General features: G+C 64.7%; 52 protein-coding genes and 1 pseudogene (1 of these 53 running past the window's edge). 30 read left to right on the top strand and 23 right to left on the bottom strand.

The window, feature by feature from the left end:
- The 3 genes from ACFO3A_RS06795 to proC form a co-directional block, all read right to left on the bottom strand.
- Positions 1–351, bottom strand: the 5' portion of a protein-coding gene (locus ACFO3A_RS06795) for a helix-turn-helix transcriptional regulator (RefSeq protein WP_377725099.1). Its footprint begins 441 nt before the window's first position; the window shows 351 of its 792 coding nt (coding positions 1–351); the start codon lies at positions 349–351; its stop codon lies off the left edge, out of view.
- Positions 352–370: 19 nt separating this feature from the next.
- The gene (locus ACFO3A_RS06790) at positions 371–919 is read right to left on the bottom strand and encodes a YbhB/YbcL family Raf kinase inhibitor-like protein (RefSeq protein ID WP_377725097.1); all 549 of its coding nucleotides are present in this window, start codon (positions 917–919) and stop codon (positions 371–373) included.
- Between the two features lie 542 nt (positions 920–1461).
- Positions 1462–2286, bottom strand: coding sequence for a pyrroline-5-carboxylate reductase (proC, locus tag ACFO3A_RS06785; RefSeq protein WP_377725096.1), 825 nt, complete (start codon positions 2284–2286; stop codon positions 1462–1464).
- A gap of 217 nt (positions 2287–2503) precedes the next feature.
- Here proC and ACFO3A_RS06780 point away from each other — a divergent pair, with 217 nt between their 5' ends.
- Complete coding sequence (locus ACFO3A_RS06780; RefSeq protein ID WP_377725094.1) at positions 2504–3865, top strand: hypothetical protein; 1362 nt, start codon at positions 2504–2506, stop codon at positions 3863–3865.
- A 79-nt stretch (positions 3866–3944) separates the two neighbouring features.
- Here the strand turns inward: ACFO3A_RS06780 and ACFO3A_RS06775 are convergent, their stop codons facing one another.
- Complete coding sequence (locus ACFO3A_RS06775; RefSeq protein WP_377725092.1) at positions 3945–4268, bottom strand: hypothetical protein; 324 nt, start codon at positions 4266–4268, stop codon at positions 3945–3947.
- Between the two features lie 28 nt (positions 4269–4296).
- Between ACFO3A_RS06775 and ACFO3A_RS06770 the strand changes: the two genes are divergently transcribed.
- From ACFO3A_RS06770 to ACFO3A_RS06760, 3 genes are all read left to right on the top strand, one after another.
- The gene (locus tag ACFO3A_RS06770) at positions 4297–4689 is read left to right on the top strand and encodes a type II toxin-antitoxin system HicB family antitoxin (RefSeq protein ID WP_377725091.1); all 393 of its coding nucleotides are present in this window, start codon (positions 4297–4299) and stop codon (positions 4687–4689) included.
- A 294-nt stretch (positions 4690–4983) separates the two neighbouring features.
- Positions 4984–5685: a hypothetical protein gene (locus ACFO3A_RS06765; protein WP_377725089.1), complete on the top strand. Its 702-nt coding sequence runs from the start codon at positions 4984–4986 to the stop codon at positions 5683–5685.
- Between the two features lie 36 nt (positions 5686–5721).
- Complete coding sequence (locus ACFO3A_RS06760) at positions 5722–6036, top strand: hypothetical protein (protein WP_377725087.1); 315 nt, start codon at positions 5722–5724, stop codon at positions 6034–6036.
- 327 nt (positions 6037–6363) lie between these two features.
- Here ACFO3A_RS06760 and uvrA read toward each other — a convergent pair whose 3' ends face one another.
- The 5 genes from uvrA to ACFO3A_RS06735 all read right to left on the bottom strand — a co-directional run bounded on the left by uvrA (position 6364) and on the right by ACFO3A_RS06735 (position 14144).
- A complete protein-coding gene (gene uvrA / locus ACFO3A_RS06755) occupies positions 6364–12279 on the bottom strand; it encodes an excinuclease ABC subunit UvrA (protein ID WP_377725085.1) in 5916 nt (1971 codons plus the stop codon).
- A 58-nt stretch (positions 12280–12337) separates the two neighbouring features.
- The gene (locus ACFO3A_RS06750; RefSeq protein ID WP_377725084.1) at positions 12338–13009 is read right to left on the bottom strand and encodes an HAD family hydrolase; all 672 of its coding nucleotides are present in this window, start codon (positions 13007–13009) and stop codon (positions 12338–12340) included.
- Positions 13010–13044: 35 nt separating this feature from the next.
- Positions 13045–13422 carry a type II toxin-antitoxin system VapC family toxin gene (locus ACFO3A_RS06745; protein WP_377725082.1) on the bottom strand — a complete coding sequence of 126 codons (378 nt, stop codon included), beginning with the start codon at positions 13420–13422 and terminating at the stop codon, positions 13045–13047.
- A complete protein-coding gene (locus tag ACFO3A_RS06740) occupies positions 13422–13640 on the bottom strand; it encodes a type II toxin-antitoxin system VapB family antitoxin (protein WP_377725081.1) in 219 nt (72 codons plus the stop codon). The genes ACFO3A_RS06745 and ACFO3A_RS06740 overlap by 1 nt, the downstream gene beginning before the upstream one ends.
- Before the next feature lie 75 nt (positions 13641–13715).
- Positions 13716–14144, bottom strand: coding sequence for a YchJ family protein (locus tag ACFO3A_RS06735; protein ID WP_377725079.1), 429 nt, complete (start codon positions 14142–14144; stop codon positions 13716–13718).
- Between the two features lie 92 nt (positions 14145–14236).
- On the opposite strand from ACFO3A_RS06735, the gene ACFO3A_RS06730 reads away from it, so the two are divergent.
- From ACFO3A_RS06730 to ACFO3A_RS06700, 7 genes are all read left to right on the top strand, one after another.
- Positions 14237–14665, top strand: coding sequence for a MerR family transcriptional regulator (locus ACFO3A_RS06730; protein ID WP_377725077.1), 429 nt, complete (start codon positions 14237–14239; stop codon positions 14663–14665).
- Positions 14666–14715: 50 nt separating this feature from the next.
- On the top strand, positions 14716–15165 hold the full coding sequence (locus ACFO3A_RS06725) for a PaaI family thioesterase (protein ID WP_377725075.1): 450 nt from the start codon (positions 14716–14718) through the stop codon (positions 15163–15165).
- A 30-nt stretch (positions 15166–15195) separates the two neighbouring features.
- Positions 15196–16377, top strand: a complete 1182-nt coding sequence (locus tag ACFO3A_RS06720) for an isovaleryl-CoA dehydrogenase (protein WP_377725074.1) — start codon at positions 15196–15198, stop codon at positions 16375–16377.
- Positions 16378–16459: 82 nt separating this feature from the next.
- Positions 16460–17122 (top strand): carbonate dehydratase, encoded by a 663-nt coding sequence (can, locus tag ACFO3A_RS06715; protein ID WP_377725072.1) that lies wholly within the window; start codon positions 16460–16462, stop codon positions 17120–17122.
- A gap of 67 nt (positions 17123–17189) precedes the next feature.
- On the top strand, positions 17190–18380 hold the full coding sequence (locus ACFO3A_RS06710; protein WP_377725070.1) for an acetyl-CoA C-acyltransferase: 1191 nt from the start codon (positions 17190–17192) through the stop codon (positions 18378–18380).
- A gap of 109 nt (positions 18381–18489) precedes the next feature.
- The gene (locus ACFO3A_RS06705; protein WP_377725068.1) at positions 18490–19620 is read left to right on the top strand and encodes an acyl-CoA dehydrogenase family protein; all 1131 of its coding nucleotides are present in this window, start codon (positions 18490–18492) and stop codon (positions 19618–19620) included.
- 86 nt (positions 19621–19706) lie between these two features.
- The gene (locus ACFO3A_RS06700; RefSeq protein ID WP_377725066.1) at positions 19707–21035 is read left to right on the top strand and encodes a GGDEF domain-containing protein; all 1329 of its coding nucleotides are present in this window, start codon (positions 19707–19709) and stop codon (positions 21033–21035) included.
- A gap of 110 nt (positions 21036–21145) precedes the next feature.
- Here the strand turns inward: ACFO3A_RS06700 and ACFO3A_RS06695 are convergent, their stop codons facing one another.
- The 3 genes from ACFO3A_RS06695 to ACFO3A_RS06685 are packed head-to-tail and all read right to left on the bottom strand — an operon-like array spanning position 21146 to position 24227.
- Positions 21146–21667: an ImmA/IrrE family metallo-endopeptidase gene (locus tag ACFO3A_RS06695; RefSeq protein WP_377725065.1), complete on the bottom strand. Its 522-nt coding sequence runs from the start codon at positions 21665–21667 to the stop codon at positions 21146–21148.
- Positions 21664–21816, bottom strand: a complete 153-nt coding sequence (gene lptM, locus ACFO3A_RS06690) for an LPS translocon maturation chaperone LptM (protein ID WP_377725063.1) — start codon at positions 21814–21816, stop codon at positions 21664–21666. The genes ACFO3A_RS06695 and lptM overlap by 4 nt, the downstream gene beginning before the upstream one ends.
- Before the next feature lie 5 nt (positions 21817–21821).
- A complete protein-coding gene (locus tag ACFO3A_RS06685; protein ID WP_377725060.1) occupies positions 21822–24227 on the bottom strand; it encodes a penicillin-binding protein 1A in 2406 nt (801 codons plus the stop codon).
- A 226-nt stretch (positions 24228–24453) separates the two neighbouring features.
- Here ACFO3A_RS06685 and ACFO3A_RS06680 point away from each other — a divergent pair, with 226 nt between their 5' ends.
- From ACFO3A_RS06680 to aroB, 7 genes are all read left to right on the top strand, one after another.
- On the top strand, positions 24454–25542 hold the full coding sequence (locus ACFO3A_RS06680) for a pilus assembly protein PilM (RefSeq protein ID WP_377725057.1): 1089 nt from the start codon (positions 24454–24456) through the stop codon (positions 25540–25542).
- Positions 25539–26135, top strand: coding sequence for a PilN domain-containing protein (locus ACFO3A_RS06675; RefSeq protein WP_377725055.1), 597 nt, complete (start codon positions 25539–25541; stop codon positions 26133–26135). Before ACFO3A_RS06680 ends, ACFO3A_RS06675 begins: the two co-directional genes overlap by 4 nt.
- A 3-nt stretch (positions 26136–26138) precedes the next feature.
- Positions 26139–26822: a type IV pilus inner membrane component PilO gene (locus ACFO3A_RS06670; RefSeq protein WP_377725054.1), complete on the top strand. Its 684-nt coding sequence runs from the start codon at positions 26139–26141 to the stop codon at positions 26820–26822.
- Between the two features lie 44 nt (positions 26823–26866).
- A complete protein-coding gene (locus ACFO3A_RS06665) occupies positions 26867–27373 on the top strand; it encodes a pilus assembly protein PilP (RefSeq protein WP_377725052.1) in 507 nt (168 codons plus the stop codon).
- A 32-nt stretch (positions 27374–27405) separates the two neighbouring features.
- Complete coding sequence (gene pilQ / locus ACFO3A_RS06660) at positions 27406–29634, top strand: type IV pilus secretin PilQ (protein ID WP_377725050.1); 2229 nt, start codon at positions 27406–27408, stop codon at positions 29632–29634.
- Positions 29635–29702: 68 nt separating this feature from the next.
- Positions 29703–30242: a shikimate kinase gene (locus ACFO3A_RS06655; protein ID WP_377725048.1), complete on the top strand. Its 540-nt coding sequence runs from the start codon at positions 29703–29705 to the stop codon at positions 30240–30242.
- Positions 30243–30357: 115 nt separating this feature from the next.
- Positions 30358–31467 (top strand): 3-dehydroquinate synthase, encoded by a 1110-nt coding sequence (gene aroB, locus ACFO3A_RS06650; RefSeq protein ID WP_377725046.1) that lies wholly within the window; start codon positions 30358–30360, stop codon positions 31465–31467.
- On the opposite strand, the gene ACFO3A_RS06645 is transcribed toward aroB, so the two are convergent.
- Positions 31464–32594 (bottom strand): bacteriohemerythrin, encoded by a 1131-nt coding sequence (locus ACFO3A_RS06645; RefSeq protein WP_377725044.1) that lies wholly within the window; start codon positions 32592–32594, stop codon positions 31464–31466. The two genes, aroB and ACFO3A_RS06645, sit on opposite strands and share 4 nt — an antisense overlap.
- A gap of 226 nt (positions 32595–32820) precedes the next feature.
- Between ACFO3A_RS06645 and queA the strand changes: the two genes are divergently transcribed.
- Entirely contained in the window at positions 32821–33903 is a 1083-nt protein-coding gene (gene queA, locus ACFO3A_RS06640) for a tRNA preQ1(34) S-adenosylmethionine ribosyltransferase-isomerase QueA (RefSeq protein ID WP_377725043.1), read from the top strand.
- Here the strand turns inward: queA and ACFO3A_RS06635 are convergent, their stop codons facing one another.
- From ACFO3A_RS06635 to trpE, 7 genes are all read right to left on the bottom strand, one after another.
- Positions 33904–34629 carry a uracil-DNA glycosylase gene (locus tag ACFO3A_RS06635; protein WP_377725042.1) on the bottom strand — a complete coding sequence of 242 codons (726 nt, stop codon included), beginning with the start codon at positions 34627–34629 and terminating at the stop codon, positions 33904–33906.
- 84 nt (positions 34630–34713) lie between these two features.
- Positions 34714–37380, bottom strand: a complete 2667-nt coding sequence (locus ACFO3A_RS06630) for a diguanylate cyclase domain-containing protein (RefSeq protein ID WP_377725040.1) — start codon at positions 37378–37380, stop codon at positions 34714–34716.
- A 142-nt stretch (positions 37381–37522) separates the two neighbouring features.
- A complete protein-coding gene (gene trpC, locus ACFO3A_RS06625) occupies positions 37523–38326 on the bottom strand; it encodes an indole-3-glycerol phosphate synthase TrpC (protein ID WP_377725038.1) in 804 nt (267 codons plus the stop codon).
- Positions 38327–38335: 9 nt separating this feature from the next.
- Complete coding sequence (gene trpD / locus ACFO3A_RS06620; protein WP_377725037.1) at positions 38336–39391, bottom strand: anthranilate phosphoribosyltransferase; 1056 nt, start codon at positions 39389–39391, stop codon at positions 38336–38338.
- 142 nt (positions 39392–39533) lie between these two features.
- Positions 39534–40115, bottom strand: a complete 582-nt coding sequence (locus tag ACFO3A_RS06615) for an anthranilate synthase component II (protein WP_377725035.1) — start codon at positions 40113–40115, stop codon at positions 39534–39536.
- A complete protein-coding gene (locus ACFO3A_RS06610; protein WP_377725034.1) occupies positions 40112–40456 on the bottom strand; it encodes a chorismate mutase in 345 nt (114 codons plus the stop codon). Before ACFO3A_RS06610 ends, ACFO3A_RS06615 begins: the two co-directional genes overlap by 4 nt.
- Positions 40453–41952 carry an anthranilate synthase component I gene (gene trpE, locus ACFO3A_RS06605; RefSeq protein WP_377725032.1) on the bottom strand — a complete coding sequence of 500 codons (1500 nt, stop codon included), beginning with the start codon at positions 41950–41952 and terminating at the stop codon, positions 40453–40455. Before trpE ends, ACFO3A_RS06610 begins: the two co-directional genes overlap by 4 nt.
- 372 nt (positions 41953–42324) lie before the next feature.
- Here trpE and ACFO3A_RS06600 point away from each other — a divergent pair, with 372 nt between their 5' ends.
- Positions 42325–42945 carry a chalcone isomerase family protein gene (locus ACFO3A_RS06600; RefSeq protein ID WP_377725030.1) on the top strand — a complete coding sequence of 207 codons (621 nt, stop codon included), beginning with the start codon at positions 42325–42327 and terminating at the stop codon, positions 42943–42945.
- 83 nt (positions 42946–43028) lie between these two features.
- On the opposite strand, the gene speE is transcribed toward ACFO3A_RS06600, so the two are convergent.
- The gene (gene speE / locus ACFO3A_RS06595; RefSeq protein WP_377725028.1) at positions 43029–44273 is read right to left on the bottom strand and encodes a polyamine aminopropyltransferase; all 1245 of its coding nucleotides are present in this window, start codon (positions 44271–44273) and stop codon (positions 43029–43031) included.
- Positions 44274–44516: 243 nt separating this feature from the next.
- Between speE and ACFO3A_RS06590 the strand changes: the two genes are divergently transcribed.
- Both ACFO3A_RS06590 and ACFO3A_RS06585 read left to right on the top strand, forming a co-directional pair.
- Positions 44517–45143, top strand: a complete 627-nt coding sequence (locus ACFO3A_RS06590) for a chalcone isomerase family protein (protein WP_377725027.1) — start codon at positions 44517–44519, stop codon at positions 45141–45143.
- 80 nt (positions 45144–45223) lie between these two features.
- Positions 45224–47023 (top strand): methyl-accepting chemotaxis protein, encoded by a 1800-nt coding sequence (locus ACFO3A_RS06585; protein ID WP_377725026.1) that lies wholly within the window; start codon positions 45224–45226, stop codon positions 47021–47023.
- A 598-nt stretch (positions 47024–47621) separates the two neighbouring features.
- Here ACFO3A_RS06585 and gph read toward each other — a convergent pair.
- Complete coding sequence (gene gph, locus ACFO3A_RS06580; RefSeq protein ID WP_377725024.1) at positions 47622–48311, bottom strand: phosphoglycolate phosphatase; 690 nt, start codon at positions 48309–48311, stop codon at positions 47622–47624.
- 92 nt (positions 48312–48403) lie between these two features.
- Entirely contained in the window at positions 48404–49099 is a 696-nt protein-coding gene (gene rpe, locus ACFO3A_RS06575; RefSeq protein ID WP_377725022.1) for a ribulose-phosphate 3-epimerase, read from the bottom strand.
- A gap of 67 nt (positions 49100–49166) precedes the next feature.
- Here rpe and ACFO3A_RS06570 point away from each other — a divergent pair, with 67 nt between their 5' ends.
- The 8 genes and pseudogenes from ACFO3A_RS06570 to ACFO3A_RS06535 form a co-directional block, all read left to right on the top strand.
- Positions 49167–51146: a site-specific recombinase gene (locus ACFO3A_RS06570; protein ID WP_377725021.1), complete on the top strand. Its 1980-nt coding sequence runs from the start codon at positions 49167–49169 to the stop codon at positions 51144–51146.
- Positions 51147–51188: 42 nt separating this feature from the next.
- Positions 51189–52421 carry a cation:proton antiporter domain-containing protein gene (locus ACFO3A_RS06565; RefSeq protein WP_377725019.1) on the top strand — a complete coding sequence of 411 codons (1233 nt, stop codon included), beginning with the start codon at positions 51189–51191 and terminating at the stop codon, positions 52419–52421.
- The gene (locus tag ACFO3A_RS06560; protein ID WP_377725017.1) at positions 52411–53523 is read left to right on the top strand and encodes a YbdK family carboxylate-amine ligase; all 1113 of its coding nucleotides are present in this window, start codon (positions 52411–52413) and stop codon (positions 53521–53523) included. Before ACFO3A_RS06565 ends, ACFO3A_RS06560 begins: the two co-directional genes overlap by 11 nt.
- Before the next feature lie 143 nt (positions 53524–53666).
- Complete coding sequence (gene thiL / locus ACFO3A_RS06555; protein ID WP_377725387.1) at positions 53667–54635, top strand: thiamine-phosphate kinase; 969 nt, start codon at positions 53667–53669, stop codon at positions 54633–54635.
- A gap of 169 nt (positions 54636–54804) precedes the next feature.
- Positions 54805–55284: a phosphatidylglycerophosphatase A family protein gene (locus ACFO3A_RS06550; RefSeq protein ID WP_377725386.1), complete on the top strand. Its 480-nt coding sequence runs from the start codon at positions 54805–54807 to the stop codon at positions 55282–55284.
- A 2-nt stretch (positions 55285–55286) separates the two neighbouring features.
- Positions 55287–55775: a CinA family protein gene (locus ACFO3A_RS06545; protein ID WP_377725015.1), complete on the top strand. Its 489-nt coding sequence runs from the start codon at positions 55287–55289 to the stop codon at positions 55773–55775.
- A 68-nt stretch (positions 55776–55843) separates the two neighbouring features.
- Entirely contained in the window at positions 55844–56071 is a 228-nt protein-coding gene (locus ACFO3A_RS06540) for a DUF3079 domain-containing protein (protein WP_377725014.1), read from the top strand.
- A gap of 39 nt (positions 56072–56110) precedes the next feature.
- Positions 56111–56252, top strand: a pseudogene (locus tag ACFO3A_RS06535) (IS5/IS1182 family transposase); the annotation flags it as partial.

The raw sequence follows: 56252 nt of genomic DNA, 5'->3' as shown, positions 1-56252 counted from the left end.
CCAGGCGGCGTCTCGTTGCGGGTCCGGAGGCACCCGCCAGTGTGCAAGGCAAGTCGCCGGGACGGGCGCCGGCAGGTGTTGCGCGAATGCACGACGAAAGTCTGACAACAACGATTGAGGAAAGCCGAGAACGCTGGCGCTGTAGCCTTGCGGCCCCGGGATGTTCTCGATCTCCAGGGGAATGTGCGGCGGCAGCAGGAGCCACTGCCCCGCAGTTATTGCGACCTCTTCCTTGCCGACAACAACGCGCTTCGTGCCATGGTTCACCCGGCACAGACCCGGCAACGACATCTTGACGCAGCGGATCCGGTGCGCATGGCAGGCTTCGATCCGGCTGAACTGGATCGTCATGGCTGGCGACTCGTGGACTTCATCGGCCGTGCAGGGCGGTCAGCCGGGCTTGTCCGAGGGAATGGGCATTCAGCATGAAGCCGAGCATGGCGCCACTGGCCTGCTCGTCAAGGGGCAATTTTTCAGTATCGAGTGCCCACACGGTGAGTTGGTATCGGTGCGCCTGATCGCCGACCGGGGGGCACGCGCCGCCAAACCCCGACATGCCAAAGTCCGTGCGGCCCTGCACGCTTCCCGGGGGGAGCGCCTTGGCACCGGCAGCAATACCGGCACCGCGAGGCAGGCCCGTTGCGCTGGCCGGAATATTGAAAACGGTCCAGTGCCACCAACCGCTGCCCGTTGGGGCATCCGGATCGTAGAGGGTAACGGCAAAACTCCGCGTTCCGGCGGGAGGATTGCGCCAGGCAACTTGCGGAGAGATGTTCTGTCCCTCGCATCCAAACCCATTGAATACCTGTGCTTGCGCCATCGGCTGCCCTTCGGCCATGTCCGTGCTGGTCACCTCGAAGGCCTGCGCCTGGAAGGCCGACAAGGCGGCAAGGGATGCAAGTATCAGTTTGATTTTCATGGCAATGACCTCCTTTACGAAAGTTACGAAGTCTATACACCACGAAAAATAAACCCGTGCCGAAGCGATCGAAAATGAATCAATACAGCTCAATTTTGAGCTATTCCACCCAGTTTTCGCTGCAAATCATGCGGCACATTCTTAGAGCGTGTTCAATGTCTTTTCGTGATGTCCGTTGCCCCGCCAAGGCGGCAGATGCAAGGCGCAAACCGCAGACGCCCTGGTGGGGCGGCGAGGATTTGCAACGCCGCAGATGCTGTCTTGGCGGGGCAACCCTTGGGGCAAGGCAGCCAACAGCCGCACTCGTCGTTGCGCACCTTGACCAGGCCACCAGCCTGGCCTGCGGCACGCGCCTAGATTGCGGCTGTTGGCTGCCTTGCGGACATCATGAAAAGACATTGAACACGCTCTTACTGGCGGCCTAGCAGGCCGATGCAAAAGCGCCAGGAAACCAGCCAGCGCAAGCCGGGGAAGATATCTTTGACGGGCCGAAACGCGGCCACCGGCTTTCCCGTGCGTTCACGGGACTTTGCATCGCCCTGTCAAGCGCCAAATTCCGCCCCCAGCTCCTGCGCCCGCTGTTGCGCTTTTTGCAGCGCGGCGATGAAGTGTTCAGGAATGTGCGTGGCCTGCATGTGGGTGATGGCCGCGTGCGTGGTGCCGCCCTTGCTGGTGACGCGCTGGCGCAGGGTGGCGGCATCCTCGCTCGATTGCGCGGCCAGGGCGGCTGCGCCCTGGAAGGTGGCAACGGCCAGTTCGTAGGACTGCGCAGCCGTCAGCCCCATTCCGGTGCCGGCCTGGGTCATGGCCTCCAGCAGCAGGAACACGTAGGCCGGGCCGGAGCCGGACAGGGCGGTGACGGCATCCAGCAGCCCTTCCTCCGGCACCCACAGGTGGCGGCCCGTGCCGGCCATGATCTGCTCGACCCACTGCCGCCCGGCGGCATCGACCTGCGGGCAGGCGTACAGGCCGCTCATGCCCTGGCCGATCAGCGCCGGGGTGTTGGGCATGGCCCGGACGATGCGCTGCGTGCCCAGCCAGCGGGCCATGCTGGCGGTGGGAATGCCGGCGGCCACGCTCAGGTGCAGGGCATCGGCGGTGAAGGGCGCGACGGGGGCGGCCGCTTCGGCAAAGCTTTGCGGCTTGACGGCCCAGACCACGACCTGCGCCTGGACAAGCGCCGCCTGCGCCGACGGGGCATCGGCAAATACCGCCAGCCCCTGCTGCTGAGCAGCGCTGCGGGCCGCCGCAAAAGGCTCGACCACCGTGATGGCGCTGGCCGGCCAGCCCTGGCGCAGCAGGCCGCCGATGATGGCGCTGGCCATGTTGCCGCCGCCGATGAAAGCGATAGAGAGGGAGGAAGTCATGAATGCTTTCTTTTTAAGAGCTGTCACCGTTGATGATGGAATGATATTAAGGTTGTTCGTCTACAAAACTAAGGCATGACAAGTGGAAAGCGCTTTGTTTTTTGATGAAATTATGCTGCCGGGCAGAAAACTCCGATAGAAATTCTGCATTCCTATAATGCGTCTCCTTTGTATCTGCATCCCGCACCCCCGTTCCTTTTTCTAGAAAGCCGTGCCCATGCCGCCTTCCGAATCTCTGCGTCAGGTCAATTTTGGCCAATTGCTTCGCGCCAGCGAAGGGCTTACCCAGTGGCGCCCGATGGCCCTGGGGTTTCTGACCTGGGTGGCCGCCGGGCTGCTGCTGGTCGCCGGGGGCTTTCTGGCAGGCAGCCTGGGGGGCATCACCGGCGGCGTCCTGGGCGGCCTGACGGGGCTGGTGGCCCTGGTGCTGATGGCCGCAGGGCTGTCGGGCGTGGGCATCCTGCTGATGGACAAGGCCAAGAACATCCCGCCGCGCTCGATGATGGACGCGCTGCTGGCCGGGCTGTGGTGCATCCCCAAATTCCTGGGCTTCTACCTGGTGGTACTGGTCGTGCTGCTGGGACTGGCGCTGGTCGGCGCCATCGGCTACTTCCTGTGCAAGATTCCGGGCATCGGGCCGCTGTTCCTGTTCCTGCTGCACCCGGTGCTGGTCGTGGTCGCCGCTGCCGTGCTGACAGCCCTGTTGTGGGTGGGCCTTCCGCTGTTCACCCCCGCCGTGTGGGAAGGCCGCCGCTTCAAGGAGGCGCTGTCGCTGGTACTGGCCGTCGCCCGCACCCGGCTGGTGCCGACGGTGGCGCTGTTCCTGGCACTGTACGTCGTCGTCTCGCTCATCGGCATGGTGGTGTTCGGCGCCTTGCTGCCGGGGTATGCGTTCATGACCGGCATCGCCACATCGGTGATCGGCCCGCAGGCCCTGGCTGGCGGCGTGGGCGCCCTCTCAGCCATGATGCAGGGCTATGGCGGCGGTGAAGGCGGCCTGGTGGCCGCAGGCGCACTGGCCACGCTGCTGATCTTCGGCCTGGCCATTACGCTGATGATGCAGGTGGCCCTGATGGGGGTGAACCTGGTCTACCTCTCGGCCACCGATGGCCTGGACATCAGCGCCAGTGAAAACGCCCTGAACGCCGGCCTGGACGAAGTCAAGCGCCGCGCCCGCGAAGCGCAGGAGAAAGCCCGCCTGGCCGCCGAACAGGCCCAGGAAAAAGCCCGTCAGGTGGCAGAAGAAGCCAAGGAACGCGCCCGCCAGCGTGCCGCCGAACAGGCCGCCCAGGCACAGGCTGCCGCAGACGCCCTGGCGGCAGAACGCGCCGCAGAGCAACTGGCTGCCGAGCAAGCCACCCAGGCCGCCGCAGAAGAATCGGCCCGGGAACAGGCCGAGGCCGCGCAGGAAGCAGACCAACCGGCCTTCCTGGACGACCCCGCGCCCAGCGCCGACCTGCCCACCCGCTTCACCCTGCCGCCCGCATCTGCCGAAGCGGCCACCTGCCCGCAGTGCCAGCACAAGGTGGGCGATGCGGACGTGTTCTGCGGGGAATGCGGGCACCGCTTGAAAGACTAAAAAAGCATCACCAGAAAAGCCAGGGCCGCATGTTGCGGCCCTGAGTTTTCAGGCAGGCCATCGGGCCAGAACGGCCACGTCACATGGCCGTCAGATGCGCATCGCACCCGGCTCCGGCCGCAATCCAGCGCCGGGCCAGCCGCTGGCGCAAGCGCCCCAGCCAGCCCCGGGGGGCATCGCTGATGGCCCCGCACAGGTAGCGCTGCTCCTCCTCGCTCCAGCGCAGCGCCACGCACGCCCCGGTACGTTTGCGCGACAGCACCATCCCCAGCGGGCACGGCTCCAGCAGGCAGCACAGCCCGCAGCCGTTGCAGGGACTGCCGACAGCGGGCTTGGGCGGGGCTGCGGGGTGGATGAGGATGCGGCGGGGCAGCATGAGAAGATCGTAAATACGTTCTGGCATAAGCTGGATTGAAGTAAAGGAGCATCCGATGAAGTACCCCATTGCCATTGAACCCGGAAACGATACAACAGCCTGGAGCGTTGTCGTGCCCGACCTGCCCGGCTGCTTCTCGGCAGCAGATGATGGGCTGGATGAGGCGATCGAGAACGCCAAGGAGTCCATTGCGCTGTGGATCGAAGAAGCCATCAGCAACGGAGAAACCATCCCCAAACCGTCGAGCATTACCGATTTGCAAAAGAGCTGCGAATACGACGGCTGGGTCTGGGCTGTTGCAGAAGTTGATCCCGCCCTGGTGGATGACACCATTGAGCGCATCAACATTACCCTGCCCCGGCGCATCCTGACACTACTGGATCGGCGTGCCAAGGCCGCCGGGGAAAGCCGCTCTGGCTATATTGCCCACTTGGCAATGACCTCCTGATGCCCTGGAGCAGCAACTGAATGCCACCGGCTATTTGTTTGGCCCTGGCCGCACGCGCAAACCTGGGTGCAGCGTTGGGTAGATTCAGCTTGGTTTGCGCGGGTGATGGTGCTGCATGGGATGTGGGCGGGGTGAGAGGGTGTTCTTTTCAACCGCAAAATTTAGGTTGGCCAAAATAGATGACGGCCTGAAATTTACCTGTGGAGCGTGTAAGATGGCCCAGTTTTACCGGACTACAACCGCTGTCTTGATTGTCGTCTATTTCTAGTTAGGCATTTTTCTGAGACCCCTCTTATGATTCCCGATGAAGTGCTCAATGAGATTGTAGCTCGCGCCAAAAGTCAGTGGCCAGACGATAATGAAATGCAAGCGTATTGTATTTCTGCGGAGAAAGAAGGCTACGCCAGACTTCAAAACATTGATTTCGGTGACCTTGCGAGTCTCAGGGATGAGTTTATCGAATCTGCGAGAGATAGTTTTGAGGCGTGGGATGAAATCTATGATTCGGTTGCGTCGGAATTTTCTGCTTATCGGAAAATAATAGCATTTTCTGCAGATGGGCTATCCTGGGACGTCGTCGAAAAATGGAAAACAGAGGCGAAAAAGGACAATGAAGGCTACTACGCCGGGCAGTTTGATTTCCTAGAAAAAAAACTCCGGAAGCACGCATCTATCCTCGCTACTCGTCAGCAGATTGATGGCATAAAAAACCTCCTGATTGAACTTGAGAATATTATTGGAAGTGAATGCTATAACGGCAGTATCCAGAATTATGGGAGTTGGGGTGAGCTTGAGAGCGAAGGTCGCCATTTTCGATACCCGGTCAAGTTCTACAACGGATCTAATGAAAGCAAAAAATGGACTATCTCACCTAGTATTCCCAGCGAAGAACTTATCACTGGCTACTATGCCTTTGGCGCGAACCAACTAAATATCTACAGAGCCTTATTTAAAATCATTTTGCACCTACGGAAAAATTATGACCTCAAGGTATAAATGGCATAACAAGTCCGCCACCTATAACAAGTTCAAATGACGCCCCAAGAAGAAATCGCACTGCTCCGAGACGCGCTTGACCACATTGCACGCATCGCCAATGCATCACGTCAATCGACGCGGCGACTCGATTGGATTTCGTCGCGTGCAAGAGAGGCGCTTCGTGGCGTTTTCTGGGATCGTGAATACCTTCCTGAGCCAAAGAAGGCTTCGATGGACGAAGTTCACGATTTACGTAACACCATATTCATGCTTGTGCGAACATGTCAGACTGAAAATATGCAGGCGATCTCTGCTGCGGTCGAAGAGGCGAAGATCAGTCATCCGTCGCTGTTCCGAAAGCGCGAGTGATGGAGAGAAAATCAAAGTTTTTATAGAGTCCGCGTCTTTTAAACAGGGCAATCGTATCTAAATTCATAGCAAGCAATCACGTCCCGTCACACCCGTACCCCACCGTCATACCCGCGAAGGCGGGTGTCCAGCGACAGCGTCCATTGGGCGCACTGGATTCCCGCCTTCGCGGGAATGACGGAAGGAGAGAGCGGGAATGACAAAAACCTCTTTGATTTTTAAAGATATTTAGATGCGACTGCCCTAGTCTTTTAAGGCGTGGAGGCTAACTCATCGTAGCAGCCGACCGCTTCGCTGCGGCTAAACTTGTCCGTTAGGCACGCCCCGCTACCGAATTAACTTGGCCTCCAGCGCCACCCCCGTATGCGTACCCGCCTTGACCAAGGCTTCCGGCGTGCCCTCGGCGACGATCCGGCCACCGCCTGCTCCGCCTTCGGGGCCGAGGTCAATCACCCAATCCGCTTCAGCGATCACGTCCAGGTCGTGTTCGATGACGATGACGCTGTGGCCGCCGTCCACCAGGCGGTGCAGCACGTGGATGAGCTTATGAACGTCGGCCATGTGCAGGCCCACCGTGGGTTCGTCCAGCACGTAGAGGGTGTGCGGGGCTTTCTGGCCGCGCCGGCCCACGTCGTCGCGCACCTTGGTCAGTTCGGTGACGAGTTTGATGCGCTGCGCTTCGCCGCCGGACAGGGTGGGGCTGGGCTGGCCCAGCGTGAGGTAGCCCAGGCCCACGTCTTGCAGCAGTTGCAGCGGGTGGGCGATGGCGGGCATGGCAGCAAAAAAATCTACGGCCTCGGCCACTTCCATTTGCAGCACCTGGCCGATGTTTTTGCCGCGCCAGGTGACCGCCAGGGTTTCGGGGTTGAAGCGGGCGCCGTGGCAGGCGTCGCAGGGCAGCTTGACATCGGGCAGAAAGCTCATGGCGATGGTGCGCAGGCCCTGGCCTTCGCACGCGGGGCAGCGGCCCGCGCCGGTGTTGAAGGAAAAGCGCCCGGCGGCATAGCCCCGCGCCTGCGCTTCGAGCGTGCCGGCGAACAGTTTGCGGATGGTGTCCCAGAAGCCGATGTAGGTGGCCGGGCAACTGCGCGGGGTTTTGCCGATGGGGGTCTGATCGACTTCCAGCACGCGGTCGATGCTTTCAAAGCCACTCAGACCCGTGCAGCCGACCAGGGCCGGGGCCTGCCCGGCATCCATCGCGTCACGCCCGGCCTTGGTCTGGCGCTGGCCGACCCAGGCGGCGACGTTGGTCAGCAGCACGTCCCGCGCCAGGGTGGATTTGCCGGAGCCGCTCACGCCGGTGACGGCCACCAGCCGTTGCAACGGCACGCGGGCGGTGACGTGGTGCAGGTTGTGCATCTGCGCGTCGTGGACGGTGAGCCAGCGAAGTGTCTCTGTTATTGCTTCTGTTTCAGAAGCTGCTTTCGCTGATTTTTGCTTGATTTCATATTGTTTTGATTCTGAAACCTTTTTCTTGCCAGCGGTAGCAGCTTTGTTTTCAGGAGCATCCACGCTGCGCCGCGCTTGCAGCGGGTGGCGCATGGCGTGCAGCAGGTAGCGGCCCGTTTGCGAGTCGGGGGCGCTTTCCACGTCGGCCACGCTGCCCTGGGCGATGAGCTGGCCGCCGCGCCGCCCGGCGCTGGGGCCGATATCGATGATGTGGTCGGCACGGCGGATGGTGTCCTCGTCATGTTCGACCACCACCAGGGTGTTGCCCTTGGCGCCCAGCTTGTGCAGGGCGTTGAGCAGGATGCGGTTGTCGCGTGCGTGCAGGCCGATGGTCGGCTCGTCCAGCACGTAGCACACGCCTTGCAGGTTGCTGCCCAGTTGCGCGGCGAGGCGGATGCGCTGGGCTTCGCCGCCCGACAGCGTGGGGGCGCCCCGGTCTAGCGTGAGGTAGCCCAGGCCGACTTCCTGCAAGAACTCCAGGCGGCTGGCGATTTCAGGCAGCAGGTCGCGGGCGATGTCCGCCTCCCGCCCTGCCAGCGCCAGGGTTTGCGCCCACTGGCGCAGGTCGTCCACGCTCAGGCGGGCCAGATCGGTGATGCGCTGCCCGGCAAAGCGCACGGCGCGGGCGGTGGCGTTCAGGCGCGTGCCGTGGCAGGTGGGGCAGGCGATGTCGGCCAAATCCTCCACCTCCTGGCTGGCAAAGCTCAGTTCGCGGCCCCGGTTGTCTTCGGCCAGCTGGCTGTCGTCGTACACCTTGCGCTGGTCTTTGCTCAACTGCACGCCGGTGCCCACGCAGTCCGGGCACCAGCCGTGCTTGCTGTTGTAGCTGAACAGGCGCGGGTCGAGTTCGGCATAGCTGGTGGCGCACACCGGGCAGGCGCGTTGGGTGGAGAACACCTGCACGCTGCCGATGCCTGCACCGTCGCCACCCGCCGTCAGGGCTGCGGCCAGATCGTCGATGCCGTGCAGCACCTGCACCACACCCTTGCCCAGCTCCAGCGTCTGGGCCAGATGCTGGCGCAGCGTGGCTTCGTCATGGGCGCTGACCAGGACGCTGGCCACGGGCAGTTCGATGCTGTGTTCCTTGAAGCGATCGAGGCGCGGAAAGCCGGTGGTGGGCAGAAACGCCCCGTCCACACGCAAATGCGTGTAGCCCCGGGGCCGCGCCCAGTCGGCCAGTTCGGTATAGACGCCCTTGCGATGGCTGACCAGCGGGGCCAGCAGGCCGATGACCTGCCCGCCAAAGCGGGTGATGAGCTGGGCGGCGATGCTGTCCAGGCTTTGCGGCTGCACCGGCGCATCGTCATGCACGCAGTGCTGCGTACCCAGCTTGACGTACAGCAGGCGCAGGAAATGCCAGACCTCGGTGGTGGTGCCCACGGTGGATTTGCGCCCGCCGCGCGACAGGCGCTGCTCGATGGCGACGGTGGGCGGAATGCCGTACACCGCGTCCACCTCGGGCCGCCCGGCCGGTTGCACGATGCTGCGGGCATAGGCGTTGAGCGATTCCAGGTAACGGCGCTGGCCTTCGTTGAACACAATGTCGAAGGCCAGCGTGGATTTGCCGGAGCCGGACACGCCCGTGACCACGTTGAACTTACCGTGCGGAATCTGCACGCTGAGGTTCTTCAGGTTGTGTTCCTTGGCATTGATGACTTCAATCGCGTTGGGCGCGGGCTGCGGCGCGGTCGCGGCAGGCGTGATGTGCCACGCAGGCGCGGCTTCGGCCACGCGGTGTTGGCCCGGGCCGTCCAGCCCTTCCAATCCCATGGCGACTTCATAGTCGCGCAGCGCCTGGGCGGTGTGCGAGCCGGTCATCTGCCGCAGTTCTTCCGGCGTGCCCTGGGCGACGATGCGGCCCCCGCCGTCGCCGCCTTCCGGCCCCAGGTCGATCAGCCAGTCGCTGGCGCGGATCACGTCCAGGTTGTGTTCGATGACGATCAGGCTGTGCCCGGCGTCCAGGAGCTTGCGCAGCGCCCGCATCAGCTTGGCGATGTCTTCGAAGTGCAGGCCGGTGGTCGGCTCGTCGAACAAAAACAGCGTGCCCTTGCGGGCCAGGCTTTGGCGCGATTTGGCCTGGGTCTTGGCGGCTTCGGCCAGGAAACCGGCCAGTTTCAAACGCTGCGCCTCGCCGCCCGAGAGCGTAGGCACGCTCTGGCCCAGTTGCACGTAGTCCAGCCCCACATCGACGATGGGTTGCAGGGCGCGAATCACGTCCGAATCGCTGGCGAACAGCGCGGCGGCTTCGGCCACCGTCAACGCCAGCACGTCGGCCACGTTCAGCATCCGGCCCCCGCGCTCGATGCGGATGTCCAGCACCTCGGGGCGGTAGCGCTGGCCGTTGCAGTCCGGGCAGCGCAGGTACACGTCGGACAAGAACTGCATCTCCACATGCTCGAAGCCCGAGCCGCCGCAGGTCGGGCAGCGCCCGTCGCCGGTGTTGAAGCTGAACTTGCCCGCCGTGTAGCCGCGCTGGCGCGACAGCGGGGCGCAGGCAAAAATCTCGCGCAGACTGTCCCACGCGCCGACGTAGCTGACCGGGTTGGAACGCGCGGTTTTGCCGATGGGCGATTGATCGACCCACATCACGTCGGCCAGTTGCTCGGCCCCCAGCAGACGGGTGAAGGCGCCGGCGCTTTCCGTGGGCTTGCCGAAGTGGCGCAGCAGCGCGGGGGCCAGCACGTCCTGCACCAGACTGGATTTGCCGGAGCCGGACACGCCCGTCACCGTCACCAGCCGTTGCAGGGGGAAGGCGACATCCACGTTTTGCAGGTTGTGGGCGCTGGCGCCTTCCAGAATCAGCTTGGGCGTATTGGCCTGCACCGGGCGCTTGAAGCCGAAGCCCACCTGCTTGCGCCCGCCCAGGTAGGCGCCGGTCAGGGTGTCGGCCCCGCGCAGTTGGGCCGGGGTGCCGTCGAATACGATCTGCCCGCCGCGCACGCCGGGGCCGGGGCCCATGTCGATGATGCGGTCGGCGGCCAGCATCACCGCCGGGTCATGCTCCACCACCACCAGGGTGTTGCCGGCGGTTTTCAGGCGCTGCATGGCCTGGTTGATGCGCTGCATGTCGCGCGGGTGCAGGCCGATGCTGGGTTCGTCCAGCACGAACAGGGTGTTCACCAGGCTGGTGCCCAGCGCCGTGGTCAGGTTGATGCGCTGCACCTCGCCGCCGGACAGGGTGCGGCTTTGCCGGTCCAGCGTCAGGTAGCCGATGCCCACATCGCACAGATAGCGCAGGCGCGTTTCGATTTCTTCCAGAATCAGAGCTTGTGCTGCTTGTTCTGCCTGATTTTCAGGCTGTTTTGATGCTGAAATCTTTGTTGAATCAGCGGAAACAGCTCCTTTTTTCAAATCATGAAAAAACTTTTGCAGCCGCACCAGCGGCAACTGCATCACATCGTGCAGGCACAGGCCGGGTAAGGCTTGCAGTTGTTCACGGCTCCAGCCCGTGCCCTGCGGCATGAAGCGTTGCTGCGGCGGCAACACCGCATCGGCATCTGCCTTGCTGCCTACGCGCCACAGCAGGCTTTCCAGCCCCAGGCGGGCGCCGCCGCAGCACGGGCAGGGCGTGTAGCTGCGGTATTTGGACAGCAGCACGCGGATGTGCATCTTGTACGACTTGCTCTCCAGATAGCCGAAAAAGCGGCGGATGCCGTACCACGTCTGCTCCCACTTGCCGTTCCAGCGCGGCGAGCCTTCCAGCACCCAGTCGCGCTGCGCGGGCGTGAGCTTGCCCCAGGCCATGTCGCGCGGGATGCCCTCGGCCTCGGCGTGGCGCAGCAGGTCGTCCTGAATCTCCTTCCACGCCGGGGTCTGGATGGCCTTGATGGCGCCGGTGCGCAGCGTCAGCTTGTCGTTGGGAATCACCAGATTCCAGTCCACCCCGATCACCCGGCCAAAGCCCCGGCACTCCGGGCACGCGCCCGCCGCCGAGTTGAAGGAAAACAGCGCCGGCAGCGGCGCCTGGTAGCTGATGCCGCTGTCCGGGCAATGCAGACCCAGGGCGAATTTCCACACCTCGGGTTCGGCATCGCCGGCCAGCGCATACACCTGCATCAGCCCCTGGCCGCGCAGCAGCGCCAGCTCGATGGCCTCCATCGCCCGGCTGCGCTCCACGTTGCCCATGCGAAAGCGGTCGGCCACCACGTCCAGCACTTTCACGCTGGTGGGTTTGGCGGCCTTCTTGCCTTTTTCCGGGGGCGGGGCCGGTTTTTCCACCGTGCGCTCGGCCTGAATCTTGGTAAAGCCACTGGCCAGCAGCCACTGCTGCACCTCGTCGGCGCTGGTGCTGGCGGGCAGCTCCACGGCAAACGTCACCACCAAACGCGGGTCGCCCGCCGCCAGGGCGCGTGCCTGCAACTGGGCGTAGATGCTGTCCGCCGTGTCGTGGCGCACCGGCTGGGCGGTCTGCCGGTCGAACAGCGCCCCGGCGCGGGCGAACAGCAGCTTGAGGTGGTCGTTCAGCTCCGTCATCGTGCCCACGGTGGAGCGGGAATTGCGCACCGGATTGGTCTGGTCGATCGCAATCGCCGGGGGCACGCCCTCCACCTTGTCCACGGCAGGCTTGTCCATCCGGTCGAGAAACTGCCGCGCGTAGGCGCTGAACGTCTCCACGTAGCGCCGCTGCCCCTCGGCATACAGGGTATCGAACACCAGCGACGACTTGCCCGAGCCGCTGGGGCCGGTGACCACCGTCAGCTCCCCGGTGCGGATGTCCACATCCAGATTCTTCAAATTGTGCTGGCGTGCGCCGTGGATGCGGATGAGGCTACGGGGCGAATCTTGGGAGGACATGGCAGGGGACGGAAAAGAGGGGGCTTTATTGTAGGAAGCCGCCCCTGGCCCCAGGGGTTCAGTCGGTTTGCCCCAGCAAGCCCGGCAGCTCCCCCATATCCCGCAGCACGCGCTGGGCGCCAGCAGCCAGTAGCGCCTCGGGCGTGGTGTGCCCGCCTTCCCGGGGGCAATAGCCCCAGACGGTGGCCCCGGCGGCCAGGCCCGCCTGCAGGCCGGGCAGGGCGTCTTCGATCACCAGGCAGCGGCGCGGGTCGCGCCGTAGCGATGCAGCGGCGGCCAGATACACGTCGGGGAAGGGCTTGGTGCGCGGCAGGTCGTGGCCGCTGAAGATGTGCGGGTCGAACAGCGGCAGCAGGCCCACCTTGTCGAGCTGCATCAGCACCTTGGCCTTGTCCGCGCCGCTGGCTACGGCGATGTTGCCGCCCAGCAGCGCATGGCATTGCTGCACGGCAGCCACGGCCCCCGGCACGGCTTGCAGGCGGGCGTGCAGCCCTGCGTCGCGCAGGGCGTAGAAGGCGGCCATCCATGCATCGGTCAGCGGCTGGCCGGTTTCGCGTTCGATGCGGGCGGTTTCGCTGCGCACGGTCTTGCCGATGAAGATGTGCTGGCATTCCTCGGCGGTAATGGCCCAGCCGCTGGCGTTGAGCATGTGGCGCAGTGCGCCCAGGGTGATGGGTTCGCTATCGACGAGTACGCCGTCGCAGTCGAACAGGATGGCTTCAAAGGACATGGTGGCCGGGGGGTGTGGTGATGGTGGGGTAGTGGTTAGTGACTGGGCGGCTGGTAAGCCGCCCCCAAGGCCAGGGCGTGTGCGGCCAAGCGCTTGTCCAGCGTCCAGAGGGTAGCGCCGGGGGTCATCAGGGTCGCGGCCAGCAACAGCATGTCGGCAATGCCGCAGCCTTGCCCATAGAGATGGTGGCGCTCGATCATGAGCAGGGTTTCTTCGATGGAGGCCGCCATGGCCGGGCGCAATTCCCGCAGAGCCGCCAGGACGGTGGCCCGGTCGGGCGGGGTGCCGCAGGCGATTTCGCCCAGGACGATGGGGTGGATGAGTACATCATCCCGCTCCAGCAGGCTTTGCAGATGCGGGTTGCGCTCCCGGAAATGGGCAACCCACACCGATGTATCGACCAGCACGGCCATTACGACACCTTGCGAATGGGGGCGTCGTCCGGCTTGCGGCGCGGGATGTCGGCCATCCCCGGCGCGGCGCCGCCCAAGGCGGCAAGGCGGCGGCCTGCCTGCACGCGGATAAAGGTTTTCATGGCTTCGCGGAAAAGCTCGCTCTTATCCATTGCGGGGTCGGCCACATCCAGGGCACGTTGGTACAGGGCATCGTCAATGGTGACGGTGGTGCGCATGGCGGCTCCTTCTCATCAAAATTTGCATCATTTGATGTCATATTTGGTGCAGTGTCCAGCGCCACCAGGGCGTTTTCAGGAAACATCGCCATCCACGTACCACCAGCGCGGCAGGCCGTCCACCGCTTCGCGCACGAAGCGGCTGCGTTCGTGCAGGCGCACGGCACGGCCTTGCTGGCGGTAGCGGGCGACAAATTCCACGGTGGCGTGGTGGTCGTCCACTGTTGCAAAGGCCTTGACTTGCAGGCCCAGCCATTGCACGCCGGGGTCGAAGTCCAGGCTGGCCGGGCGGGTGTCGGGGTGCCATGTGGCCAGCAGGTAGGCCGCGTCCTCGCGCACAAAGGCGCTGTAGCGCGAGCGCATGAGGTGTTCGGCATCGGGCGCGGGGGCTTCGGCGTAGTGGTCGATGAAGCGGCCGCAGCAGGCGGCATAGGCCAGGGGCTGGCCTTTGGCGCTGGTGCAGCCACAGGGGCAGGCAGGGCAAGGGGGGACGGTGCGGGACATGGCCGGATTCTTACCGAGCCAGCCCCCGCCTGGGAGAAATCCCGGGGGTGAGATTGCGGCAGGACGTTGACGTAAACGTCAATAATGCAGCCATGCACAAAGACCACAAAGATGCCGCCTCCGCTGTCGCGTATTCCATTGGCGATCTGGCCAAGGAGTTTGACCTGACCACCCGCGCCATTCGTTTTTACGAAGACATGGGGCTGCTCCAGCCCCAGCGCGAGGGGGCCAGTGGCCGCACGCGCACCTACAGCGCCCGCGACCGGGCACGGCTGAAGCTCACGCTGCGGGCCAAGCGGCTGGGCCTGTCGCTGACCGAGGCCAAGGAAATCATCGAGCTGTACGACAGCCCGCGCGATTCCGGGGCGCAGCTGCAAAAATTTTTGCAGGTACTGGCCCAGCACCGCCAGCAACTGGAGGAGCGGATGCAGGACATCCAGATGACGCTGGACGAAGTCCGCGCCCAGGAAAAGGAGGCGCAGCAACTGCTGCGCAAGCTGCAGGCGCGGGAATCTACGTAATTGACGTTTACGTAAAGGTCACTTAAAAACCACGCTTTCAAGGAGACGAGATGGACAGCCTGGACACCGCCGCCGCGCAGCGTATTCACGACAGCTTTGCCAAGCAGGGCGCCATGGCCACCCTGGGGGCGCGGCTGACGCATCTGTCCCGGGGGCAGGCGCATGTGTGCTTCGACTGGGCGCCGGCGCTGACGCAGCAGCATGGCTTCATCCATGCCGGGATGATGGCCACAGTGCTGGATTCGGCCTGCGGCTATGCGGGCCTGTCGGTGATGCCGCTGGATGCGGGCGTGCTGTCCATCGAGTTCAAGATCAACCTGCTGGCCCCGGCCAAGGGGCAAAGCTTTCGCTGCGAGGGGGTGGTGCTGAAACCTGGACGCACCATCGTCGTGACCGAGGGCCGCGCCTACGCCATCGACGGCGGCCAGGAAAAACTGGTCGCCACCATGAACTGCACGCTGATGGCCATCCAGGGCCGCCCCGGCATTGCTGCGGTTTAACTTTTTTTACCTGTTCCAAGGAGACACCCCATGACCAACCTGCCCGGCCTGAACTTCCAGCTTGGTGAAGATATCGACGCCCTGCGCGATGCCGTGCGCGACTTTGCCCAGGCCGAGATCGCCCCCCGCGCCGCCGAAGCCGACCGCACCGACCAGTTCCCCATGGATCTGTGGCAAAAATTCGGCGATCTGGGCGTCCTCGGCATCACCGTGGGCGAGGAGTACGGCGGCGCCAACATGGGCTATCTGGCGCACATGGTGGCGATGGAGGAAATTTCCCGCGCCAGCGCCTCGATCGGCCTGTCCTACGGCGCCCACTCCAACCTGTGCGTGAACCAGATCAACCGCAACGGCAACGCGGCGCAAAAGGCCAAATACCTGCCCAAGCTGATCAGCGGCGAGCATGTCGGCGCCCTGGCGATGAGCGAGCCGGGCGCAGGCTCGGACGTCATCAGCATGAAGCTGCGGGCCGAGGACAAGGGCGGCTACTACGTCCTGAACGGCAGCAAGATGTGGATCACCAACGGCCCGGACGCCGACACCCTGGTGGTCTACGCCAAGACCGAACCCGAGCTGGGCGCCCGTGGCGTCACCGCCTTCCTGATCGAAAAGGGCATGAAGGGCTTTTCCGTGGCGCAAAAGCTGGACAAGCTGGGCATGCGCGGCAGCCACACCGGCGAGCTGGTGTTCCAGGACGTGGAAGTGCCCGCAGAGAACGTGCTGGGCAACGTGAACGGCGGCGCCAAGGTGCTGATGAGCGGCCTGGACTACGAACGCGCCGTGCTGACCGGCGGCCCCCTGGGCATCATGCAGGCGGTGATGGACAACGTGGTGCCCTACATCCACGACCGCAAGCAGTTCGGCCAGAGCATCGGCGAGTTCCAGCTCATCCAGGGCAAGGTGGCCGACATGTACACCGTGCTGCAGGCGGCCCGCAGCTTTGCCTACACCGTGGCCAAGAACCTGGACATGCTGGGCACCGACCACGTGCGCCAGGTACGCAAGGACTGCGCCAGCGTGATTCTGTGGACGGCGGAAAAAGCCACCTGGATGGCCGGTGAAGGCATCCAAATCCACGGTGGCAACGGCTATATCAACGAGTTCCCCCTGGGCCGCCTGTGGCGGGATGCGAAACTCTACGAGATCGGCGCCGGCACGAGCGAGATCCGCCGCATGCTGATCGGCCGCGAGCTGTTCGCCGAGACTTGTTGATTTCACCCATCCCCCGCTGCGCCCCTGCCGCCAGGGTCACCCCCACCGGCAGGCAGCGTACCGGGGCAGCCAAAGGAAACTTATGAGCACCACCTCCATCGACGACCTCTTTGCCAACAACAAGGAATGGGCCCAGCGCATGGAGTGCGAGCGCCCCGGCTTCTTCACGAAGCTGACGGAGCAGCAAAACCCCAAATACATGTGGATCGGCTGTTCCGACAGCCGCGTGCCCGCCAACCAGATCAGCGGGCTGGAGCCGGGCGAAGTGTTCGTCCACCGCAACGTGGCCAACGTCGTCGTGCCCAGCGACCTGAACTGCCTCTCGACCATCCAGTACGCCATCGACCAGCTCAAGGTCGAGCATTTGATGGTCGTCGGCCACTACGGCTGCGGCGGCGTGCTGGCGGCGCTGGAGGAGCTGCGCATCGGCCTGGCCGACAACTGGATTCGCCACGTGAAAGACGTGCGCGTCAAGCACTACCACCTGATCAAGAACACCGCCGTGCAGCACCGCCACGACGTGCTGTGCGAGCTGAACGTGATCGAGCAGGTCATGAACGTCGCCCAAAGCACCGTCATGCAGGACGCCTGGGCACGCGGCCAGAAGGTCACGCTGCACGGCTGGTGCTACAGCCTGAAAAACGGCCTGATCACCAACCTGGAAATCACCCTGCCCGGCGTGGGCGGCCTGTACGACGTCCACGAGCGGGCCGTGGAACTGGTCGCCAGCCGCGAACGCACGTAGCCATCCCCCTCGAACCCCCTCGACCAGCGCCACGGCGCTGGTTTTTCTGCAACAAGGAGAGCAAAACATGTCCCAACAGCAAGACCCCGTCGTCATCGTCAGCGCCGCACGCACCCCCATGGGCGCATTCCAGGGCGGTTTTTCCGATCTGGCCGCCCACGACCTGGGTGGCGCCGCCATCAAGGCCGCCGTCGAACGTGCCGGCATCGCCCCGGAAAAAGTCGAGGAAGTGCTGTTCGGCAACTGCCTGATGGCCGGCCAGGGCCAGGCGCCCGCCCGCCAGGCCGGTTTCAAGGGCGGCCTGCCGCAAAGCACCGGGGCCGTGACCCTGTCCAAAATGTGCGGCGCGGGCATGGAAGCGACCATCCTGGCGCACGACCAGCTGATCGCGGGCAGCCGCGAGGTCATGGTCTCCGGCGGCATGGAAAGCATGACCAACGCCCCCTATCTGCTGAAAAAAGGCCGGGGCGGCTACCGCATGGGCCACGACAAGGTCTATGACCACATGATGCTCGACGGCCTGGAAGATGCCTACGAACCCGGCCGCAGCATGGGCACCTTCGGCGAGGATTGCGCCGCCAAGTACCAGTTCACCCGCGAGCAGCAGGACGCCTTCGCCATCGCCAGCGTGCAGCGGGCGCAGCAGGCCATCCAGTCCGGCGCGTTCCAGGCCGAAATCGCCCCCGTCACCTTCCAGACCCGCAAGGGCGAGGTGACGATTGCCGAGGACGAAGGCCCCCTGAAAATCCGCACCGACAAAATCCCCACCCTGCGCCCCGCGTTCAAGAAGGACGGCACCATCACCGCCGCCGCCAGCTCCAGCATCAACGACGGCGCCGCCGCCCTGGTGCTGATGCGCCAGTCCACCGCCGCCGCACTCGGCTGCAAGCCGCTGGCCAAAATCGTCGCCCACGCCACGCACGCGCAAGCACCGGAATGGTTCAGCACCGCCCCCGTCGGCGCGACGGAAAAAGTGCTGAAAAAAGCGGGCTGGAAAGTCGAGGACGTCGATCTGTGGGAAATCAACGAGGCCTTCGCCGTCGTCCCCATGGCGCTGATGGCCGACCTGAATGTGCCGCACGACAAGGTCAACGTCAATGGCGGCGCCTGCGCCCTGGGCCACCCCATCGGCGCCAGCGGCGCCCGCATCATCGTCACCCTGCTGCACGCCTTGCAGGCCCGCGGCCTGAAAAAAGGCCTGGCCACGCTGTGCATCGGCGGCGGCGAAGCCACGGCCATGGCCGTCGAGCTGGTTTGACAATAAAAGGAGCTTCTTGCGCTGACAAATAAAAGATTTCAGATATAAAACGCTCTGAAATCTTTATATATTCAGCGCAAGAAGCTATCAAATTAAAAAGGAGACTGCAATGCTGCTCACCCAGGACCAGCAAATGGTGCGCGATGCCGTGCGCGAGTTTGTCCAGGCGGAAATCGTTCCCCACGCCGCGCGTTGGGACAAGGAACACCACTTTCCGAAAGACGTCCACCAGGGCCTGGCCGCCCTGGGTGCCTACGGCATCTGCGTGCCCGAGGAATACGGCGGCGCCGGGCTGGACTACCTCACCCTGGCCTTGGTGCTGGAGGAAATCGCGGCGGGCGACGGCGGCACCAGCACCGCCATCAGCGTCACCAACTGCCCGGTGAACGCCATCCTCATGCGCTACGGCAACGCTGCGCAAAAGCAGCAATGGCTCACCCCCCTGGCGCGTGGCGAAATGCTGGGCGCGTTCTGCCTGACCGAGCCGCACGTCGGCTCCGACGCCTCGGCCCTGCGCACCACGGCGGTCCGGGACGGGGGCGACTACGTCATCGACGGCGTCAAGCAATTCATCACCAGCGGGCAGAACGGGCAGGTGGCCATCGTCATCGCCGTCACCGACAAGGCCGCGGGCAAAAAGGGCATGAGCGCCTTCCTCGTGCCCACGTCCAACCCCGGCTACCAGGTCGCGCGGCTGGAAGACAAGCTGGGCCAGCACAGCAGCGACACCGCGCAGATCAACTTCGACGGCTGCCGCATCCCGGCCGCCAACCTGATCGGCGCCGAGGGCGAGGGCTACAAGATCGCCCTGTCGGCCCTGGAGGGCGGGCGCATCGGCATCGCCGCGCAAAGCGTGGGCATGGCCCGCGCCGCCTTCGAATGCGCCCTGGCCTACAGCAAGGAGCGCGAAAGCTTCGGCCAGCCCATCTTCCATCACCAGGCTGTCGGCTTCAGACTTGCGGAATGTGCTACGCAAATCGAGGCCGCCCGCCAGCTCATCTGGCACGCCGCCAGCCTGCGCGATGCGGGCCTACCCTGCCTGAAGGAAGCCGCCATGGCCAAACTGTTCGCCAGCGAAATGGCCGAGCGCGTGTGCAGCAGCGCCATCCAGACCCTGGGCGGCTACGGCGTGGTCAATGATTTCCCGGTGGAGCGCATCTACCGCGACGTGCGCGTGTGCCAGATCTACGAAGGCACCAGCGATGTGCAAAAAATTATCATTCAACGGGGGCTGGCGTAGGCTTTCCGGGCCAGCTGCGGGGAACAAAAAGGGGCAGCGCCTAGAATGGCGCGAGTCCCTTTTTTGTTGTTCCGCAGCAGCCTGTCATGGTCGAAAAGAACCCCTCCATCATTGCCCGTGAAGCCCTGAAGCTGCTCTTTGCCCGGCAGTTGGCACCGACACCGGAAAACTACCAGGCGGTGTACGGTGAAGTCGCCGGAATGGCCATCCCCATTCCCGCCAGCCTGGCCAGGCAAATCGTGCACCTGCTGGAGTTCGGCCAGCCCGCCTTTGCCGGCAGGGACGAACGCCTGCACGAAATGGCCGAGCAGCTCATGCACTTCCTGCGCCAGCCCAGCCCCGATTTGTCCACTGCCGAGCTGTTGCTGCAAAACTTCAACCACCGGCTGTCCTTTGCCGCCCAGGATGAAGCCCAGCTGCGCGATACCTTGCTGCGCCTGCTGGGGCTGATCATTCAGAACATCGCCGCACTGTGCCTGGACGATCAATGGCTCGAAGGCCAGTTGGACGCCCTGCAAACCGCGACCGAGCCGCCCCTGACCCTGCCGCACCTGCAGGACATCGAATTGCGCCTGAAGGACGTCATCTTCAAGCAGACCGAAGCCAAGGAACGCCTGGTACAGGCCCAGACCCAGGTGCGCAATCTGCTGGCCACCTTCATCGACCGTCTGGCCGATATCGGCGACACCAACACCAGCTACCACGATCAGCTGGAGCGCTGCGCCACCCGTCTGACCCAGGTTTCGCACCTGCACGAGATCACCCCGCTGCTCGAAGAAGTCATGACGGCCACGCGGGCCATGTCCGAGCGCTGCTCCACCGCCCGTTGCGAGCTGCAAACCCTGCGCGAGCAAAGCGAACAGGGCCTGGCCGAAGTCGAGCGCCTGCGCCACGAGCTGGTACACACCTCGGTGCTGGCCCGCCAGGATTCCCAGACCGGCGTCCTCAACCGCCGGGGCATGGACGAAGCGCTGGAGCAGGAAGTCATCCGTACCCAGGCAGCCGGGGTGCCGATGTGCATTGCCTTGCTCGACCTGGACAATTTCAAGGCATTGAACGACCGCCTGGGCCACGAAGCCGGGGACAAGGCTCTGCAGCATCTGGTCGCCGTGGCCAAACAGATCATGCGCAACCAGGACCAGCTGGCCCGCTACGGCGGGGAGGAATTTGTCTTTCTGCTGCCCGGCACCCAGGTACAGCAGGCCGTGGAAGTGATGAAGCGGCTGCAGCGCAAGCTGACCACGCGCTACTTTCTGCAGGACAGCGAGCGCGTACTCATCACCTTCAGCGCCGGGGTGGCCGAAATCGCCCCGAACGAGAGCTACCAACAGGCGCTGGTGCGTGCCGACAGGGCCATGTACGCCGCCAAGCGGGCCGGCAAGAACCGGGTCATGGCCGCTTCGATGGACGCTTGAAAGCCAGCGCCAATCTCTCAAAAAGAGAGCTTCCACCGCAAGTATTCATTGAATTTCAGATGGTTTTAACCCTGAAATCCTTTAAATATGTGCGGTAACAGCTCTCTTTTTCAATCCCAGGTCACTTCCGGGCGCAGTTGCTGCGCCAGGGTGCGCGGCCAGTCCAGATCCAGATCGGCCATGCGCTGCTTGATCAGGATCGGCGCCACCTGGAACAGCAAGGCCAGCTGCTCCAACTGCCCCAGCTGCAGGTCGTGCAGGCTCTCGCGCAGCGCCTGCTCGGGCATCAGCAGGCGCAGGGCAAAGTCGTTGGCTTCGCTGTCGATGCGCAACTGCACGTCGCAGTGGTAGCTGTCCGACACTTCGATGGTGTGCGCCCCGCCGGGGCGCAAATGGTGCAGGGCCAGGTGCCCCAGCGCATGTGCCACGCCGTAGCGCTGCCGCTCCAGCGGCTGGCTGCGGTCGATGACGATGCGCGGCTTGCGCTGGGGGGGCAGCTCCACCCGTGCGCAGGCGCTGCCCAGTTCGGACAGCGCCACCGTGATCTGCATGGCCTTGGCGATGTGCGCCAGATTCACCGGAACCGTCTGATCCCAGTAAGTTCTCAGCACCCCCTCGGCCAGCAGCGTCATATCTGCGCGGGCAAAGGGGCCGGCAGGGCCGCAGCAGCACTGTCAGGCAGGAACAGCGGGCCACGCTGGCCGCAGCCGCTCAGGACGGTCAGAACCGCCGCCACGGCAGCGGCGCACAGCAAACGGGCAAGGGAGGAAGAGCGGGGCATGGCGGTCAATTGTTGCGGAACAGATCCAGGATGCTATTGCGTTCCTGGGCATCGGGCGGTGCAGTCGGCGCTTGTCCCTCGGCACTCTCCAGGCCCACATCGCTCATGCCCAGGCTGCGGATGCTGGAGTCGGTGTTTTCTGCGTAGAACCACTCGCCATCGGCATTCACCACCCCCGGCGGCACGCTGTAGCTGGCCACGGGAACGTCCTTCAAGGCGTACTGCATGAACTGGATCCAGACCGGCAGGCTCAACCCCCCGCCGGTTTCCCGGGCCCCCAGGTTGCGCGGGTTGTCGTAACCGATCCAGGTGACGGCCACCAGGCTGGGCTGGAAACCGGCGAACCAGGCATCCACGGCATCGTTGGTGGTGCCGGTTTTGCCGTACAGATCGGGCCGTTTCAATGTGGCCTGGGAACGGGCCGCCGTGCCCGAACGGGCCACGGTCTGCAACATGCTGTCCATGATGAAGGCGTTGCGCTCATCGATCACGCGCTGCTGCTGGGCCAGGGGCGTCGGGTGGTACTCCGCCAGGGGCGTGCCGCGCTGGTCGGTGATCTTGGTAATCAGCCACGGAGTGATGCGATAGCCCGTATTGGCAAAAGTGGCAAACCCCACCGCCATCTGCATCGGCGTGACCGAACCGGCGCCCAGCGCCATGGTCAGGTAGGCCGGGTGCTTGCTGGCCTCGAAGCCGAAGCGGGTGACCCACTGCTGGGCGAAGGCGGGGGTCGTCGCCTCCAGCACCCGGATGGCGGGAATGTTTTTGGACTTGGCCAGCGCTGTGCGGGCCGTCATCGGGCCTTCGAAACGGCCATCGTAATTCTTCGGCTGCCACGGCTGCCCGCCTGTGACGCCAGCGCCATAGATCAGCGGTGCATCGTTGACGATGGTGGACGGGGCAATGCCCTTCTCCAGCGCTGCCGAATAGATGAACGGCTTGAACGCCGAACCGGGCTGGCGCCACGCCTGGGTCACGTGGTTGAACTTGTTCTTGGCAAAGTCGAACCCCCCGACCAGGGCGCGGATGGCCCCGGTCTGCGGATCGAGCGCCACGAATGCGCCCTCCACCTCCGGCAACTGGGTGGCCGACCAGGTTTTGCCCGCCTGAATGATGCGGATGATGGCCCCCGGCACGATCTTGATTTGCGGGGGCGCCTTGGGCGACAGGCCCGACTCGACCGGCTTGAGGCCCTCGCCGGCAATTTCGATCTTTTCGCCATCCGTGCGCTGCACCAGCAGCTTTTTCGGACTGGCCTCCAGCACCACGGCAGAGCGCACATCCCCGTTGTCAGGGTGCTGGGCCAGGGCATCGTCGATCACGTCTTCCAGCATTTCCGGGTCGGTCGGCAGGGCGATGAAGCGTTCCGGGCCACGGTAGCGCTGGCGGCGCTCGTAGTTCATGATGCCCTCGCGCAGCGCCTTGTAGGCCACGTTCTGCTCGTCCAGGCGCAGCGTGGTGTAGACGTTCAGCCCCCGGGTGTAGGCGGCTTCGCCGTACTGGTCAAAAATCAGCTGGCGGGCCATTTCTGCCACGTAGTCGGCATGATTGGCACTTTCCCGTGGGGTATCGCGGCGCAGCTTCAAGGGCTCCTGGCGGGCCTGCTCGGCCTCGTCGGGAGAGATGAAGCCGTTTTCCTCCATCCGATCGATGATGTAGAGCTGGCGAATACGCGCCCGCTTGGGGTTGCTGATCGGGTTGTAGGCCGAAGGCGCCTTGGGCAAACCGGCCAGCATGGCCGCCTCGGCGATGGTGATGTTCTTCAGGGGCTTGCCGAAGTACGCCTCGCTGGCCGCCGCAAAGCCGTAGGCGCGGTGCCCCAGGAAAATCTGGTTCATGTAGACCTCCAGAATTTTTTCCTTGGTCAGCAAATGCTCCAGCTTGAAGGTCAGCAGGATTTCGTAGATCTTGCGGGTATAGGTTTTTTCCGACGACAGGTAAACGTTGCGTGCCACCTGCATGGTGATGGTGGAAGCGCCCTGGCTCTTGAACTTGCCCAGGTTCGCCAGTGCCGCACGCAGCATGCCCTTGTAGTCCACGCCGTTGTGCTCGAAGAAGCGGGTGTCCTCGATCGCCAGCACGGCATCGACCATGACCTTGGGAATCTCGCGGATGGGCGTCAGGGTGCGCCGCTCCTCGCCAAATTCTCCGATCAACGTGCCTTCGGCGGAATACACCCGCAGCGGCAGCTTGGGCTGGTAGTCCACCAGCGCGGAAATGTCCGGCAGATTCGGGTAGGCACGCGACAGGGCGATCGCCAGCACCAGCGCCCCTGCAATGGCCCCGGCAACGGCCAGCCCCAGCAGCCAGAAAATGGCGCGGACAGGCCATGGCAGGCGTTTTTTGGGAGGGGGTGTTTTTCGGGAAGCGGGCGCATTTGCGCCTTGAGAAGAGGGGGTCGAGGTGGGCATACGCGGGTACCAGGGAAGACGGGCATTATAGGAAGCGCCGCGCATCGGGGCACTCGCAAACGAATGCGACCAGATGTGACAGAAAAGCTCAAAACGTGCGGTTTTGGCAACACTCCGGCGATATTCCAAACCGGTTGTCCAAAGCCCGCCAGCTCTTGCTGCTAGCATCATTCGGCTGGGCTTAAAGTCAGCCGCCTTGCCGTATGACCAGCAGATAGGAGTCGTCTTGTTTTCCCTAAGTTCACTTTTCCAGCGCCAGCCAGAGCCATTGATTGGCCTGGACATCAGCGCCACGGCTGTGAAACTGGTCGAGCTGGGGCGTCACGGCCAGGACGGCTGGGTACTGGAGCGCTGTGCGATGGAGCCCCTGTCACCCGACTGGGTGGCCGACGGCAGCATCGTCAATTTCGACGAAGTGGCAGGCGCCGTGCGCCGCCTGCTGGCCAAGAGCGGCACCCGGGCCAAACACGTGGCCCTGGCGCTACCGCCCTCGGCCGTCATCACCAAGAAGGTGATTTTGCCGGGCAGCCTCTCCGATGCGGAAATGGAAATCCAGGTGGAGAGCGAAGCCAGCCAATACATCCCCTTCTCCCTGGACGAAGTGCAGCTGGACTTCTGCATCATCGGCCCCAGCCCGAAAAGCCCGGGCGATGTCGATGTGCTGCTGGCGGCCACACGCAAGGAAAAAGCCGACGAGCGCCAGGAAGTGGCCGAAGCGGCCAACCTGAAAACCGTGGTGCTGGATATCGGTTCCTTTGCCGCACGGCTGGCGGTCGAACGGGTACTGCAAAACCCCAACGCGCCCCTGCACGTCGGGGAAGCCGACCTGGTGGTATTGATCAAGGTGGGCGCCCGGGGCTATGCCATGCAGGTTCTGCGCGACGAAGAAGTCCTGTACGACACGGAACAAAGCATGGGCGGGGCACAACTGACCCAAGCCATCGCCCGCCATTACAACCTCTCTCAGGAAGAGGCCGAGCAGAAAAAACGTGCCGATGACCTGCCGGCAAGCTACCCCACCGAAGTGCTGGCACCGTTCGTCAAAAACCTGGCCCAGGATGTGGCCCGTTCGCTCCAGTTTTTCTTCACCAGCACGCCTTACCACAGCGTGCAGCACATCCTGCTGTCCGGCGGCTCGGCAACCCTGGAAGGGCTGACCGAGGCCATTCAGGAGCACACCGGCGTTGCCACCCTGGTACTCGACCCGTTTCTCGGGATGCAATTTGGCGCCGCCGTGAATAAATCGCGGGTGCGCAAAGATGCGGCGGCGTACCTGACCGCCTGCGGCCTGGCCTTGCGGAGGTTCTACCAGTGATTCTGATCAATCTCTTGCCGCACCGGGAAGCGGCCCGCAAACGCCGCAAGGAAGTTTTTCAAATGGCCATGTTCGGCGCCCTGGTCGTCGGTCTGCTGGCCGCCGCCGGGGTGTACGCCGTCTTCCAGGGGCTGATCGATGGCCAGCAGGAGCGCAATACCTACCTGCAGTCGGAAATTGCCGTCCTGAACCGGCAAATCAAGGACGTGCAGGGCCTGGAAGGCGAGATCGCCGCCCTGCGCGAACGCCAGAAGGCCGTGGAAGACCTGCAGGCCGACCGCAACCTGCCGGTGTACCTGCTGAGCGATCTGGCCCAGCTGCTGCCGGAAGGCGTCTACCTGTCCTCGCTCAAGCAAAACGGGCTGCAGGTCGAACTCAAGGGTTCGGCACAGTCGAACGAACGGGTTTCCGAAGTGCTGCGCAATCTCGCCAATGGTTCGCCCTGGTTTACCAAGCCGGTGCTCAAGGAAATCGTCTCGGGCACGGTGGAGATTGCACCGAAAGACCTGCGCAAGGTCGTGAACTTCACCATGACTTTCATGCTGGTGCGCTCTACCGAGGTGAACCAGCAAGCCCAAGAGCGGAGGCCCTGAGCGATGTCCAGCACAAAGCCAAAAATCACCAAGGCCGACATTGCTGCCTACCTCGAAGGGGTGAAGGCACAGTTTCAGAACCTTGATCCCAAAGACCCCTCCCTGTGGCCGATCATGCCCAGGGTATTGCTGTGCATCGGGATTGCCGTGGGGGTGCTGGCCGGCGCCTGGTACGGCTATCTCAATACGCTGGAGCAGGACCTGGAAGCCGAACGCAACAAGGAAACCACGCTGCGCCAGGAATTCTCCACCAAGATGTCCAAGGCCGTCGGACTGGAAGCGCTCAAGGCCCAGCGCGAGCTGGTGCAACAGTACGTCACTCAGCTGGAAAAACAGTTGCCCAACAAAGCCGAAATGGCGGCCCTGCTCTCTGACGTGAACCACGCCGGCATGGGGCGCGGATTGCAATTCGACCTGTTCCGCCCCGGCAGCGAGGATGTCCGTGACTACTACGCCGAACTGCCCATTACCGTGCGGGTTTCGGGGCGTTTTCACGACATGGGATCGTTCGTTTCGGACGTCGCCCACCTGTCGCGCATCGTCACGATCAATAACGTCTCCCTGGTCGCCGATGCCAAGGGCAGCAGCCTGGTGATGGATGCGCAGGCCCGCACCTACCGTTACCTCGACCCGGAGGAAATGGCCGTACGCCGCCAGGACGCCAAGAAAAAAGGGAACAAGCAATGATGGCGCCCCGACGTTTCCTCCCTCTGGCCGCCAGCCTTGCGGCCATGCTGGCCCTGGCAGGCTGTATTGGCAACGACACGACGGACTTGCGTGATTGGGTGACCCAGGAGCGGGCCACGGCCAAGCCCCGTATCACCCCCTTGAGCGAACCCAAGGCATTTGTCCCGCAGCCCTACACGACGGCCGAGCTGACCGATCCGTTCAACCGCCAGAAGCTGACCCAGGCACTGCGCCGCGACAGCGAAAAGAGCGCAACGAACATGGCCTTGCTGGAGGCCGAACAGAACCGGCGCAAGCAGGAGCTGGAAAGCTTCCCGCTGGATACCATCACCATGGTCGGGAGCATGCATCAAAGCGGCACGGAAACCGCTTTAGTACGGGTGAATAAGCTGATTTATCAAGTGAAGCCCGGGGCCTATATGGGGCAAAACTACGGTCGGATCGTAAAAATTACAGAAAACACGATCCGGTTGCGTGAAATCGTCCAGGACCCGGCCGGGGATTGGGTAGAAAAATCCACCGTGCTAGAACTGCAAGAGGAAAGCAAATAATGCTGCTGCACCCAAAAACACAATTCAAAAATATGCTGAGCTGGAGCGCAGGTGTAGCCTTGCTGCTGCCTGGCTTGGCCTGGGCAGGGAGTATCCAATCGGTCACCGGCTCCATCCAGGGCGGCGGGGAAGTGGTGCGGGTGGTACTGGACGAACCCCTGACCCAGGTGCCCACAGGGTTTGCCGTGCAGACGCCGGCCCGTATCGCACTGGATTTTCCCGGTACCAGCAACGGGCTGCCGCAGTCCTTGATCGAATTGCACCAGGGCAACCTGAGTACCGCCAACGTGGTCGAAGCCTCGGGCCGCACCCGGGTGGTGCTGAACCTGAAAAGCGCCACCAACTACCGCACCGAACTGGACGGCAACGCCGTATTGATCTACCTCGATCCGGTCAAGAACACCGCCTCCGTGGCACCGCTGGCTGCGCCGGTACAGGCGACGCCAGCCCCCACCCCGGCGGTTTCGGCCAAGGCGGTGCGTGACATCGATTTCCGCCGCACCAGCGATGGTGCCGGGCGGGTCGTCGTGGCCCTGGGATCAGCCGGGGCCAGTGCCGATGTGCGCAATGACGGCAAAGGGCTGCTGGTGGAATTTTCCCGCTCCAGCCTGCCCGAGGGGCTGATGCGGCGCATGGACGTGGTGGACTTCGGCACACCGGTACAACTCATCACCACCAGCCAGCAGGGCGACAAGGTGCGCATGAAGGTCGACCTAAAAGGCAACTGGGAACACAGCGCCTACCAGAGCGAAGACCAGTTCGTGCTGGAAGTGCACGAGAAAAAGGTCGATCCCTCCAAGCTGACCCAAGGCCCGGGTTTCTCGGGCGAGCGCCTGTCGCTCAATTTCCAGAACATTGAAGTCCGCGCCCTGCTGCAGGTGATCGCCGACTTCACCAACTTCAACATCGTCACTTCCGACACCGTCGGCGGATCGCTGACGCTGCGCCTGAAGGACGTGCCCTGGGACCAGGCGCTGAACATCATCATGGAAGCCAAGGGCCTGGGCCTGAAGAAAAACGGCAACGTGCTGTGGATTGCGCCCAAGGAAGAAATTGACGAGCGCACCAAGAAGGATCTGGAAGCGGCCCGTGCCATCGAGCAGTTGGAAACCCTGCGCACGCAGGGCTTCCAGATCAACTACGCCAAGGCCGAAGAGTTGGTGAAAAAGTTTACCGAAACCCAGAACGCAGGCAATTCGGGGACGGGTGGGACAAACAACAACCGCTTCCTGTCGGAACGCGGTTCGGCCATCGCGGAAGAGCGCACCAACCAGCTGTTCATCACCGATACCCCGACCAAGCTGGAAGAAATCACCCAGTTGCTGAAAAAGCTGGACGTGCCGGTACGCCAGGTGCTGATTGAGGCCCGCATTGTCGAAGCCCGCGATACCTTCGGGCGTGCGCTGGGGGTGAAGTTCGGCGGCGGCTATATCGGCAGCCGAGGCAGCATTGGCCCAAGCTTTGGCGGCGCCAACAACTCACAGAGCAGATCCGGGCAATGGATAAAAAATGACGACACGGGCCAGTACGAATACCGGCCCGGGTATTCCAATAGCAGCACCATTAACGGTGGAAGCGTCAACTCCACCACCGGTAACAACAGTCTGGACAGAGGTTGGTCAACCAACTCATCCAGCACCATTACCAATAATCCTTTTGTCAATCTTCCGGCAGCAGCACTTTCCAGCGGTGCTGCAGCCGCAAGCATGGCATTGAGTGTTTTTAATTCCAGCATGACGCGGTTCCTGAGTCTGGAACTGTCAGCCATGGAATCAGAGGGTGTTGGCAAAATCGTCTCCAGCCCCCGTTTGATGACGGCCGATAAATCCGAGGCCGAAATCAAGCAAGGTACACAAATCCCGTATAAATCCTCCTCCGGCGCAGGCGCCAGCGCCATCCCGAAGGTGGAATTCAAGGACGCCGTGCTGCGCCTGAAGGTCATACCGCAAATTACCCCGGACGGCGACATCATCATGGATCTGGAAGTGCACAAGGATTCGGTCGGGGCGCAAACCGACGATGGCCCTGCCATTGATACCAAGAGCATTAAAACCCAGGTGCTGGTGGAAAATGGTGGAACCATTGTGATTGGTGGTATTTTCGAGATGGAAGAATTCAATCAGGTAAATAAAGTCCCCTTACTGGGTGATATTCCGGTCATGGGCAACTTGTTCAAAAACCGCACCCGGGAGACGGCAAAACGGGAAATGCTGGTGTTCATCACCCCACGCATGGTCACCGATGCGATCGCAGCCCAGTAGATCATTTCTTTCCTGACCTTTCCCCAAGGCCGCCAATGCGGCCTTGGGGTTTTTCGTAAAGGCGCAACATGGCTACGCATTTGGCTTTGGTCGGGCTGCCCGGATCGGGCAAATCCACCATTGGACGGCAGGTCGCCCGCCAGGGCGGGTGGACGTTTGTCGATGCCGATCACGCCATTGAAGAACAGCTGGGCTGCACGATCCGCGACTACTTTGCCCAGCACGGCGAAGCGGCTTTCCGGGACGTCGAGGCCCAGGTGCTGGCCGGGCTGCTGCAAGCGCCCCGGCCCACGGTGATCGCCACGGGCGGCGGCGCGGTGCTGCGGGCGGAAAACCGCGCCGCCTTGCGGGCGGGCAGCACGGTGTTCTACCTGCAGGCCGCGCCCGAGGACATTGCCCGGCGCCTGCGCGGCGATACGGTGCGCCCCCTGATGCAGGGAGTGGACGCCTTGCCGCGCCTGCAGGAGCTGCTCAAGGTGCGCGGCCCGCTGTACCGCGAGGTGGCGCATTACGTACTCGACACCCAGCGGCACAATCCCAACCAGGTGGCCCGCAAGATTTGCATGCAGATGGATGTGGCAGGGCTGACGGGCCTGGGCAGCATTTGAAGAAAAAAAATAGCTGTTACCGCTGATTATTCAAAGATTTCAAATAACTTTATTTCCAAAAACCTTATCAATAAAGCGCAAACAGCTCTTTATTTTGAAATGAAAGGCATGGCAGATGGCTGAAATTCTGCACCGCGTGGGGATCGATCTGGGTGAGCGTTCCTACCCCATTCTCATTGGCAGCGGCCTGTTGCAGGCCGCTGCCAGCTTCGCCACCTGTCCCAAGGCAGCGCAGGCGGTCATCATCACCAACACCACGGTGGCGCCGCTGTACGCGGCGGCCTTGCAGGCCGCACTGGCCGGGCATTACGCCCAGGTGCGGCAGGTGGTGCTGCCCGATGGCGAGGCGTTCAAGGACTGGGCCACGCTCAACCAGATTTTCGACAGCCTGCTGGAAAACGGCTGCGACCGCAAAACCGTGCTCTTTGCCCTGGGCGGCGGCGTGATTGGCGACATGACCGGCTTTGCCGCTGCCAGCTATATGCGCGGCGTGCCCTTCGTGCAGATCCCGACCACGCTGCTGTCCCAGGTCGATTCCAGCGTGGGCGGCAAAACGGCCATCAACCACCCCAAGGGCAAGAACATGATCGGCGCGTTCTACCAGCCACGCCTGGTGCTGTGCGACCTCGACAGCCTGGCCACCCTGCCCGCGCGGGAGCTGTCGGCGGGCCTGGCCGAAGTCATCAAGTACGGGCCGATTGCCGACATGGCCTTCTTCACCTGGCTGGAGCAGCACGTCGACGCCCTGCGCCAGCAGGACAAGGCCACACTGGCCCAGGCCGTCAAGCGCAGCGTGGAAATCAAGGCCTGGGTCGTCGGCCAGGACGAGAAAGAATCGGGCCTGCGGGCCATCCTCAACTTCGGCCACACCTTCGGCCATGCCATCGAGGCGGGCATGGGCTACGGCAACTGGCTGCACGGCGAAGGCGTGGGCGCCGGCATGGTGATGGCGGCGCACCTGTCGCAGCGCCTAGGGCTGGTGGATGCGCACTTCGTCCAGCGCCTGACCCAATTGATCGACCGTGCGGGCCTGCCCACCCGTGGCCCGGTGCTGGACACGCAGGACAACGCCGGAGCCTACCTGGCGCACATGCGCGTGGACAAGAAGGCCGAAGCCGGGGACATCCGCTTCGTACTGATCGACGGCCCCGGCAAGGCCGTGGTGCGCAGCGCCCCGGACGCTCTGGTGCGCGAGGTCATCAACGCCTGCTGCGCCGGGGGCTAACCAACGGCAAACTGGTTGCGCCCCTGGGCCTTGGCCCGGTACAGGGCGGCATCGGCGCACGCCAGCAGGGCCGCTGAACCGCTGTCGCCCTCCTTGCCGGGATAAGGAATCTGCGAGCAGACCCCGGCGCTGACGGTGACGATCTCTGCCGCCACCGAGCCCTGGTGGGGAATGGCCAGCTCGGCCACCGCCTGCACCATGCGCCGGGCCACTTCCTGGGCGCCTTCCAGATTGGTATCGGGCAGCAGCACAACCAGTTCTTCCCCGCCGTAGCGGGCCACCAGATCGGAAGTGCGGTGCAGGCAGGCGTTCAGCGCCTTGGCGACTTTTTGCAGGCATTCGTCCCCGCGCAAATGGCCATAGCGGTCGTTGAAGGCCTTGAAGCAGTCCACGTCGATCATGATGACGCCGACGGGACGCTCCCCGCGCAGGGCCAGGGCGCAGATCTGCTCCAGGCGCTCATGGAAATGCGAGCGGTTGGCGATGCCCAGCAGCGCATCGGTGCGCGAGACGGCCCGCAACCGGGCGTTGGCCGCCTCCAGTTCCTGGGTGCGCAGCACCACACGGTCTTCCAGGTTCTGGTTGGCCAGGGCCAGCTGCATGTTCTGCGCGGACAGCGCGGTGTAGAGCTTGCCGATCAGGCGCAGCAGCGCCTGGGTGCCGTTGTCATGGAACTTGACTTCAATTTCATAGGCTTTGCTCGGACTCATGCCGCCCTGAATGGCGATGATCTGCCGCGCCATCGACTGGTCGATACCCAGAATGTGCAGGCCCAGCCACGAGGTCAGGAACCCCACCAGAGTCGCGCTGGGGTCGCTCATGGTGGCACGCTGCGTCCACAGCGTCTGAATCTGCTGGACGAACTGCTGGTGCATGCTGCGATGGTTCTGCACGTGGCGCATGTCTACGCCGTACTGGGCCATCAAGTCTTCTTCTTCGCGGAAGTGGTACTCGGTATAGGCCAGCAGGCGGCCATAGACATCGGCCAGCATGCCGTCGCGATCGCCCAGGGGGTTGAGCATGGCGTGGTTCAGTTCATTGAACAAATCCACCAGCACATGGTGCTGCTGATCCAGATCGTCAAATCCGGTCACAAAATTGTTGTCCCAGACAAATGCGTTATCCATGATGCTCACCTTGAGTACCTTTTCCCATCCGCGCGTTACGCCATAAGCCTGCCAGTGTAGAAGTCACAGTGACAAGTTTCCTGATATCCGTCAAGCGCTGCGCACCCTGTATCCGGGCAAACCCCAGGGGGAACCGCCACTCCCAAGTACTACGCCGACGCTGCGGCTTTGCGACAATCGCGCCTTTGTTTTTCTTGGAACGGGCGTGTTCCGCCCTCCAGCATTGATGTCTTCCCCACGCTTTACCCTGCGCGATTTCGATTTCGAACTACCGGCGCAGCTCATCGCCCAGCACCCTTGCGTCCAGCGCAGCGCCTCGCGCCTGCTCGATGGGCGCAGCCACCCGCCCACCGACCGCATCTTCCACCAGTTGCCCGGCCTGCTGCAACCGGGCGACCTGCTGGTGTTCAACGACACCCAGGTGGTCAAGGCCCGCCTGTTCGGCGAAAAAGCCAGCGGCGGCAAGCTGGAGCTGCTGATCGAGCGCGTGCTGCCCGGCGGCAGCGAAGTGGTGGCGCACATGAAGGTGAGCAAAAAGCCCCTGCCCGGTGCCCGCCTGCACCTGTGCGGCGGCCTGGCCCACGGCGGTTTCGACGCCACCTTGCTGGGCCGCTGGCCCGATGCCAACGGCCCCCTGTTCCACCTGGCGCTGCACGGCCCGGAGGGCGCAAGCGCCTGGCAACTGATGGAACGGCACGGCCACCTGCCCCTGCCGCCCTACATCGAGCGCCAGCAGGCCAGCGGCCACGACCCCGATGCCGCCGAGGACAGCGAACGCTACCAGACCGTCTTTGCCCGCCAGCCCGGCGCCGTGGCCGCACCCACCGCCGCCCTGCACTTCGACGCCGCCGTGCTGGCCGCCCTGGCCGAACGCGGCGTGGAGACGGCCAACGTGACCCTGCACGTCGGCGCGGGCACCTTCCAGCCCGTCAAGACCGAAGACCTGGCCCAGCACCAGATGCACAGCGAGTGGTACGACATCCCCCTGCCCACCCTGGCCGCGCTGGAGCGCTGTCGCCAGCGCGGCGGACGCATCCTGGCCGTGGGCACCACCAGCGTGCGCACGCTGGAATCGTGGGCCGCCAGCGGAAAAACGACGGGCGACACGAACATCTTCATCACCCCGGGGTTTCAGTTTCAGGTGGTGGACTTGCTGCTGACCAACTTCCACCTGCCCAAAAGCACGCTGATGATGCTGGTCAGCGCCTTTGCCGGCTACGACTGCATCCGGGCGCTGTACCAGCACGCCATCGGCCAGCAGTACCGCTTTTTCAGCTACGGCGACGCGATGCTGTTGCAGCGGGCGTAATCAATATCCATGCTGCTGCCGGAACGCCCGGGCGGCGCCGAAGTGGCCGTTGCCGATGAAGGGCACGGGCGGGCGCAGCGCCGACAGGGGCGAGGGGTGGTTGCTGGTCAACACCAGATGCCCCCGATCGTTCGGGATAAGACGGCGCTTGGACTGGGCGTGGCTGCCCCAGAGCATGAACACCGTGGGCCGGCCCTGCTGGGCGACATGGGCAATGATGGCGTCGGTCAGCACCTCCCAGCCCTTGCCGGCATGGCTGGCGGGCTGGCCTTCTTCCACCGTCAGGCAGGTGTTGAGCAGCAGCACGCCGTTTTGCGCCCACTTGACCAGGCTGCCGCCGGGCTGCGGAAACGGCGGGAAGGGCACGCCCAGGTCACGCTGGATTTCCTTGAAGATGTTTTGCAGCGAGGGCGGCAGGCGCACACCGGGCGCGACGGAGAACGACAGCCCCTCGGCCTGCCCGCGCCCGTGGTAGGGGTCCTGGCCGAGGATGACAACGCGCACGGCGGGCGCATCGGTCAGCTCCAGGGCGCGTAGCGGCCGGGGCGGAAAGATGACGGCGCCGGCATCCAGGCGCTGTTGCAAAAAATTTTGCAGGGACTGGCCCGTGCTGCCGGCGAAGAACTGCGCCACCAGCGGCTGCCAGCCCGGGGCGACCGGCCAGTCTGCCGGCTGGGCGCAAAGCAATTGGTCGGGCCGGGGCTGGAGGGGTGTGGCAGCAGTCATGAATACTTTTTAATAGCTTGTTGCGCAGATGGTTCAACGATTTTAAATAGTCTCGTATCCAAAGCTTTGGAACCATCCGCGCGATCAGCTCACTTTTTCGCAACTGCCGTCATTGATCCGGTTACGTCCGGATTCCTTGGCGCAATACAGGCGGGCATCGGCCAGCGCCAGAAGCTGGTCGCTGGTCTGCTCGGCCCCAGGCACCAGGGCGGCCACGCCGACGCTGATGGTCACGTGCTGTCCCACTTTGGAGCCGCCGTGCGGCAATTGCAGCACCCGCACGGCCTGGCACAGCGCCTGGGCCTTGGCGCTGGCGCCTTCCAGGGAGCATTCGGGCAGCAGGCAGACAAATTCCTCGCCGCCGTAGCGGGCCACCAGATCGTAGGAGCGGCCCATGGCCCCGCGCAGCACCTTGGCCACGGCCCGCAGGCAGGCGTCGCCCCCGGGGTGGCCGTACAGGTCGTTGTACTGTTTGAAAAAGTCGATGTCGATCATGAGCAGCGCCAGCGGCTGCCCGCTGCGCTGGCCGCGCAACCACTCGGACTGCAGCGTCTGGTCGAACTGGCGGCGGTTAGGCAGGCCGGTCAGGGCATCGACGAAGGCCATTTTCTCCAGCGTCTCGCTGTACGCCTGCTCGGCCGTGCGATCGACGAAGGTGACCAGCAGGCTGCTGCCGAACTGCACGCCGCCGATCGCCATGGTCAGCACCTGGCCGCTCTGCGCGGTAATGCGGTACTCTTGGCTGGGGATGTAGCCGTCGTGCGCGGCCGCATGGGCCAGCGCGGCCCGCCATTCGCGCCCGACGTGGCTGCGGTAGGCCGGATCGGGGTAGGCGTGGACGGCCCATTCGTCCATGCTGGGCACCTGCGCCTCGGTGTAGCCGAAGTAGTCCAGAAAGCGCTGGTTGCGAAAGTAGATGCCCCGGGCCTCATCGACCATGCACAGCGCCACGGGCATGGCGTGGATGAGGTGCTGCAGCATGCGCTGGGTTTCTTCCAGCTCGATGGCCTGACGCTTGCGATCGGTGATGTCGTGAATGTAGCCATGCCACAGCACCGCGCCGCCATCGAGCCGCTGGGGCCGGGCCACGCCGCTGACCCAGCGCTCGCCCCGGTCCTGCAGGCGCACGCGGTACTCCTCGCGCCACACCGTCAGCGCCTGCGCCGAATCGACGATGCTTTGCGCCACCCGCAGGGCGTCGTCGGGATGGATCACGCTGCGGGCCTTGCTGCCCGCCGGCTCCAGCAGGTCGGCGCTGAAGCCGTAAATGTCCTCCCCGCCCTTGCTGACGTAGGGGAAGTGGCTGGTGCCGTCCGGCTCCAGCTGGAACTGGTAGATCATGCCGGGCACGTTCTGCGTCAGGTGCTCGAAACGCTCGCGCAGGCGGCGTTCCTCGGAGACGTCGGTATTGGTGCCGACGATGCGCAGCACCCGCCCCTGCGCATCGCGGGCCAGCACCCGGCCCTTGCACAGCGACCAGCGGTAGCTGCCGTCCTTGCAGCGCAGGCGGTAGACGCAGTCGTACTCGTCCTGGCCGTTCTGGCACGCCTCCCAGGCGGCCTGGGCACGCGGGCCGTCGTCCGGGTGCAGGCGCATCATCCATTCATCGACACTGGTGCCGATGTCCTCGTCGGCATAACCCAGCAGCGCCTTCCACGCCGAGGAGAGATACAACTGCCCGGTGGCAAAGTTGCAATCCCACACGCCCTGGTCGGTAGCCACCAGCACGGCGTGCCACAGGTTGTTCAACGCCTGGCCCTTGTCCTGCAAGGACTGCTCCTGGCGACGCAGGTGCTGCTGCATCAGGTGCAGGCCCGAGGCCACCACCATGCCCACCAGCAGGTAGAAGGCGATGCTTGCCCAGAACAGCGTCCACCACGGGGCAAACACCGCCGGCACCATGCGCCCGACGGCGACGATCAAGGGCCCGTCCATGGCCAGCGCGGCAGGCCGTACCGTATGGATGGCGACCAGCCGCTGCGGCTCGTCCGGGCGCAGCACGCCTTGCAGCACGGCCTGGGTCACGCCGCTGGCCTGGAACTCTTTCAGCATGCCGGTGGGCGCCCGCAGGCGCTCCTGCATGCCGGAGCCGCTCTGGTTCTGCCAGACAAAGCGCTGGCCCTGACCGTGAATCAGCGTGGCGTACATGTCCGGCGCATACAGCACCGAGCGCAGCAGGGTGGAAAAATCCTCGGGATACAGGGAGATGACGACGACGCCGTCGAACGTGCCCTCCGGCCCCACCACGGGGCGGGCCACGGGCAGCACCCACTTGCCCGGCACCGGCGCGAACGGCTCGCTGACGATCAGGGTGTTGAGTACCTTCAGGCGCTGCGCGGTCCGGTAATACGCCCGGTGGCTCAAATCCTGCCCCAACAGCGCCGGGTTGCTGCTGGCCAGCACCCGGCCCTGGGCATTGATCCAGGAGATGGAGCCGACGCCGATCATCGCACCGGAAAACGCCTGCACGCGCTCCTGCACCCGCCCGGCATCGTCGCCCAGAACGCGGGCATGCGGCAGGACGTCGATCAGGCTGGTCAGGGCCTTGTCAATCACGTCGAGCTGGCGAACCAGATTGTCGTGAATCACCCCGGCCTGCTGCGTCAGGCGCTGGCGTTCGCTGTGTTCAATGCTCTGGCGCTCGGCCCACAGGCCCACGGCCAGCAGCACGCCGATGCACAGCCACGCCCAACCCAGCCACCACCACTCGCGGCGGTAGCGGTTGTGGGGCGGAAGCAGAAAACGGAACACGTCAAAAGAGTTTTAGGGTTTTACAAAAGGAAACAATCTTAATCGGCAAGGGTCTGCCAGTGAAACACGCTGGCAGACAGACAAAGCTAGAACAAACCCTAGGAAAGTTTTCCAGAGCGGCCCAGGTCAACAATTCAAAAACTCAGGCAAACAGCTGCGCCAGCGCCAGCCCGGGGTCGTCGGCCCGCATGAAGGCCTCGCCGACCAGAAAGCTGTGGATGCCCGCAGCACGCATGGCCTGCACGTCCGCCGGGGCCAGGATGCCGGATTCGGTGACCAGAATGCGCCCCGACGGCACCTCTTTCTGCAATTGCAGCGTGGTCTGGATGTCCACCTCGAAGGTGCGCAGGTTGCGGTTGTTGATGCCCACCAGCGGGGTGGTCAGCTTCAGCGCCCGCTCCAGCTCGCGGCCATCGTGGACTTCCACCAGCACGGCCATGTCCAGGCTGTGCGCGATCTGCTCCAGCTCGGCCATCAGGCCGTCTTCCAGGCAGGCGGCGATCAGCAGCACGCAGTCGGCCCCCATGGCGCGGGATTCGTAGATCTGGTAGGCATCGACCATGAAGTCCTTGCGCAGCACCGGCAGCGGGCAGCTGGCGCGGGCCTGCTTCAGATAGTCGGGCTGGCCCTGGAAGAACTGGCGATCGGTCAGCACCGACAGGCAGGCGGCGCTGACCTTGCCATCGCCCTCGGCATAGCTTTGCGCGATGTCGGCGGGGATGAACTCGCCCTTGCGGATCACGCCCTTGCTGGGGCTGGCCTTTTTGATTTCGGCGATCACCGCCGCCTGGTTTTTGGCCAGCTTGCTGCGCATGGCGCCGATGAAGTCGCGCGTCAGCACGCGGCTTTCGGCGTCGCGGCGCATGTCGGCCAGGGGCATGCGCTTTTGCGCGGCGGCGATTTCCTCGCGCTTGACGGCGCAGATTTTTTCCAGAATGTCGGACATGCTTTTCTCCTAAACGGCTTGCAAACGGCTGGTGTACGCCACCAGTTGCTCTAATTTTTTCAACGCTGCGCCGCTGTCGATGGCCGCCTGGGCGCGGCGCAGGCCGTCCTCGATGCTGCTGGCCACGTTGGCCGCATACAGCGCGGCACCGGCGTTCAGGCACACGATGTCATGCGCCGCTCCGGCATCCCCGGCCAGCACGCCGCGCAGCATGGCGATGGACTCCTGCGCGTTTTCCACCTTGAAGGCACGGGTGCCGACCATGCGCAGGCCGAAGTCTTCGGGGTGGATTTCGTACTCGCGCACCACGCCGTCCTTCAGCTCGCCGACCAGGGTGCCGGCGCCCAGGCTGATTTCGTCCAGCCCGTCGCGGCCATAGACGACGACGGCATGTTCCGCACCCAAACGTTGCAGGGCGCGTACCTGGATGCCGACCAAATCCTCGTGGAACACGCCCATGAGGATGTTGGGCGCGTCCGCCGGGTTGGTCAGCGGCCCCAGGATGTTGAAGATGGTGCGCACGCCCAGCTCCTTGCGCACGGGGGCGACGTTTTTCATGGCCGGATGGTGGTTGGGGGCGAACATGAAGCCCACGCCCACGTCGGCGATGCAGTCGGCAATCTGCGCCGGGGTCAGGTGGATGTTCACGCCCAGCGCCTCCATCGCGTCGGCGCTGCCGGATTTGCTGCTGACGCTGCGCCCGCCGTGCTTGCTGACCTTGCCGCCCGCTGCCGCGATCACGAACATGGCGCAGGTGGAGATGTTGAAGGTGTGCGCCCCGTCGCCGCCGGTGCCGACGATATCGACCAGATGCGTGCGTTCGCGCACCGGCACCTTGTTGGAAAACTCGCGCATCACCTGCGCGGCGGCAGAGATTTCGCCGATGGTTTCCTTCTTCACGCGCAGGCCGGTGAGGATGGCGGCGCACATCACGGGCGACAACTCGCCGCGCATGATCATGCGCATCAGGTGCAGCATTTCGTCGTGGAAGATTTCGCGGTGTTCGATGGTGCGTTGCAGCGCTTCCTGCGGGGTGATGGCCAGATGCTGGGCTACGGGGTTCATGGGGTGTCCTGTTATTTATTTATGAGCTGTTACCGCTTATTCATACTGCACTTCAGAACACTTTCATTCTGAAATCGTTTGCTCATCAGCGGTATAAGCTCCTAAAACAAAGGCCATCGCGGGGATGGCCTTGGGCGGGGCATTACGCCGCTTTCAAAAAGTTTTTCAGCATCGCATGGCCATGCTCGGTCAGGATGCTTTCGGGGTGGAACTGCACGCCTTCCACGGCCAGCGTCTTGTGGCGCACGCCCTGGATTTCGCCGTCCTCGCTGGTGGCGGTGACGGTCAGGCAGTCGGGCAGGGTGGTTTTGTCGATCACCAGCGAGTGGTAGCGGTTCACCGTGAACTGCTTGGGCAGGCCGGCAAACACGCCCTGCTGGTCGGTGCTGATGACGCTGGTCTTGCCGTGCATCTGCTGCCCGGCACGGATGATGTCGCCGCCAAAGGCCGCGCCAATCGCCTGATGGCCCAGGCACACGCCCAGCACCGGCAGCTTGCCGGCAAAGTGCCGGATGGTCGGGACGGAGATACCGGCTTCCGCCGGGGAACACGGCCCGGGCGAGATGACGATGCGCTCGATGCCCTGCTCCGCCACCAGCGCCACGAGCTGCTCCAACGGCATTTCGTCGTTGCGCACCACGGTGACATCGGCGCCCAGTTCGCCCAGGTACTGCACGATGTTGTAGGTAAAGCTGTCGTAGTTGTCCAGCATCAGGACTTTCATACCGATTCCCCTTGCTTCGGCGGCAGGCCGGCGGCGCGGAGCCGGGCCAGCTCGTCGTGTTCGTAGGCGATGTAGCACTCCATCATGGCGCGGTAGATGCGCTCGATCAGGTCGGGGTTGCCGCCCTGGGCCTGCGCCTGCTGGCGCACGCGCTGCACGATGGTTTCGATGCGCTCCTCGTCGCGCACCAGGCCATCGTCGTTCTTCACCCGCGCGGCCTGGGTCATGTAGCCGCTGCGCTCGACCAGCAGGGGCACCAGCACATCGTCCAGGGCATTCACGCCCGCACGCACCTCGGTCATGCTGGTGCAGTGCGGCACTTTATCGATGGCCAACGTCATTCCAATCCTTCTTCCACCAGTTCCGCCGCACGCAGCAGGGCGCGGGCCTTGTGTTCGGTTTCCTGCCATTCCAGCTCGGGCACGGAATCGGCCACCACCCCGGCGGCGGCCTGCACGTACAGCGTGCCGTTCTGGATCACGCCGGTACGGATGGCGATCGCCATGTCCATGTGCCCAGCAAAACTCAAGTAGCCCACCGCGCCGCCGTAGATGCCGCGCTTGGTCGGCTCCAGCTGGTCGATCAGCTCCATCGCGTGCACCTTGGGCGCCCCGGACAGCGTGCCGGCCGGAAAGCTGGCTTTCAGCACGTCCATGCTGGACAGGCCGGGTTTGAGCAGCCCTTCCACGTTGCTGACGATGTGCATGACGTGGCTGTAGCGCTCGACGACGAAGGCCTCGGTCACCTTCACGCTGCCGGTCTGGGCGATGCGGCCAATGTCGTTGCGGGCCAGGTCGATCAGCATCACATGCTCGGCGCGTTCCTTGGGGTCGGCCAGCAGTTCGTGTTCGGTGGCGACATCGGCCTCGGGCGTGGCGCCGCGCGGGCGGGTGCCGGCCAGGGGGCGGATGGTGATTTTCTCGCCGCCCTCGACCTTGTCCTGGCGCACCAGAATCTCGGGGCTGGAGCCGACCACCTGGAAGCTGCCGAAGTTGTAGAAATACATGTACGGCGAGGGGTTGAGCGAGCGCAGCGCCCGGTACAGCGACAGGGGCGATTCGGTATAGCGCTTGTGGATGCGCTGGCCGACCTGCACCTGCATGAAGTCGCCCGCCGCAATCAAATCCTTGGCCCGCTGCACGGCAGCCAGATAGTCGGCCTTGGCAAAGCTGCGCTGCGCCGGGTGGCTGTCGCCGCCCTTGATCTGCGGCACGCTGACCGAGTAGCGCAGCAGCTCCTTCAATTCGCGCATCCGCTTCTTGGCGCGGCTGTAGCTTTCGGCGCGGCCCGGGTCGGCGTAGACGATGAAATACAGCTTGCCCGAGAGGTTGTCGATCACCGCCACCTCCTCGCACTGCAACAGCAGGATGTCCGGGCAGTTCAGGCCGTCGGGCGGGCAGGTTTTTTCCAGCTTGGGTTCGATGTAGCGCACCGCGTCGTAGCCGAAGTAGCCCGCCAGCCCGCCGCAAAAGCGCGGCAGGCCCGGCACCAGCGCCACTTTCAGGCGCTGCTGGTACTGGGCGATGAAGTCCAGCGGGTTGCCCTGGTGGCTTTCGACCACCTGGCCGTCGGTGACGACTTCGGTTTTCGCCTCGGCCCCGAAGCCGCTGGCCCGCAGCAAAGTCCGCGCGGGCAGGCCGATGAAGCTGTAGCGGCCAAAGCGCTCGCCGCCTTCGACGGACTCCAGCAGAAAGCTGTTCGTGCCGTCGCCGTGGGCGTGCGCCAGCTTCAGGTACAGCGACAGCGGGGTTTCCAGGTCGGCAAAGGCTTCGGTGACGAGGGGGATGCGGTGGTAGCCGGCACGCGCCAGGCTTTGAAATTCCAGCTCGGTAATCACGGGAGGGGTTTCCTTGCAACAAGGGGCAGCAGACGTTGCGGTGCTGCGGTTCATTCAACGGCGGTGGCCCGGGCAGCCACCGCCCAAGTGCGCCACGCGGCGCTTCAAGCGGTTACAGCAGCAGGCTTACGCCAGGGCCAGGCTCCCCGGTCGGCACAACCTGCAATGAACGCGTAGTGAATGAACATGGGTCGGGAGTGTAGCGCATGGCAATCGCCCGCCCGGGGGCAGGCAGCCACCCCACGTTTTCCCGACCGGCATTTACCCTAGGGCAGCAGCGGACGGCCTTGCCAGCGGTGCAGCCGCGCCAGAGAATCTGCCCACATCAAAAGCACGACCGTTCGTGTTTAATTGATTTTGCAAGGACTTTCTATGCTGCGTGCCTGCCGTTTTTTCCTCCCCGCCCTGGCCTTGCTGCTGACGGCCCTGCTGCCCCTGGCAACCCGAGCGGCGGCCTCGGACACGCCTCCCGAGCATTTCACGCTGGACGGCCAGACCCTGGTGCTCAACGGTTCGGGAACGCGCTACAAGGCCGTGTTCAAGGTCTACCACGCCAGCCTGTACCTGCCGCAAAAAGCGCACAGCTTCCCCCAGATACTGCAGCAGCCCGGCCCCAAGCGCCTGGAAATCCACATGCTGCGCGACATCGACGCCAACGAGCTGGGCAAGCTGTTTACCAAAGGCATCGAGCAGAACACCCCGCGCCAGGAGCTGGGCCACGTGCTGCCGGGCGTGGTGCGGATGGGCGAGCTGTTTGCCCAGCAGAAAAAGCTGCGCAACGGCGACAGCTTCGCCCTGGACTGGGTGCCGGGCACGGGCATGAGCATCTCGATCAACGGCCAGCCCCAGGGGGCGCAGTTTGCCGATCCGGCCTTCTTCACCGCCATGCTGGGCATCTGGCTGGGGGACAAGCCGGCCGACGCCCTGCTCAAGCAGGCCCTGCTGGGCACGGATGCGCCGCCGGAGGCGCCACAAGGCCAGCCGGCCCATTAAAAATAGCTGTCACCGCACGAAAACAAAGGGATTCAATGCTATAAAACCTTGAATCCCTTTGTTCATCAGCGGTAGCAGCTCTTTTATTTTTCAGGCTGCACCAGCTTGCGGTAGTAATTGGGCAGGGCGAACAGGGCGCCATGCACCTGGTCGTTGTAGTACTGCAGCTCGCCCACGCCACGCTCGGCCAGGCGCCGTGCCACATCCTGCGCGGTCAGCGCGGTGGGCTGCAAGGTGTCGGAACACACCGCCATGCCCCAGTACGCACCGTACAGCGGCACGTAGACGCCGTAGCACGCCACCTGGGCAAAGCAGCCGTGCAGCGTGGCGGCCAGGGCCTGCACCTGTTCGGGATGGAACACCGGGCTGCCCAGGTGCAGCACCAGCGCCCCGCCGGGGTTCAGGACGCGGCGCATCCGCTGCAACGCCTCGGCGCTGTAGAGGGAACCGGCCGGCGTGTCGGGGTCAGTCAGGTCCAGCACGATCAGGTCGAAGCGTTCGGTCGTGGCGTCCACATACGCCATGCCGTCGCCGATCTGCAATTGCAGGCGCGGGTCGTCCCACACACCGTTGTGCACGCGCGGCAATTGCGCCTGGCTGGCGCGGATGACGGCCTCGTCCAGTTCGGCCAGCACCACGCGCTGCAGCGTGTTGTGTTTCAGCAGTTCCTCGGCCAGGCCGCCGTCGCCGCCGCCGATGACCAGCGCCTGCCGCGGCGCCGGATGCGCGATGGCGGCGGGGTGGGCCATGCACTCGTGGTAGAAAAATTCCTCGCCCTCGCTGGTCATGAAGCGGTCGTCCAGGCGCATCACGCGGCCAAAGCTGGGCGTATCCATCATCTCCAGCGTCTGGAACGGTGTCTGCGTACGCTGCACGTCGTGCGCCCGGAAGCCAAACGCCGCATGGGGTGTGATCTGTTCCATCACCCAGGGGTATTGACCGACGGTATTGGTCGAGATATCGCCGCGCCACAGTTGCTGGCGCACGGCATCCCGGGGGGCGTAGGCCGCCACCACGCCATCCATCAGCGCCCGGGCCTTGGCCGAGTTGTCGTCCGAGAAGTTGCACACGTACACGTCGATGGTGACGTTGCCCGTCTCCGGCCAGGTGTGGATGGCCAGGTGCGATTCGGCCAGCAGCACCGCCCCGGTGACGCCGCCGGGCTGGCCCTGCCATTCGGGAAACTTGACCCACTTGTCGTCCACCAGGGTCAGGCCCGAGGCATCGGTCTGACTTCGGCACAACTGGGCAATGGCATCCGCACTAATCATGAGTGCGCGATCGCAGGAACATTGGTACAAGTCGGCGGTCAGGTGCAAACCTTGCATTCGGGAAGTCCTCCTGGGGGTTCCATCCGGGGTGAAAAGCTTCTCCCTGGAACAAAAAAGCGGGTATTTCTTGGAAAACCCACGATTTTAGGTAAGTTTTGCGCAAAACGCCTTCACCAACGGCGCAAGCCCATTCACCCCGCGTCAGAACACGGCGGGCATCGTGAAATGGCAAGGTACAGAAAAACTATCGCCTGCACACTACAATTAGTTTCAATTTCTCACGTTATCGAAGGGCTCCGAATGCCGTCTCCCCTGCCTGCCCATGGTCTCTGGAACGCTGCCGTACTCGCAGGCGCCCTGGCCCTTTCCTGTACCGGCCATGCTGCCGGCCCGGCGGCAACGTCGGCTACCGTGACGCTGGCCAACGTGCCTTTTGCACCGCAGCTGGAGCTGCACGGCAGCACCCTGACGCTCAACGGCGCGGGCATTCGCCACAAGCTGATGTTCAAGATCTACGCCGCCGGCATCTACCTGCCGGAAAAGGCGCAGACCCAGGCGCAGGCCAATGCCCTGACCGGCCCCAAGCGCATTCGCCTGGTGCCGCTGCGCACCATCGACGCCGAGGAGCTGTCGCGCCTGTTCCTGCGCAGCCTGGAGGCCAACGCCGACAAGGCCGTGTTCTACCGCCTCGCACCCTCGATGCTGCAAATCAGCCAGGTGTTCACGGACATCAAAAAACTCCAGCCCGGCGACGAGCTGGTCATGGACTGGATCCCCGGCACCGGCACCGTGGTGTCGCATAACGGCGTCGTCAAGTCCGACACCTTCAAGGACCGGGAGTTCTTCGATGCCCTTCTGAGCATCTGGCTCGGCCCCCGGCCCGCCGACCCGGTACTCAAGCAGGCCCTGCTCGGCCAGCCGGATTGAAAACCGGCCTGCGCCTGCCGCAGCCCGTCTGCCGCATCCCCTAAACTGCCTCCCGTACCTTGTCACTCCGAAAGCCTGCCATGCAAATGAACGACTTGAAAGTCCGCACCCGCCTGAACCTGGGCTCAGGCGCCGTCCTGTTCATCATGGTGCTGCTCACCAGCCTGGGCATCTGGCGCATGCAGGTGATCAGCGACGTCACCGAAACCATGGCCCGGTACGACAACACGCGCCTGCAGGAAACCGTGCGCTGGCGCGAAAACACCCAGAAGAACTGGATCCGCACCCGTGCCATGCTGCTCAACCCGGACCCGCAGTTCAACAAGATCTGGGAGCCGGAAATCGCCGCCACCTCGGCCATCATCAGCGAGGCGCAAAAGAAAATCGAAGCACTGCTGCACACCGAGCGCGGCCGCCAGCTCTTCCAGGCCATGGGCCAGGAGCGCACCGCCTACCGCAACCTGCGGGCACAGCTCATGGAGCGCAACGCCAGCGGTGAATACGTTGCCCAGGAAGTGGAAGACGACCTCCGGCCCCTGGCCGAAGCCTACGACCGGGCGCTGGAGCGGTTCGAGCAGGCCCAGCTGGAAATCTACACCCAGACCCGCACCGACGCCCTGGCCGAAGTGCGACAAAGCCAGATCATCCTGGGCACCTGCGCCGCCCTCACCCTGGTGCTGGGGCTGCTGGGCGCCTGGTCGCTGGGCCGCTCGATCACCCGGCCCCTGGCGCAGGCCGTAGACCACGCCCAGGGCATTGCCCAGGGCAACCTGGCCCAGACCATCGCCGTCAGCGGCAAGGACGAGACCGCCACCTTGCTGCGCACCCTGCACGACATGCAGGCCCGGCTGGCGGACATCGTCTCCGGCGTGCGCCAGAGCGCTGACAGCGTAGCCACCGCCAGCACCGAAATCGCCCAGGGCAACAACGACCTGTCGGGCCGCACCGAACAGCAGGCCAGCGCCCTGGAGCAAACTGCCGCATCCATGGAACAGCTCGGCTCCACCGTGCGCCAGAACGCCGACAACGCCGCCCAGGCCAACCAGCTGGCCATGAGCGCCAACGACGTCGCCAGCCAAAGCGGCAGCGTGGTCGAGCAGATGGTCACCACCATGCGCGACATCCAGGAAAGCAGCCAGCGCATCGCCGACATCATCGGCGTGATCGACGGCATCGCCTTCCAGACCAACATCCTGGCGCTGAACGCCGCCGTGGAAGCGGCCCGCGCGGGCGAGCAGGGCCGGGGCTTTGCCGTCGTCGCCGCCGAAGTGCGGGCCCTGGCCGGGCGCAGCGCCGACGCCGCCAAGGAGATCAAGGGCCTCATCGACACCAGCGTGCAGCGCGTCGGCCACGGCACGCAGCTGGCCGATCAGGCGGGCGCCTCGATGCAGGAAATGGTCGGCGCCATCCGCCGCGTCACCGACATCATGGGCGAGATCAGCGCGGCCAGCCGCGAGCAAAGCTCCGGCGTCGTGCAGGTGGGCGATGCCATCATGCAGATGGACCGCGCCACCCAGCAGAACGCCGCCCTGGTCGAAGAAAGCGCCGCAGCCGCCGACAACCTGCGCGGCCAGGCAGCGCAGCTGGTGCAGGCCATGGCCTTCTTCCAGGTCAACGGCAGCCGCGCCGGCACGCCCCGCCCGGCGCCTGTGGCAATGGCCGCAGCTGTACCTGCTGCAAAACCTGCACCTACGGCAGTTGCGCCCAAACCGGCCCCGAAGCCCGCAGCCAAAGCCCCCGGCCTGGGGGGGAGCGCCCCGCGTCCTGCTTCGGCACCGGCCAAAGCGGCTGCTGCCAAACCGGCGGCGCTGGCGGCGCCTGCGGTCAAGTCTGCTGGGGCTAGCAAAGGGGCGGAGAACGATGATTGGGAGACGTTCTGAGGTTTTTTGACGGGGTTTTATCGATCTTTATGGATTTTTAGGCTGCTGGCCGGGTCTCGCCCCGGCAGGCGACCTCCTTTCTTGCACGCGCAAGAAAGGAGGCAAAGAAAGCGTGCTGCGCAGCTTTTACGCCGTGGAACTCGCTTTGCGCCCTTTGGGCGCTCCGCTCGGACAGCCACGGCGAGTCAGATTGGATGCGGCTTGCTGGTTCTCGGGGCTGCGCCCTGATGGGTGCGCCCTGCGTCGTGGGGCGCGACTTCGCGCTCGGTGTTGTTTGAGCGCTGCGCCCAAAAAAGTAAAGAGCGCGAAAAAAATGGCTAAATGGCTTCGAGGCTTGCGCAGCAAAAGCGAGAAGCCATTCCTTCAAGAACAATGAAAAGAAGCGCAGCGTTTCCGCAAGCAGAGCGCTAGCAAATCATGCTTGCCGTGGCTGTCCGAGCGGAGCGCCGCAGGCGCAAAGCGAGTTCCACGGCACAGGCCGCGCCACGCGCTTTCTTTGCTTACTTTCTTGCGCGGGCAAGAAAGTGAGTCGCCCGCCGGGGCGAGTCCCGGCCAGCAGCCCCAAAAAATCACAAAAACAGCGACTACCGCCAGCGAACTAGCCAGCCACCACCCGCAACGCCTCCAGCCGATCTAGATACCCCAACGCCGGGGTATCGGTGATGGGCACCCCGTGGTTGTAGCCATAGGTCATCAGCACCACCGGACAGCCCGCCGCGCGTGCCGCCTGGGCGTCGTTGCTGGAGTCGCCCACCATCAGCGTGCGCTGCGGCGCGGTGCCCAGGGCCTTGCAGGCTTCGAGCAGCGGCAGCGGATCGGGCTTTTTCCGGGCGAAGGAATCGCCGCCGTACACCTGCTGAAAAAACTTTTCCAGCCCCTTGGCCTGGAGCAGGGGGCGGGCAAAGGCCAGGGGCTTGTTCGTCAGGCAGACCAGCGGCAGCCCGGCAGCAGCCAGCGCCTGCAAGCCCGCCAGCACGCCGGGGTAGACCTGGGCGTACTGGCCGTTCAATTGCAGGTAGTGGTGTTCGTAGCGCTGCCAGGCGTCCTGGTAGCGGACGGCCACGTCGGGCACGCCCACATGGGCCAGCACCGAGCGCAGCAGATGCTCCGTGCCCTTGCCCACCATGTGTTCGATCGCCGATGCGTCGATGGCCGGCAGGGCCAGATCGGCCAGCATACGGTTGAGCGCCTGGGCAAAGTCGCCCAGGGTATTGACCAGGGTGCCGTCCAGGTCGAGCAGGATGGCGTCCACCTCCAACGGGGCGGCAGAAGGGATTTGTAGCTGCATTTCTATGCTATCGATAGCTTATTCCGCTGAATTGATAACTATTTCAGATATTTATCAACCTGAAATCGTTTTTACATCAGCGGAAAAAGCTCTTATTTCTGAAGCGCGTGCCGCATGGCGTCGATTTCCGCCCGGTAATCGGGCTTGCCGAAGATGGCGCTGCCCGCAACAAAGGTGTCGGCCCCGGCATCGGCCACGGCGCGGATGTTGCCGGCCTTGATGCCGCCATCGACTTCCAGGCGGATGTCCTTGCCGCTGGCGTCGATGCGCTTGCGGGCGGCCTCGATCTTGCGCAGGGTGCTGTCGATGAAGCTCTGGCCGCCGAAGCCGGGGTTCACGCTCATCAGCAGGATGAGGTCGATGTCCTCGATCACCCAGTCCAGCACGTCCAGCGGCTGGGCGGGGTTGAACACCAGGCCGGGCTGGCAGCCGGCGGCCTTGATGGCCTGGATGCTGCGGTGGACGTGGGCGCTGGCATCCGGGTGGAAGCTGATGAGGTCGGCCCCGGCCTGGGCAAACGCCTGGGCCAGCGCATCGACGGGCTGCACCATCAGATGCACGTCGATGGGCACCGGGCGGCCATCGGGGGTGACGGCGTGGGACTTGAGCGCCTGGCAGACCATGGGGCCGAAGGTCAGGTTGGGCACGTAGTGGTTGTCCATCACGTCGAAGTGAATCCAGTCCGCGCCTGCGGCGATGACGTTGCGCACTTCCTCGCCCAGGCGGGCAAAGTCGGCGGACAGGATGGACGGGGCGATGCGGTAGGTAGGGGCGGTGTTGCGGCTCATAGGGCCGTGATTGTCGCAGTTTGGTGCAGGCGGCCAGAACGGCGGACTGCTTTACCATTCCCGCCCTATGCGCCATTCTTCTTACGACCTTCCCCGCCTGCTGGCCGAGCTTGACCCCCATGCCGAACTGGCCGAGCGCCACCTGTGGCTGCTGCACCTGTTGCAGTGGCTGCGCTCGGCAGCGCCGTCGGTCGAGGTGGCCCTGAGCAAGGCCGAGTCCTTCGTGGCCGCAATCGAGGCCGACCCCGAGCTGCGCTTGCGCCTGCAACTGTGGTGGCAGCGCTTTAGCGGCACGGTGGACATCACCACCTTGCTGGCGGACTTCGGCTTTGCGCCGCGCACCGCCATGGTCACCGAGCTGGCCGACCGCCTGCGCCTGAAGCTGCTGCCGGGCACGCCCGAGACGATCGATGCGTCCGAGCTGTTCTCGATCGCCCTGCCGCACGAGTTCGATGCCCGCTGGCTCACGGCCCTGCCCGAGCCGCTATTGCAGCGCCTGGCCGCGCTGCTCACGCCGCCGGATGCGCAGCAGGGCATCGGCTTCTGGCGGCACGCGCTGCTGGGGGCCATCACCTACTGTGCCGGGCAGATTCTGGCCAACGGGTTTTCGCCCGAGCTGCGCCTGCGCATGAGCGAGGAGGCCCGCGACCAGCAGCCGTTTCATGCGCTGATCCACGATGTGGAGAACTTCCGTGTCGAAGTCGTCCACGGCCTGCGCACGCCCGAGCGGCTGGAGCAGGCCGAGCAGCGCCTGCGCGAGCGCCTGGATGCCTGCCGCGCGGCCATTGGCACGGTGTACCAGCACTTTGCCGACGAGGGGATTTCCGTGGGGCTGGTGTTCCGCCTGCGCCAGGTGCGCACCCGCATCGTGCGCGTGCGCCAGTTGCTGTCCTGCCTGACCAGCGAACACCCGGAGCAGGAGGCAGCACGGCTGCTGGCCGGCTTCGTCAGCGTCGGGCGCGACCGGCGCAGCCTGCGCCACCTGTGGGCGACGAACTCGTCGCTGCTGGCCGCCAAGGTGACCGAGCGCAGCGCCGAAACGGGCGAACACTACATCAGCCACAACCGCAACGAATACATGGAGATGGTGCGCCGCGCCGCCGGCGGGGGGCTGCTGATGTCGGCCACCACGCTGCTGAAATTCGGCATTGCGGCGCTGGCGTTCTCGGCATTCTGGGGCGGCTTCTGGGCGGGGGTGAATTACGCGATCAGCTTCGTGCTGATCCAGCTCTTTCACTGGACGGTGGCAACCAAGCAGCCGGCCATGACCGCCCCGGCGATGGCCGCCAAGCTCAAGGACATGCAGGCCAGCGACGATGTCCCGGCCACGCTGCAAGCCTTTGTCGACGAGGTGGCCAACCTGGTGCGCACCCAGGTGGCGGCGATTCTGGGCAACGTGCTGGTGGTCTTCCCGGCCGCGCTGCTGCTGTCGCTGGTGGTGGCGCAGACCTTCGGCAGCCCGCCGCTGACCGAGGAACATGCGCAGGAGGTGCTGGATTCCCTGCACGTGCTGGGGCCGTCGGCGCTGTTTGCGGCGTTTACCGGGGTGCTGCTGTTTGCCAGCAGCCTGATCGCCGGGTGGGTGGAAAACTGGTTTGTTTTGCACCGCCTGGATTCGGCGATACGGTATAACCCCCATTTCACCCGCTGGCTGGGTCGGCGCCGCGCCCGGCGCTGGGGGGATTTCTGGCGTGCGAACATTTCCGGGTTCGCGGCGAATATTTCCCTGGGGCTGATGCTGGGGCTGACGCCGGCGATTGCCGGGTTCTTCGGCCTGGGGCTGGAAGTGCGCCACGTCACGCTGTCCTCGGGCCAGCTGGGCGCGGCCAGCGCCACGTTCGGGCTGGACATCGTGCGGCACCCGGCCTTCTGGTGGGCGCTGGCGCTGCTGCCCGTCAACGGGGCGCTGAATGTGCTGGTCAGTTTCTACCTGGCTTTTCGCATGGCCCTGCGGGCGCACAACATCAATGGCGTGGAGCGTTCGCGCATCTACGCTGCCATCCGCCAACGCTTGCGGGCCAAACCCGCCAGCTTCTTCCTGCCGTAACGGGCATGGCATGGCGGATCTGGACAAGAAAGGAACTCCGCCATGACTGAAGAACTCCTCGCACCGGCCCAGGCCCAAGCCGTTTCGGCCTGGGCCACCCTGCCCACGGTGCAGTGGGCGCTGCTGCTGGCCCTGGCCGCGCTGGCCGGGTACGCCTGCCAGCGCAAGCTGGGCCTGCCCAAGGTGCTGGGCTACGCGGTGGTCGGCACGCTGGCCGGGCTGTTCGGCTTTGGTGCGGCGCTATGGCCGCTGCACGGGTCGGCGCTGCTCCTGCTGGAGCTGGGCGTGGCTGCCGTGCTGTTCGAGTGCGGCGCCCGCATCAACGTGCGCTGGTTTCTGCACAACCCGATGGTGCTGGTGCAAAGCGTGCTGGAGGCAACGCTGACCTACGCCGCCGTGTTCTACGGCCTGCAGGCCGTGGGGGTGGAGGCCCGCAGCGCCGGGCCGCTGGGGCTGATCGCCATGGCGGCCTCGCCCGTGCTGCTGTCGCGCGTGGTGGCCGACACCCGCGCCGCCGGGCCGGTGACCGACCGGGCGCTGACCCTGTCCACCCTCTCCACCCTGTATGCGCTGGTGCTGAGCGCCGCCAAGGCGCACATTTTCGCCAACCCGCAGCAATCGCTGTGGCACGACATCACCCCGGTATTGCAAGTGCTGCTCACGTCCGCCGTGGTGGCCGCAGCGCTATTCGCCCTGCTGCACCTGGTGCTGCGCTGGATGAGTCCGTTGAGCCAGAACACCGCCATCGTGCTGCTGGCCCTGGTGGCCGCCGCCAGCGCGGGCGCCAGCGGCCTGGGCGGATCGGCCCCGCTGGCGGCGCTGCTGGCGGGCATGGCGCTGAAATACGCCAGCCCCCGGCCCCTGCCCTGGGCCAAGGCGCTGGGCAGCATCGCCACCCTGCTGGGTGTAGTGATGTTCGTGCTGGTGGCCACGGTGGCGGCGCAGGCCCCCTGGACGGAGGGCATCACCCTGGCCGTGCTGGCGCTGATCGTGCTGCGCCTGGCGGCCAAGTCCGTCGGCGTCGGCCTGGGCCATCTGGGCAGCAGCACCAGCTGGCGGCAGGCGCTGTGGACGGCGTGCGCCATGACGCCGCTGTCGGCCGTCGCCCTCCTGATGACGGCACCATTTGCGCTGGTCGAGGACGGCAAAACCATCGTTGGCATTGCGCTGCCAGCGATTCTTTTGATGGAATTGATCGGGGCCATCAGCGCCACCTGGGCGCTGCGCCGCGCCGGCGAGGCCCGCGATACCCTGGGAGTACGCCATGACGCTTGAAGCCTTTGCCCCCTCCAGCCCCCTGACGCTGGGGGTGGAGCTGGAGTTGCAGCTCCTCAACACCCACGATTACGACCTGACCCCCTACGCCGCCGACATGCTGCGCCTGATGCGCCAGCACGAACTGCCCGGCACCGTGGTGCCGGAGATGACGCGCAGCATGATCGAAATCTCCACCGGCATCTGCCAGGATGCCGACGACGTGCTGGCCCAGCTCACCCCCATCCGCAATGCGCTGGTGGCCAGCGCCGACAAACTCAACATTGCCGTGGCCGGGGGCGGCACCCACCCGTTCCAGCAGTGGCACGAGCAGCGCATTTACGAAAAAGAGCGCTTCCACCAGCTCTCGCAGCTCTACGGCTACCTGACCAAGCAGTTCACCATCTTCGGCCAGCACGTCCACATCGGCTGCCCCGATGCCGATGCCGCCCTGCTGATGCTGCACCGCATGAGCCGCTACATCCCGCACTGCATCGCGCTGTCGGCTTCCAGCCCGTTCGTGCAGGGGCAGGACACGGCCTTCGACTCGGCCCGGCTCAACTCGGTGTTCGCCTTTCCCCTGTCCGGGCGGGCGCCGTGCGTGCTGACCTGGGCGGAATTTACGCAGTATTTCAACAAGATGACGGCCACCGGCGTCGTCCAGGGCATGAAGGATTTTTACTGGGACATCCGCCCCAAGCCCGAATTCGGCACCATCGAAATCCGCGTGTTCGACACCCCCCTGAGCATCGAACGCGCCGCCGCCCTGGCCGGCTACGTGCAGGCCCTGGCCGCGTGGTTTCTGGACACTCAGCCCTTCACCCCCACCGAGGACGACTACCTCGTCTACACCTTCAACCGCTTCCAGGCCTGCCGCTTCGGGCTGGATGCGATGTACGTCGACCCCGCCACCTGCGAGCATCTGCCGCTGGCCGAACACATTCTGCGCACCATGGACGCCATCGCCCCCTACGCCCGCAGCGCCTGCACCCTGCTGCGCGACAGCGTCACCCGCCGGCACAACGACGCCTGCTGGCTGCGCGAGCGCCACGCCGACGAGCCGCTGCTGGGCGAGGTCACGCGCCAGGCGGCCCTGCGCTTTCGCGGGGCGGCGCTGCCATGATGGCGGGAACGGTATACAGTAAGAACGTGCCCCAAGCGTAAAAAAACATAGCTCCTTCCGCTTGGTTTTCAACGATTTCAATATGATTCAAACCTGAAAACGTTTATTCATCAGCGGAAACAGCTATTTTTATGAAGCAATCCTTGGGCGAATTCGATCTCATCCAGCGCTTCTTCCAGCGCCCGGCGGAGCGCAACCCCCTGGGCGTGGGCGACGACTGCGCCCTGCTGGCTCCGCGCCCGGGAATGCAGCTGGCCGTCTCCAGCGACATGCTGGTGCAGGGCCGCCACTTCCTGCCCGATGTCGATCCCCGGCTGCTCGGCCACAAGGCGCTGGCCGTGAACCTGTCCGACCTGGCCGCCTGCGGGGCGCAGCCGCTGGCCTTCACCCTGGCGCTGGCCCTGCCGCACGGCGATGCCGACTGGTGCCAGTCCTTCAGCCAGGGGCTGCTGGCCCTGGCCGACGCACACCATTGCGAACTGGTCGGGGGCGACACCACGCAGGGGCCGCTGAACATCTGCATCACCGTCTTCGGCGAAGTGCCCGCCGGGCAGGCCATCCTGCGCAGCGGCGCCCAGGTGGGCGACGACATCTGGGTCAGCGGCAGCCTGGGCGATGCCCGCCTGGCGCTGGACGCCCTGCTGCGCCAGCACATGCTGCCCGCCCCGGTGCTGGCCCAGGCCCGCCAGCGCCTGGAAGCGCCCACCCCGCGCGTGGCCCTGGGGCAGGCGCTGCGCGGCATCGCCACCAGCGCCCTGGACGTGAGCGACGGCCTGCTGGGCGATTTGCAGCACATCCTGCACGCCAGCGGCGTCGGCGCCAGCATCGATGTCCGCGCCACGCGCCAGTTGCTGGCCGCCAGCCGGCACCCGCTGATGCGGGCCGTGGCCAGCAGCCGCATCGACGCCTGCACCCTGGCCGGGGGCGACGATTACGAGCTGTGCTTCACCGCCCCCGGCGCCCAGCGGGCCGCCGTAGAAGCCGCAGGCCGGGTTTGCGCCACCGCCGTGACCCGCATCGGCAACATCGAGGCGCTGCCCGGCCTGCGCGTTTTCGGCCCCCAGGGCGAGCGCCTGCCCCAGCGCTGGCCCGGCTTCGATCACTTTGCCTGACGCTTTGCACTCCACAAGAATCATGCCTTTCCAGAATCCCCCTTCCGTGCAGGACATCGAGCCGAAACGCTTCACGTCCCGGCCTGAACCGACCGGGGCCGGCGCCCCCCGCTCCGCCCCAGATTCCGCCGCCCCGCCCCGCGCCCCGGTGCGCCCCACCCTGGCCTTCATGCTGCGCCACCCGGCGCACTGCCTGGGCCTGGGCTTTGGCAGCGGCCTCTCGCCCATCGCCCCCGGGACGGCGGGCACGCTGTGGGGCTGGGGCGTGTTCGTGCTGCTGCAACAGGTTCTCAACGCCTGGCAGCTGGGCGTGCTGATCGCCCTGTCCATCCCGGTCGGCTGGTGGGCCTGCACCGTCACCGCCCGCAACCTGGGGCGGGACGACCCCGGCTGCGTCGTCTGGGACGAAGTGGTCGGCATATGGCTGGTGCTGTGGCTGCTGGCCCCGGCAGGCTGGCAAGGGCAGCTCCTGGCGTTTGCGCTGTTCCGCCTGTTCGATGCGGCCAAGCCGCAGCCGGTGCGCTGGGCCGACCGATGCTTCAAGGGCAGCGGCTGGCGCGGCGGCTGGGGCATCATGTTCGACGATCTGGTCGCCGCCTTCTGCACCCTGCTGGTGCTGGCCGGGGGCCGCCACCTGGGCATGTGGTAGCCATGCAGCACGACCTGCCCGCCATCGTCGTCGCCCTGGGCCAGCAGTTGCAGCAGCGCGGCTGGATGCTGGCCAGCGCGGAAAGCTGCACCGGCGGGCTGATCGCCGCCGCGTGTACCGATCTCGCCGGTTCCAGCACCTGGTTCGAACGCGGCTTCGTCACCTACTCCAACGCTGCCAAGACGGAACTGCTGGGCGTGCCCGCCAACCTCATCGCCACCCACGGCGCGGTCAGCGAACCGGTCGTCCGCGCCATGGCCCAGGGGGCGGCGCAGCGTGCCGGGGTGCCGGTGGCCGTAGCCAGCACCGGCATCGCCGGGCCCGGCGGCGGCAGCAGCGCCAAGCCGGTCGGCACCGTCTGGCTGGGCTGGAGCGTGGCCGGGACGGTCACCAGCACCTGCTACCACTTTGCCGGTGACCGCCCCGCCGTGCGGGCACAGGCCGTTTGCCAGAGTTTATTTCACCTATTGAAATTGATTTCTGCCAAATGAAACCATACGCAGCGTAACTCTTTCCACCCTGCCACACTGTCCCGGTGCAGAACCGCCAGGAGACCGTGATGGCCCAAAAGAAATTCCCCCTCAACCCGGCCCACCCCGAACGCACCTGCTGGGGCTGCGACCGTTACTGCGCTGCCGATGCCATGCTCTGCGGCAACGGCTCGGAGCGCAGCCAGCACCCCGCCGAACTGTTCGGCCCCGATTGGGCCGACAACCTGGACGACGACGGCCCCATGCCCGCCCGGCCAGGCAACCGGCACCGCACGGCGCTGCCGGCAGGGGACTAAGAACGTGTTTACGATCTTTTTGCCCCCGACAATCCTTGGGTGAAAAGAAAGCCATACCCAAGCGACATCAGTCGAGAGAAATTTGCCGAGATCGAGCCGCTGTTGCGCAGCGTTCGACGCAGCACCAAACCGATCAAGCTCGATCTGTACGAGGTGTTCTGTGCAGTGCTGTACCTGCTGC

The sequence above is a fragment of the Comamonas nitrativorans genome, assembly GCF_042654765.1.
Classification (GTDB): Bacteria; Pseudomonadota; Gammaproteobacteria; order Burkholderiales; family Burkholderiaceae_C; genus Comamonas; species Comamonas nitrativorans.
This window is presented reverse-complemented; position numbering and strand designations above follow the sequence as displayed.

Excerpts from the sequence above, each read along its gene's own strand:
- ACFO3A_RS06775 (WP_377725092.1), bottom strand. The coding sequence starts at position 4,268 with ATGCCAGAACGTATTTACGATCTTCTCATGCTGCCCCGCCGCATCCTC.
- ACFO3A_RS06550 (WP_377725386.1), top strand. The coding sequence starts at position 54,805 with ATGCTGCGCCACCCGGCGCACTGCCTGGGCCTGGGCTTTGGCAGCGGC.
- ACFO3A_RS06570 (WP_377725021.1), top strand. The coding sequence starts at position 49,167 with ATGCGCCATTCTTCTTACGACCTTCCCCGCCTGCTGGCCGAGCTTGAC.
- speE (WP_377725028.1), bottom strand. The coding sequence starts at position 44,273 with ATGCAAGGTTTGCACCTGACCGCCGACTTGTACCAATGTTCCTGCGAT.
- lptM (WP_377725063.1), bottom strand. The coding sequence starts at position 21,816 with ATGCCCCGCTCTTCCTCCCTTGCCCGTTTGCTGTGCGCCGCTGCCGTG.
- ACFO3A_RS06540 (WP_377725014.1), top strand. The coding sequence starts at position 55,844 with ATGGCCCAAAAGAAATTCCCCCTCAACCCGGCCCACCCCGAACGCACC.
- pilQ (WP_377725050.1), top strand. The coding sequence starts at position 27,406 with ATGCTGAGCTGGAGCGCAGGTGTAGCCTTGCTGCTGCCTGGCTTGGCC.
- ACFO3A_RS06735 (WP_377725079.1), bottom strand. The coding sequence starts at position 14,144 with ATGTCCCGCACCGTCCCCCCTTGCCCTGCCTGCCCCTGTGGCTGCACC.
- ACFO3A_RS06545 (WP_377725015.1), top strand. The coding sequence starts at position 55,287 with ATGCAGCACGACCTGCCCGCCATCGTCGTCGCCCTGGGCCAGCAGTTG.
- ACFO3A_RS06780 (WP_377725094.1), top strand. The coding sequence starts at position 2,504 with ATGCCGCCTTCCGAATCTCTGCGTCAGGTCAATTTTGGCCAATTGCTT.
- trpC (WP_377725038.1), bottom strand. The coding sequence starts at position 38,326 with ATGTCCGACATTCTGGAAAAAATCTGCGCCGTCAAGCGCGAGGAAATC.
- ACFO3A_RS06695 (WP_377725065.1), bottom strand. The coding sequence starts at position 21,667 with ATGACGCTGCTGGCCGAGGGGGTGCTGAGAACTTACTGGGATCAGACG.
- ACFO3A_RS06585 (WP_377725026.1), top strand. The coding sequence starts at position 45,224 with ATGCAAATGAACGACTTGAAAGTCCGCACCCGCCTGAACCTGGGCTCA.
- ACFO3A_RS06700 (WP_377725066.1), top strand. The coding sequence starts at position 19,707 with ATGGTCGAAAAGAACCCCTCCATCATTGCCCGTGAAGCCCTGAAGCTG.
- ACFO3A_RS06665 (WP_377725052.1), top strand. The coding sequence starts at position 26,867 with ATGCTGGCCCTGGCAGGCTGTATTGGCAACGACACGACGGACTTGCGT.
- proC (WP_377725096.1), bottom strand. The coding sequence starts at position 2,286 with ATGACTTCCTCCCTCTCTATCGCTTTCATCGGCGGCGGCAACATGGCC.
- ACFO3A_RS06655 (WP_377725048.1), top strand. The coding sequence starts at position 29,703 with ATGGCTACGCATTTGGCTTTGGTCGGGCTGCCCGGATCGGGCAAATCC.
- gph (WP_377725024.1), bottom strand. The coding sequence starts at position 48,311 with ATGCAGCTACAAATCCCTTCTGCCGCCCCGTTGGAGGTGGACGCCATC.
- queA (WP_377725043.1), top strand. The coding sequence starts at position 32,821 with ATGTCTTCCCCACGCTTTACCCTGCGCGATTTCGATTTCGAACTACCG.
- rpe (WP_377725022.1), bottom strand. The coding sequence starts at position 49,099 with ATGAGCCGCAACACCGCCCCTACCTACCGCATCGCCCCGTCCATCCTG.
- ACFO3A_RS06730 (WP_377725077.1), top strand. The coding sequence starts at position 14,237 with ATGCACAAAGACCACAAAGATGCCGCCTCCGCTGTCGCGTATTCCATT.
- uvrA (WP_377725085.1), bottom strand. The coding sequence starts at position 12,279 with ATGTCCTCCCAAGATTCGCCCCGTAGCCTCATCCGCATCCACGGCGCA.
- ACFO3A_RS06720 (WP_377725074.1), top strand. The coding sequence starts at position 15,196 with ATGACCAACCTGCCCGGCCTGAACTTCCAGCTTGGTGAAGATATCGAC.
- ACFO3A_RS06705 (WP_377725068.1), top strand. The coding sequence starts at position 18,490 with ATGCTGCTCACCCAGGACCAGCAAATGGTGCGCGATGCCGTGCGCGAG.
- ACFO3A_RS06745 (WP_377725082.1), bottom strand. The coding sequence starts at position 13,422 with ATGGCCGTGCTGGTCGATACATCGGTGTGGGTTGCCCATTTCCGGGAG.
- aroB (WP_377725046.1), top strand. The coding sequence starts at position 30,358 with ATGGCTGAAATTCTGCACCGCGTGGGGATCGATCTGGGTGAGCGTTCC.
- ACFO3A_RS06635 (WP_377725042.1), bottom strand. The coding sequence starts at position 34,629 with ATGACTGCTGCCACACCCCTCCAGCCCCGGCCCGACCAATTGCTTTGC.
- ACFO3A_RS06590 (WP_377725027.1), top strand. The coding sequence starts at position 44,517 with ATGCCGTCTCCCCTGCCTGCCCATGGTCTCTGGAACGCTGCCGTACTC.
- ACFO3A_RS06600 (WP_377725030.1), top strand. The coding sequence starts at position 42,325 with ATGCTGCGTGCCTGCCGTTTTTTCCTCCCCGCCCTGGCCTTGCTGCTG.
- ACFO3A_RS06610 (WP_377725034.1), bottom strand. The coding sequence starts at position 40,456 with ATGACGTTGGCCATCGATAAAGTGCCGCACTGCACCAGCATGACCGAG.
- ACFO3A_RS06770 (WP_377725091.1), top strand. The coding sequence starts at position 4,297 with ATGAAGTACCCCATTGCCATTGAACCCGGAAACGATACAACAGCCTGG.
- ACFO3A_RS06710 (WP_377725070.1), top strand. The coding sequence starts at position 17,190 with ATGTCCCAACAGCAAGACCCCGTCGTCATCGTCAGCGCCGCACGCACC.
- can (WP_377725072.1), top strand. The coding sequence starts at position 16,460 with ATGAGCACCACCTCCATCGACGACCTCTTTGCCAACAACAAGGAATGG.
- ACFO3A_RS06565 (WP_377725019.1), top strand. The coding sequence starts at position 51,189 with ATGACTGAAGAACTCCTCGCACCGGCCCAGGCCCAAGCCGTTTCGGCC.
- ACFO3A_RS06670 (WP_377725054.1), top strand. The coding sequence starts at position 26,139 with ATGTCCAGCACAAAGCCAAAAATCACCAAGGCCGACATTGCTGCCTAC.
- ACFO3A_RS06685 (WP_377725060.1), bottom strand. The coding sequence starts at position 24,227 with ATGCCCACCTCGACCCCCTCTTCTCAAGGCGCAAATGCGCCCGCTTCC.
- ACFO3A_RS06750 (WP_377725084.1), bottom strand. The coding sequence starts at position 13,009 with ATGTCCTTTGAAGCCATCCTGTTCGACTGCGACGGCGTACTCGTCGAT.
- trpD (WP_377725037.1), bottom strand. The coding sequence starts at position 39,391 with ATGAACCCCGTAGCCCAGCATCTGGCCATCACCCCGCAGGAAGCGCTG.
- ACFO3A_RS06560 (WP_377725017.1), top strand. The coding sequence starts at position 52,411 with ATGACGCTTGAAGCCTTTGCCCCCTCCAGCCCCCTGACGCTGGGGGTG.
- ACFO3A_RS06790 (WP_377725097.1), bottom strand. The coding sequence starts at position 919 with ATGAAAATCAAACTGATACTTGCATCCCTTGCCGCCTTGTCGGCCTTC.
- ACFO3A_RS06725 (WP_377725075.1), top strand. The coding sequence starts at position 14,716 with ATGGACAGCCTGGACACCGCCGCCGCGCAGCGTATTCACGACAGCTTT.
- ACFO3A_RS06645 (WP_377725044.1), bottom strand. The coding sequence starts at position 32,594 with ATGGATAACGCATTTGTCTGGGACAACAATTTTGTGACCGGATTTGAC.
- ACFO3A_RS06765 (WP_377725089.1), top strand. The coding sequence starts at position 4,984 with ATGATTCCCGATGAAGTGCTCAATGAGATTGTAGCTCGCGCCAAAAGT.
- ACFO3A_RS06740 (WP_377725081.1), bottom strand. The coding sequence starts at position 13,640 with ATGCGCACCACCGTCACCATTGACGATGCCCTGTACCAACGTGCCCTG.
- ACFO3A_RS06615 (WP_377725035.1), bottom strand. The coding sequence starts at position 40,115 with ATGAAAGTCCTGATGCTGGACAACTACGACAGCTTTACCTACAACATC.
- ACFO3A_RS06760 (WP_377725087.1), top strand. The coding sequence starts at position 5,722 with ATGACGCCCCAAGAAGAAATCGCACTGCTCCGAGACGCGCTTGACCAC.